Raw genomic sequence first — 57,671 nt, 5'->3', positions numbered from 1 at the left:
ATGGGAACCGGACCGCTACTGACACCTATTGGGATTCCGAATATTACGTTCCGGAATTAGGTAAGAACGTTAAGGCAATCGATTATGCTTCCGCCTGCTATATCCGCACAAGTTGGAGATCCTTGAATCCGAGTCCAGGTGTTTATACATGGAGAGACTTGAACTCGCAGATGGGTAAATTAATCAACGGAGCAAAAACCAGGGGCTTACCAATCGCCTTCCGTATCGTAGTAGATGGACGCGATCAGGGCGAAAACACCCCCCAGTTTGTGTTCGACGCGGGAGCTGACTATTGGTTGTCAAACCCCGCGGTTCCGGCTCAAAAAACCCCTTTCCCTCAGGATCCTGTTTTCAGACAATATTATACTACGTTTATTGAAGAGCTGGCTGAAGATTTCAATGATCCTGCCATCACATCTTTTATCGACGCTTATGGATTGGGTAAATGGGGAGAAGCGCATAATGTAGTTTATGCAGACCCCGGTACTTTAACATCTGCCCAAACAGAGACAGCTAAAGAAGAGGTTCTAGACTGGATCATGGGTCTTTATACCAGAACTTTTACGAAAGTGCCATTGGTAATAAATTATCACAGACTAATTGGCCACCCTACAAGCTGGGGAGCGGTAAATCCAAACAGTGACAGACTTCTTGTTAAAGCTATTAACAAAGGATATAGCCTTAGACATGACGCTTTTGGAATGACCGATTATTATCAGAGCTGGGAAAAAACCTTTGCCGCTGCATGGAATTACAAACGTCCAATTATTATGGAGGGCGGTTGGATTGTCAGCTCACATAGATACTGGAATGACTCAGGTGCTCAATACAGACAGGGGCATCCGGAAGATGTAAGACTAGGTGAGTTTAACAGATCGGCTGAAGCACACGTAAATATGATGGACTTTCGTGCCGGATCAGAGACCGCCTCATGGTTTGGCACCAGCTTTCCTCTGGTGCAACGTTTTATTACTGAAGGTGGATACCGTTTATATCCTGACGAAGTGTCTTTGCCAAATCTTATTACGACCGGGGCAACAGCTAGCCTGAGTCACCGCTGGAGAAATATGGGCTGGGGATATTGCCCTAACAACATTCCTCAATGGAATTATAAATACAGAGTCGCTTTTGCTATTGTAGATGCTTCGGGTGCAGTTAAAAAGTTATTTATAGATAATAACAGCGATCCGTCGAAATGGCTTAAGGATAACCCGGTGACTTATAATTTCACCACTACAGCGGTCGACCTGCCAGCCGGTGCTTATACCTGGGCGGTAGCAATCATTGATAAAACAAACGCAAATAAACCAGGTATATCACTTGCCGTTAGTGGTGATCTAATCAACGGATGGCTCACACTCGGCAGTTTGCAGATATCGGCCGGTACCGCTCCAATTGGACAAAACATTAAATTGAGAGGTTACAACAACCAGTTTGTGTCGGGAGAAAATGGGGAAGAGCCAATGTGGTGTAATCGTCCATATGCGTCAACCTGGGAAACGTTTACAGTTGTTGACGCTGGCGGAGGAAAAATTGCATTAAAAAGCATGAACAAATATGTATCTTCTGAAAATGGGGCAACTTCAGGTATAACCTGTAACAGAACCAGCATCAGTGATTGGGAGAAATTTGAATGGATAGTAAGCGCAGATGGAAAAATCTCACTTAGAGGGAATAATGGTAAATACATTTCTTCAGAAAATGGAGAATCTGTGATGAAATGTAACAGAACCACTATTGGCGGTTGGGAGAAGTTTGCGCTAAACTAAGAACGTACCAAGGGAGATTGTTTCAAATGTTAGTCATTGACTCATCAGGACATGAACGAGATGTCCGACTTTTAATCACGATACTTTGGCTGCATTATGGAACAATCTCCTTTAAAGCAATTTACATTCAGCTATTTTACATGACGCTGATAGTTTAAAAAATCTTCTACTTCTTTAAGTGTCATCAATTAAAAAACATTAAATGTTGTGAACATTGGAATAGTATTGCATTGTAATTGCAGTATTTTTGTTATATAATGTTTCAGCATGCCTCACAATCATTCAAGTATACAATCCGGACTTACTACCGCTTTCTGGCTAAATGCAGTTTTCTCTCTTATCGAAATCGCTGGAGGACTATATACTAATTCCACCGCGATCCTAACTGATGCGATACACGACCTGGGAGATACTGTTGCGATTGGCTCCGGTGTTTTATTAGAAAAACTCTCTGTAAAAAAGAGAACAAAAAACTATTCTTACGGATACAAGCGATTCTCCCTTTTATCCGCTTTTGTCCTTTCTGTTCTTTTGATTGGTGGCTCGGTGATCATGCTAATCAAAGCCGTTTCTGCACTCTCAAATCCGCATGAAGTAAACAGCCTTGGTATGTTATGGTTAGCAGTGCTTGGTATTGTTGTGAATGGTTTGGCTTTTCTAAAAATAAAGAACCATGGAAATACTGATCACAGTCAGCATGTTCATGTGCATAATCATTCACATCACAGTCATAGTCACAGTCAAAATAGCCAGGCTCTTATGCTTCATATGTTAGAAGACGGATTAGGCTGGGCGGCAGTCCTCGTCGGATCAATAATCATTTATTTCACCAAGTGGTTCTGGATAGACCCTCTTCTCTCCATCGGCATCGCCCTATTCATCTTATTCAATGCCATAAAAAACCTTATCCAAACCTCCAGGATCTTTCTGCAGGCAGTTCCGGAAAATGTAAATATTGCCCAGCTGACAAAAGATATAATGGAAATTAAGGGAGTAAAAAATGTTCATGATGTCCATGTATGGACTTTAGATGGGACTTATAGCATCAGTACAGTTCATGTTGTAGTCGAAAAAGAAAACATCTCAAATCAACGTGAGCTTAGAGACAAGATTGAAAAAATCATGGACCAGTATTCAATAAATCACCCGACCTTGCAAATTGAAACGAGCGACGCGCCTTGCAGTTTGGCTAATTGCTGACTGATGATAAAACTTCTAGTCTCATGGAAGCTTACAGAATCTTTAAAAAAGACGGTTCTCCATATCGCCAGGATGAGGCAGACCTCATTAAAAAGTTAAACACCGAAGCTATTAAATAAGGGATCGCTTATATTTGCGGGACAAAAAACCTTCCATGGATATCGTTTATCAGTATTATAATGAAATAGTCTTAACTTTTGCCGATTACGACGTTGATTTCCAGGACGGCGTCATTGTGATTCAAGTGCCCGATGATAAAAAACCTTTTGACTCGGTATTCAGTAAAATTGAGGCCCAAATACTGCGTATAGCGGATACGCTCGATCTCAGGGATAAGGAGGTGGTAGTGAGGGTGGAAAAAAGCAGCCAGACGAAACAACTTGTACTTAAGCAACAATAAAAAAGATCCCCAAAGGGATCTTTTTTATTTTATTTCCTGACCGGTTCCTGCTGTTTCGACATCTGTGCTGCTGCAACACTATCCGGCAGAATATTTCCCATTCCAACCTGCATTTTATTTTTTAAGCCTGAGATCACTTTTGGCTTTCCAGCCATTAAGCCCTCATATCCGTCTCTAGCCACACCGGCCGGATCGTCCAGATCGTTTTCCTGAACAATCTTAGATTCCTCCATTTCAGCTTTCCTGAAAAAGTCGGTATCTGTAGCTCCGGGTAATAAACAGGTCACACTTACTCCTTTGTCTTTAACCTCATGCTGTATAGCTGCACTCCAGGAATTTACGAAAGCTTTAGTTCCGTGATAAACCGATTGCCATGGACCAGGTGCTTCACCCGCGATCGATCCGACATTCAGGATTTTGCCTTCGCCACGGGCGACCATGTCCTTTAGGAAACATTTGGTCAAAACAACGTATGCCCCAATATTTAATTGTATAATGTCCAGTTCTGTACCAATATCGGTATCAAGGAACTGGCCGTAATATCCGTGGCCAGCGTCATTCACCAGTACATCTATCTCAATTCCCTTTAATTTTACTTCGTCATATACCTCGAACGGACTTTCTTTTTTAAAAAGGTCCTTTGAAATAGTCTCTACGCTGATGTTAAATTCCTGTTTAAGTTTGGACGCAGTTGTAGACAACTCGTTCTCGTCGCGGGCCACAATAATTAAATTATAGTGGTCCTTTGCAAATAACTTGGCCAGCTCGTATCCTATACCGCTGGTTGCTCCTGTGATCAGGGCATATTTTTCGTTGTTCATAGCAGATAATATTTATTAAATGTAGATCTGCTTATTCTTAACAATCTTCCTGCCAGCCTAGTTCACATAAAACATTTGTATCCCAATTTTTGAGCCTGAAATCTATTTACAAAATAAAGAGCACTAAATGAACTAAATGGTGTTACTAATAAATGTTTATATTATTCAAACGACACGGAAAGAACAGACACTTTAAGAAATACTACTCGTACGAGGCCATGGATGAAGAAATTACTAAAGGACACAATGAAGCATTTCCGGGTAATAACCAGTTCTGGTATAACAGTGAAACCAAATGCATTGACATCATAAATAAACGCCTGTCACCTGTTGACTGTCAGGATGATTTAAACAAACTTAACTTAGGCCCCAATCCCTAATACCTCATCAATGATCCCGAACTCCTTAGCCTCCGATGCAATCATCCAGTAATCTCTGTCGGATACGTCATGTACCCTCTGGTAATCCTGACCACTATGCCTGGCAATGATTTCATATAATTCCTGTTTAAGCTTAAGATATTCCTTAATAGCAATCTCCATATCTGAAGCCTGGCCTTGTGCCCCGCCATGTGGCTGATGCAACATGATTCTGGAATGTGGCAAAGCGACTCTTTTTCCTGCTGCACCTGCACATAATAGCACTGCCCCGAAAGACAGTGCCATACCGGTACAAATGGTAGCAACGTCCGGACTTATATATTGCATCGTATCATAGATGCCCAAACCTGCGTACACTGATCCACCAGGAGAGTTTACATACAATTGGATGTCACGTCTGGCATCAATAGATTGCAAGAATAGAAGCTGGGCCTGTATAATATTGGCGGTTACATCATCCACAGCCGAACCGAGAAATATTACCCTATCCATCATCAGCCTGGAAAAAACATCCATCTGAGCAACATTTAACTGCCGCTCTTCAACGATATAGGGCGTAACTGCTTTTGGTAGAGATCGCAGGTGTAGTCCAAAGATATAGTTATCGATGCCGAACAACCCGGATATTCTATTCCTGAAACCCTCAAAAGCCGCTTCCTTAAAAAGTGGTCCTTCAACCTCTTCAAGTTCGGCTTTGAGCTTCTTGCGGCCATAAAGCTGCACCAGGATAAGAAGAATAACAATTTTGCTCTAAATACCAGGCTCACCTGACAACGGCTTTTAAGAAGTGTTTTGGGATCTCGCAAAGCGATAAGAAAGCTTAGATAATCAGCAACATAAAACAAAGCTGTGGATAAAATATTTTGCGCAAACCGTATATTTGCTTAGTGTGTTTGAGCAATCTACTGAAAAGGGTCTACAACAAGATCCTTGAGAAAATTGAGCGCCTGGAGAGTGATCCCATTAACCAGGCAAGGGTTAAAATGTTAGTTCTTGGACTTGCAGTTAATCTGGTTTTTTGCGCTTTCACAATTCCTATTTATTTTTTCTATGGACCTCGACTGCAATTTCTGAGGTCCCTCGTCGTCTTTACAGTGGGATTGGGTCTCATTTTTGTGGTATTAAAATGGAATGTATGGCGCGGCGTATCACATACAGCTATCGCACTGCTAACTCTGTTGATCTGGTCAAACCTGGTTTTTTATGTCCAGGGCATCAACCTGCCCACCATTCAGTTTATTTTTATCATTATTGTATACTCCTTCTATGCACATGGTCTCAAATGGGGTGTGTTTTATGGAACGGTAAATATCCTTCCCGTCATTATATACACGGTGTTTGATGGACAGCAATACTTTTCACTGAATGTCAGTCCACAAAAAATAAACCTGCCGGCTTATTTATTTGTGGTAACTTATAATTTTGGACTTATCATCTATCTACATTACCACTTCTTTAAAGCATTCAATCTCAACATTGTAAAGCTTACAGAAGCTGGTCTGAATCTCAAACTGCTTAATCAGCGCCTGCAGCAAAGTATGGAAGAAGCACAAAGGTCTTCCCGCGCTAAAATGGATTTCCTTTCCACTATGTCGCATGAGCTGAGAACTCCTTTAAACGGCGTAATCGGACTGTCTAACGTGTTATTGCTTAATTCTCCCCGCGAGGATCAGGAAGAAAACATGCGGATCCTAAAGTTTTCGGCGGAAAACCTTCTGACTCTCATAAATGACATTCTGGATTTTAATAAATTGAATTCAGGCAAATTCGAAATGGAAGACATACCTTTCAATCTCTATCTGTTGCTTCAAAATATCTCTGCAGGGCTACGGCTCAGTGCTCAAAAAAAGGGGATCCAATTAAACCTGGATATTGACCCTTTACTTTATAACAAGATGGTCTATGGTGACCCTACCCGTTTAACACAGGTTCTAATTAACCTAACTAATAATGCTATTAAATTTACTGACGAGGGGAATGTTGAAATCAAGGCGGAGGTAATTGAACATTCAGACCACATAATGGATGTGAGAGTTTCCGTAAAAGATACCGGCATCGGAATACCTCAAGATCACCAAAAGGCAATATTTGAACCATTTACCCAGGCATCAAAAAGTACCAACAGGAAATTTGGGGGTACCGGACTGGGACTTGCTATTGTAAAGGGTATACTGGAAAAGCTGGGTAGCCAGATAAATCTGATATCGGAGAGAGGCACCGGCACCGAGTTCTTTTTTAATATAAAGTTTTCCTGCAGCGATACAGATGGAGACATTATCCCTGCCCCTGCAATTGGGAATAAAATATTAAACAAAAGAACAAGCTTAGGTGAGCTTAAAATATTAGTGGCTGAGGATAACCCTATTAATGTGATGGTGATTAAAAAGCTATTTATGGCCTGGAACATCCAGCCCGCTGCGATTGCTCAAAATGGGATCGAAGTTCTCGAAATGGTAAAGTCGAACAATTTTCACCTGGTATTAATGGATTTACATATGCCTGAAATGGATGGTTATGAAGCCAGCCGACAAATCAGACAGTTGCCCGATAAAGAGAAATCGTCTGTTCATATCATTGCCTTATCAGCTTCTGTATCTGAAGATATTAATAGTAAAGTAAGAAAAGCTGGCATGAACGATTATTTGCCAAAACCATTTAATCCGAAAGACCTGCAGGAAAAGCTAAGCAATCTCTTGCTTATGCAATAAAGAGGGCCATAAATTCAAAAATGATCTTCAACAGAAAACAAAACAAACTGTTCTCTCTGAATCTTAACTTAAATTATGCACCCAAACTCTAAAAAAACCCGTATTGTAGTTATCGGCGTTGGCGCCGTAGGATCTACCACTGCTTACACCCTGCTCCTCCGGCACGGTATGGATGAACTGGTCCTGATTGATGCCAATAAAGAAAAAGCCATTGGCGACGCTCTGGATATGAATCACGGATTGCCCTTCTTAAGTAAAACCAAAGTCTGGGCCGGCACTTACGAAGACTGCAGGGAAGCCGATATCATCATTATAACTGCAGGCGCCGCTCAAAAAGAAGGCGAGTCAAGAATAGATCTGCTAAAACGCAATGTATCCATTTACGAAAGCATTACTTCCGAAGTACTGAAATATAACAAGGACGGTATCCTCCTGATCGCTTCAAATCCAGTAGATATCATGGCTTACTTCACCTGGAAAAAATCTGGCTGGCCCGCACATCGCGTGATTGGCTCAGGCACTTTGCTTGACAGCGCCCGCCTGCGCTACTTAATAGGCGAAAAACTGCAAATTGATGCTCGTAGCGTACATGCACATATCGTCGGAGAGCATGGCGACTCTGAACTGGCACTTTGGAGCCTGGCAAATATCGCCGGCACAGAACTTCAGCTTGATGATTCTGAAAAAGAAGAGATCTTTAATAACACAAAAAACGCAGCTTATCAGATCATCAAATCGAAGGGCGCCACTTATTATGCTATCGCTTTAGCGCTTGACCGCATTTGTACTGCCATTTTGAGGAACGAAGCAGCAATTTTAAATGTTTCCACTATGCTAACAGATTATCACGGAATTTCAGACGTCTACCTGGGGGTTCCTTGCGTGATTGATCATAACGGCATCCGCGAAGTGTTGCCTCTCAACATCAATGAACAAGAGAAAAAGCTGTTAAATTCATCAGCTCAAAAGCTAAAAGAGCTTATCAGTTCTATTGAGCTCTAGCTTTCTAGTGTAAAATTATGTTCAGCGAGCTCATTCCCGTTAATAACTACAGCCACTTTGTGGTTACCGGGATAGTGCTTCCTGGTGGTCATATTTTTAAAAGATTGCCTGCGAATAAAGCGGTAAACAGATTCGCCTTGATAAGTATTCTCAGTGATTTTGAATAGTTTTCTGGCTGGTTTACCGTTTGCTTTCATATAGTAAATGGCGTATTCAACCCTTAACTTAAGCGCTGAGCTTTCGGCATGCAGCAATTCAAACGAAAATTCAAGATGATCACCCTCTTTGATGGTTTGACGGTTTATCTTCAAATTTTGTACTGAGCATTTTACCGTACCAGACAAGCCAAATAGATCCAGGGTATCAGCATGAGCCTGTTTTAACAAACTACGGCAACCATGTTTTATTAGTCGGTCAGTTTCTAGGCTTGATCCTTTCCACTTACGGGCGATAGCAATGACAGTATCGGGATGGTCTTTAGCGATATCGTTCAGGTTATTGGCAACACTTCTTCTTACAAATTCAGACGGGTCAGTTTTCAGATTTTCCAATATCGGAAGTATCGGAGAAGGATCTGTCTTTAAATCTGGAAGAGCCATAGCCCAGGGAAGCCTCGGCCTGCAGCCTTCACTTGCAAACCTTCGCACCAGGTGACTCGGGTGCAGGGACCATTGTTGCATCCGGTCCATTACTTCTGCAGGGTATCTTTTTATATATGGTCGGATATCAAACTCACAGCTGGTAAACTGAGTAACCAGTTCGATGGCTTCCATAGAAACTTCGAAATGGTCGAGCCCATACATCTCTATAAACTCCGGGAGAAACATGTACTCAAGGCTGTTTTCCTGTACGCCCGAACTGCGCAATGCAGCTATAATGTTAAACACTGCCCTTATTTTATGTTCATAGTCATTTTGAAGGAAAGACTCCAGCACGGATGCAATATGTTTCATTCGTTGTTTTAATTCCCTATCCTCCCACAATTCATCATAAACACATGCCATAAACAACATCTTGTCGAACTCGGCCAAGCTTTGTTCTAGTGCTCCTGTCAACGTATCAAAAAACCGTGTATTATATATATTCTTGAGTAATTCAGCCATTCATCAAAAGTCAGAGGTAATAGTGACAACAGTATGTCAGCATATCATTTTACATCCTGTAAAAATAAAAAGGTCTTCAAACGGGGAGGATGAAGACCTTTTAAACTAACCAATTATAAACCTGACACAAATGTAAATAAAGTATCAAAATTTCAAAACAAAAAATAAAATATTGTGATAATTTCAAACAAAACAAGCAATAATTAAAATTTTACAAAAACAACCACACAAATAAGCTTTCAATTATTTGAATAATAAAACTATTTATCCTTTTCAGGATCATAGTGCAATCCAGGAGTCAGCCAGTATAACAGTGCCACCCTCGAATATCTGTAGTTAAAAGGTGATAGCAGAAATACTGCCGGAAAGATCGTTGCAATATATAATAAAGGATCTTCCAGATTATTTGTGAACAGATACGTTAACACGGCAACGGCGATAGTTTCAGCAACGCTCATAGCATAGCTTATAAACATCGATACATAAAAATATCCTGGCTCCCGTTCAAATCTTAAACCACAATGAGGGCAACTCACATTCATTTTCTGGAACTTCAGTCCATACATTGGGCCATCGAACATATTGCCTCTTCTGCAGCGAGGGCATTTTGCATGTAGTGCCGCATAAAGAACCGGCGTTTCCGATCTATTGTTATCTATTTTTATACTTTTCATGTCTGTTATTTTTAAACACCTGTCGTCTGAACTCATCAGGTGTTATACCCACCTGCTTTTTAAAAAATTTAGTGAAATAAGAGTTATCGTTGAAGTTAAGCTGGTAAGCTATCCCGGATACTGAAAGGTCCAGATTCACCAGCAGCCTTTTAGCTTCAAGCAACACGCGGTTTCTGATCAGTTCGCCCGCTGAAAGCCCCAGCATCTCATTGCAGATGGCATTTAGATGATTAGGAGTAATATACAGCAATTCAGCATACTCCTTTGGAAATCTTAGCTCGGTAAAGTTTTTCTCTATAAGTCTTTGAAAGTTCTTCAGCAACATAACGTTATAAGAAGACAGCGCTTTAGCTCCTTCTTCAACGCTTAATTCATTCACCAGAATAAAAAGTTGTAAAATCAGCAGGCGAATATTGTCCAGTTCAAACTTCCCTGCGTGCTGCTTTACATTCAGCATGTCTTCAAAAAGTCCGGTAAGTTTTGTTTGTAAAACTTCAGGAATTTCGATGACAGATTCTGAAGTGATCCCCTGGAAAAAACCAAAGCCTTCCAAATAATCAGGCCGCAATAAAAATGACTGAAAAAAGGATGGAGAGAAATTAATCACATAACCATCAACATTCCCCTCAAAATCCCAGCTATGAACTTGCCCTGGCACCATAAAATAAATCTGAAAGGGATTTACTTTAAACTTTTCAAAGTCAATAGTATGTTCTCCGCCGCCATCTGTGAACAAAACCATATGGTAAAAGTTGTGCCTGTGTGGCAATCTCAACTTATGATGATTTTTCAGATACGGCGCAAACCTGCTGATCAAAATATCCTGACTTCGAAATTCTGAAAGTGATCCGATATCATATACGGGAACGTTGTTCATCTCTGCAAAAGTAAAGCATAACACTTGTTTGAAGTGGTATCATTCATCGCATTTGTGGTACTTTTTACTTATCCTGTTTAGTTCTGCAAGTTTTACGCCAACAGATCTCCATATTTCAAAAAAAAGATACAAATTAGAATGATTTTAATTTTCAATTAACCCTATAAAAGATGGCTAATTAGGCTGTCAAGACTTAGCTTTGACCCCAATGCATCTTTAATATTCATTTGTATGGATGATTTTCTAGCAGCCCGCTCACAGATGGCCCTTTCTCTGGGTTTTCACATTGTTTTTTCTTGTATTGGGATGGTAATGCCGTTTTTTATGGCGGTTGCACATTATTACTGGCTTAAAACTAACGACGTCCTCTATAAGAATATCACTAAGGCCTGGAGCAAAGGAGTTGCCATATTTTTCGCTACTGGCGCTGTTTCCGGTACTGTTTTATCCTTCGAATTGGGCTTACTCTGGCCGGGATTTATGAAACATGCCGGGCCTATCTTTGGGATGCCCTTTTCCCTGGAAGGAACAGCTTTCTTCATCGAAGCAATTGCCCTCGGTTTTTTCCTCTACGGATGGAACCGGTTTAACCCCTGGTTTCACTGGTTCACCGGAGTAATTGTCGGCATTAGCGGACTAGTATCCGGCATCCTTGTAGTAGCAGCAAACGCCTGGATGAACAGTCCGGCTGGTTTTGATTATGTAAACGGGCAATACCTCAATATCGATCCGATGGCAGCTATGTTCAATGATGCATGGTTTTCACAGGCACTGCATATGTCTATTGCAGCTTTTGTAGCCACTGGCTTTGCAGTGGCTGGCATTCATGCCCTCATGATCCTTAAAGGAAAGAACATACAATTCCATAAGAAATCGTTTAAAATTGCCGCTGTTTTTGGAGCAGTGGCTGCAATCTTCCAGCCTCTTAGCGGGGATATATCTGCAAAAGACGTTGCTCAGCGCCAGCCCGCAAAACTTGCGGCAATGGAAGCACACTTCCATACGGAGAAGAATGCTGCCCTGATCGTGGGTGGAGTACCCAACCCGGAAACTAAAACAGTAGATTATGCTATTAAAATACCCGGATTATTGAGCTTTATGGCACACGGTGATACCAACGCCGAAGTAAAAGGCTTAGACAGCATTCCCGCTGAAGATCAGCCGCCCGTCGCCATTACCCATTATGCTTTCCAGATCATGGTAGGCCTGGGGATGATAATGATGGTGCTCGCTATTTTATATTTCATAGCCTTATGGAAGAAAAAGCACTGGCAAAACAGCAAGTGGCTCCTAAAATTCTTTGTTGCTGCTACTCCTATGGGATTCATTGCTGTCGAAGCCGGCTGGACAGTAACCGAAGTAGGCCGTCAACCATGGATCATACATGGTGTGATGCGAACAGCCGATGCCGTAACACCTATGCCGGGGATCGCCTATTCTTTTTATCTCTTTACTGCTGTATACGTTTCACTGGCAGCGATTGTGATTTTTATGCTTTACAGGCAAATTAATATGGTTGGTCAGCTCTACGACCTTCCTGCAGATGTTAAACCCAAAAGAGACTAACATGTTGTATGTGGTAATTATATTCCTTTGGACAGCCATCCTTTTATACCTGCTAATGGGAGGGGCCGATTTCGGCGCTGGGATCATTGAACTTTTTACTTCCGAGGCCAATAAAAAACAAACCAGGAAAACACTATACCAGGCGATCGGCCCAATCTGGGAGGCAAATCATATGTGGCTTATTATCGCCATCGTTATCCTTTTTGTGGGATTCCCTGTAATTTATTCAACTATGTCTGTTTACCTGCATATCCCCTTAACAGTCATGCTGCTCGGCATCATAGCCAGAGGTACGGCTTTTACATTCCGGCATTACGATGCTGTAGTAGACGATATGCAGCATCTCTATAATAGGATCTTCGTTTATTCTAGCTTTGTGACACCACTTTTTCTCGGCATTATTGCCGGAAGCGCCGTATCGGGCCATATAGACCCGCATGCCCCTGATTTTCTGTCGGCTTATGTTTTCAGCTGGCTAAATTGGTTTTCGTTTACAGTGGGGCTCTTCACTGTCGCCATTTGCGGCTTCCTTGCAGCCATCTATATTATCGGCGAAACCACTAACGAATCCGACAAAAAGCGCTTTATACGCAAGGCATTGGTATTTAATATTGCCGCCGTGATTTGCGGAGCGCTTGTTTTTATTGCAGCCTTCATTGAAAAAATTCCTTTAATAGACTGGGTGTTTGGTAACATAACAGGCATCATCTGCATTACCGCGGCAACACTATCTTTGATCCTCCTGTGGGTGCTCCTGTTGAAAGGAAAAACGCAAATCCTGCGAATCTTAGCAGGATTTCAAGTTACTATGATTCTTTTGACGACCACCTTCAGACATTTCCCTAATATCGTTCTGTTTAAAAACGGTGGACACTTATCCCTAATGGAACATGCAGGCCATGAAAAGACTATTGAGGCCCTAGGGATAGCTCTATTGGCAGGAAGTGTCTTTATACTACCAGCTTTATTTTATCTCATTTACAGCTTTCAAAAGAAAAGTAATGCATATCCAAAATAAACTTGAACACTACATACTTGATTCATTTGTTGGCTGGTGCTTAAATGGAACTGAAAACCAGAATGTGGAACCTTTCCCTTCTTCACTTTCTACTCCATATCTTCCTTGATGAAGATTTATTATTTCAGCAGAAATATACAAACCCAAACCCAGGCCTGAGAACTGGGTCGAAGCCTCATTTACTCTGAAAAAACGGTCAAATACATAAGGGGTCTTCTCCCTGGCAATACCAATTCCAAAATCGCGCACGGACACCTTAACAGAATCTCCTTCCGTATTCACCCTTAAAAGTATTTTATCCGAGCCTGGAGAATATTTAATAGCATTGCTGATATAATTGGTCAGCACCTGTTCTATCCGTATCCTGTCAACCTCTACAGGCTCTGTCACTGTATTTTCTATTATAATATTTTCCAGGTTAAAGCCATGCAAGATACTATCGGCAATAATTTCGTCCATGGTGCAGGAACTGATGTCCAACCGAAGTTTGCCCGATTGTATTTTGGTGTTATCCATCAAATCACCTATCAGGGTACTCAGTTTATTGATTTGTAGAATTGCTCTTTTTATGAAGACAAGCAAGATGCTCTCATCTACCTGCCTTTCCACCTGACGCTGTAATACCTGCAGAGATGCCTTAATAGTAGTAATTGGAGTTTTTAATTCATGGCTTGCAACACTCATAAACTCATCCTTTTTTTGAAGCAAGGCCTGCATGAATTCATTTTCCTGCTTTTTCTCTTCTGCTTCCTTCTTCTGACTCCAATCCTGTATAATGGAGATTATCTGAGTAACTTTTCCACCAGCATTCCTTTTAAACACCTTTCCTCTGGCCTTAACCCACCACCACTGGCCATGAATATTCTTAACCCTGAACTCAACTTCTCTCACATCTTCATTACCACTTTCCTGGAAGCTGCGGAGGTATTCCTCAATGGATGGGAGATCGTCCACACAAATAAGCTTTTGCGACTCCATATAGTCCATCGCCTTAATTTGTCGCGAAGAATATCCTAAAATTGGGTGGAGCTCTTTATTAATATATACATAAGATAGTTTTTCCAAGTCGAAAATGGAAATGATATCCGGAGTAGCCCTGAGTGATCTGCTGTACGAAAAATTTTTGCCTTTTTAGTTCATTTTCAGTCAGTTTCGTTTCAGTGATATCCATATCAATCCCAATCATTTTCTCCACCCGGCCATCGCTTCCAAATAATGGAAAACCCTTCAGGTGAATAACTTTCAAACCTCCGCCTACTTGTATATCCACTATTTCATCGAATGACTCGCATGTACTTTTAATACAGGTAATTATTCGCTTAGCAATGTCGCGCTGTTCCGGTACGATCAGGTTAAGATACTTATCAGGATAAACTTCAGTGCCTTCAACAATTCCAAAAATGTTGTACATACCCCTGGACCATGACCATACTTCTGTCTCAAGGTCATATTCCCAGCTGCCCATTTTTGCAATAGCCTCCGAGTTAGAGAGTAAATGAAGGCTCTTTTGCATAGCGTACTCGGCCTCCTTCCGTTCCGAAATATTTTCTACAGTGGTCGCTACAGAGTCGTCGAACTTTACTGCGGTTAAACGATACCAGCCTCTCAGGATACCTCCCACAAAATGAACCTCCTTGTCCAGTGGTTCTCCGGTTTCAACTACTTCTTTATACAGATCAATAATTCCGGTGGTTCGGATTGACGGATGTAATGACAGCAACCTTTCGCCCATGCGGCCATTTTTCCAAAGCTGTTCAGCTACTACATTTTCCATAACATACTCAAAATCGATTACCTCTCCGACATCGTTACGAACGCTGCTGAACACGGTGATGGGTAAGGTGGATGCATGAAATACAGCCCGAAGCAGATCGCTGGTATTTCTAATCTCATCCCCGGCCCTGCTTTGATCATATAAGGCAACTAAAAAGGAATTTTTAAGAGGCTTAACCGAAAACAAGATCCACTTTTGGACATGATCAGAAAAAAAAGATCTGAAGGTGCTTTCTCTTTTTTCTTTCGCATGCTTAAATACTATGACTGTTTGATGAGGTAAAAACTCCGTTATAGCTCTTCGCCCTCGATACAGTAAGGCATCATTTTCCTTCAAAGGCAGGATTTGCGCTGCCTTTTGGTTATGATATAATATTTTCAAATCATGATCTACTTCAACCAAAGCCTCATCAAGTGAATTTAATAAATCATCAGCCTTACTCATATCTGCTTTTTAGCGATTATAGAGCTATATTACATAAATATCCGGCTCTGAATGCTAGTATTGCCGGAATGAGCAGAAATATGTAAAGTGCCTTCTCAGGTTGTAAATCCCGTTTACCTCAGTTCCAATTCAGCAAGAAGCTGGTAGGAATACATCCGGGCTGAAGGCTCATAAATAGACGAAACTACCATCAGTTCATCTACTCCAGTTTGCTGTAAAAAATTCTGAAGCTTTCCCCTCAAGGTTTCGGGACTTCCAATGAAAGTGTAGCTAAGCATTTGTTCCACTGCATAGCGTTCTGAGGGACTACAATAATCATCAAGATTTTTGACGGGAGGTTGCATGGGCAAGGCACTTCCTTTAATAACATTTAGGAAAGACAGGTATAATGAACTCGCAAGATAACGGGCTTCCTCATCGCTATCGGCAGCTATGACATTAATTCCAGCCATAACATAAGGGGCTGAAAGGTCGTTAGACGGCCTAAAGTTGCTTCGATATAAATTCAAAGATGCATGGAGCATCGCAGGCGCGAAATGACTGGCAAAAGCAAAGGGCAATCCCAGCAGGGCGGCAAGTTGAGCACTATAAGTACTTGAGCCAAGCAGCCAAACCGGTAAGTCAACGCCTTCAGCCTGAACCGCCCGCACCTTCGCACTGCTATTCTGTGCAGATAGATATGTCCTTAATTCCTGAACGTTTTGTGGGAAGTCTTCAACACTGCCGCTTAAATGACGCCGGAGGGCCATTGCTGTCAGCTGGTCAGTTCCAGGCGCCCGGCCAAGGCCAAGGTCGATGCGTCCAGGATACAGGCTCGCCAGTGTTCCGAATTGTTCAGCAACGATGAGCGGAGCATGATTTGGTAACATTACCCCCCCAGATCCCACCCGGATTGAAGAAGTACCCTGGGCAATGTAGCCAATAAGCACCGGGGTAGCTGAACTTGCTATCCCGGGCATATTATGATGCTCGGCCAGCCAGTAACGCTTATATCCAAGGCGCTCAGCGTGCTGAGCCAGCTGCAGGCTGCTCTTAAATGAATCTGAGATTCCCCTTCCGCTCAGAACAGGTACCAGGTCTAAAACAGATAAAGGTATATTTTGGGAGCTTCTTACTGTTGAATTATCCATACATCAAAGTAAAGCCCCAAACACTTAAAAAGATTTCTTTTTGGTGTAAAACGTTTGTCAAGAATCTACTAATCTCATTTAGACTGATTCAACGCCAGCTTCTCTTCAATCACCCGGTTGTATTTTTCAAGCAGATCATAATACTTATCCCGCCAGCTATCACGCTGTTTTAAAAGCTGATCGAACGTCAGCGATTCATTATAATCCGCTTTTGCATCCTCAAAAGAGATATACCTGATCATCTCCGGAAACACTTGTGTAAAATCGTAGCCAAGCGCCTTTCCATACTTCTCCAGGATCTCAAAAGACAGATCTTCCAGTTTGATATGGTTGTACAATGAAGTGCGGTTATAACCAGCCTTTTTTGCAATAACTGTCTTACTCAGCTCACTTTGCTGAACAGCTTTTCCCAAAACGCTGCCCCTATGTATGTTTTTGCTAGTCTCTTTCAATCACACCAAATTAATACACGCATATGTATATTAACATCTACGTTTTTCATTGCATTTTTATACAATTATGTTTAATATTGTTTCGGAGAGTCGTTAAATCTCCTCAAAATTATGGAAATCACTTTAGACATGCTTAGTCGGCTTGGCAGCGAAGACTATCCGTATCACCTTACCTGGAAAGAATTAAATGACCCTATTTCTGTACTTCAGGACTTTCCTGAAAATTGGGACTTGGCTACATGCCGGATGTTCTTAAAAAAGCATCAGGTTGAACCCCGCCATTTTACTGTAATTGATGCGGAAGAACTTAAACATTTCTTAGAGGATCTTGAAAAACTGATGGAAGCTGTATACGTACTTAACATGCAGTTCAAGGCTGCCTCCGAAAGCCTCACCTTAGACACCAGAGGCAGGCAAAAAGGGGCAGGACGAAAGAAAAGGTAGATCTGCTGCATTCTCTTCTTTTGAAAAAACCATAAACTGCACGAAAAAAAAACAACTTAAGCGACGTTTTTTATGTGCAGGAGGGAGATACTTGCGTAAATTCTGCAAAAAAATAGGGTGATTTACCCAATTGCCGCCACTTGTAATTGATTTTAATTTTATCCTGAAAAAAATCGATCAGGAATGGCATTACTATCGGAAAGCGGACATGGTAAAAACGTAGGCAATTTTGGCAGCCTTTTAATAAGCATTGAGGTTCTCGGCGACAATTACAATCCCCCCAGAGCAGACTTAAGTTTAAAAAACCTTAAACACCTTTATGCACAGGCAAAATCATCGCTACAGGGTGTTACCCTTGCCTTGCGTGTATATGCAGCAACAGTAGATGCGCGGGAAAAAGCCTGGGAAGGTCTTGAACCTTTAGCCAACAGGATCCTTAGTTTACGCCGGGAAGCTTTTATAGATGAGGAGGGCGCTAGTTCTATTGATTCGCTGGTTAAAGACTTGAAGGGTCAAAGAGTGCTGACAGACTTTGCAGTCACCAGGGAAAAAATGAAGTTTAACATTCCTTTATCTTCTCCATCTTATGAAAAAAGGTTGGAAAGTTTGTCGCAACTCATATCTCTTATATCGGAAAATTCCATTTGCAATACACCAGACCAAAAATTACTGATTACTTCCTTAAACATCATTTTCGAGAACCTTAAAACAAAAAACACAAGTATTAAACTTGCAGAAGCCGCGCTGAACACAGCAAGACGTAATAGAAATATAATTCTATATACTCCTGGCACAGGTTTGATAGATATTGCAAAAGACGTAAAGCTATATATAGAAGGTGCTTTAACACCATCAAGCCCCCAATATTTTCAAATCTTAACTACTGATTTCTTCAGCTAGAGTTTCTCCCGATATTTCCCTAAACCGTTTCACTACAGGTTGCAGCATCCCTGCAACCTTGTTTTTTATGAAGTCACCTGTTTCTACAAGGCGACAAGCTTTCAAGGATCAAGTGGAAAGGTTGGGGGGCGGCTAAGCGCATTAATGCCAACTTTTTGAAACGGTCGTCATGCCAAACTCATTTCAACTCATTTCGGCATCTCTTGGACTATAAAGGAAATGCTTAAGCAGGAGATCCTGAAACAAGTTCAGGATGACGAAGCAAGGAAGGCCCCCAACTTTTAAGCTTGATCCGCTTTCAACCCATTTACATCCTCCGTATGTGAGTTTACCCTCACGAAGGCTTTTTTTATACCTTCCTGTCTTACAAGATAATTTGCCTGCTTTGTCACCAACCTTGAAAGCCATTGAGAAAACGCCTCTTAGATCCTGCTTTATTTGTAAGTTATTGTAATATTTACCTGAAAAAATGAATTTTATTGAAATATTTTGAAATATTTAAAACAAAACACATAAATTCGTGACGTATTTCCATTGAAATCAAAATTCAATACAATATTTTTGAATCAAATTAGAGCAAACAAATAAAAAATGGCGGCAAAATTAGAGTACATCTGGCTTGATGGCTATAAACCCACACAAAGCCTTCGTAGCAAAACAAAAATTGAAAAAGATTTTAGCGGTAAATTAGAGGATTGCCCTCTTTGGAGCTTTGATGGTTCTTCAACCGAGCAGGCACCAGGTGGTTCTTCTGACTGTATTTTAAAACCAGTGTTCATTTGCCCTGACCCTCAAAGAAAAAATGGTTACCTGGTAATGTGCGAAGTACTTGATGCTGACGGAAATCCGCATGAGTCAAATGGCCGTGCACTTATCGAAGATGATGATAATGATTTTTGGTTTGGCTTCGAACAAGAGTATTTCCTTTGGGACAACGAGACTAATAAACCTTTAGGCTTCCCTGCAAATGGTTACCCTGCTCCACAAGGTCCTTACTACTGTTCTGTTGGCGCTAAAAACGCATATGGAAGGGAGATTATCGAAGAGCATTTAGACGTTTGCTTAGAAGCAGGTTTAAATGTTGAAGGTATCAACGCCGAAGTAGCGGCCGGACAGTGGGAATTTCAGATCTTTGCTAAAGGTGCTAAAGAAGCCGGCGACCAGATCTGGATTGGCCGTTATTTATTAGAAAGAATCGGAGAGAAATACGGAGTATCGATCAACTGGCATTGCAAACCTCTTGGTGAGTTAGACTGGAATGGTTCAGGTATGCACGCAAACTTCTCAAATACTTTACTAAGAACTGCAGGCAGCCAGGAAATCTTCACAAAAGTTTGCGAAGCGTTCCGTCCGGTTGTAAAAGAGCACATCGATGTTTACGGAGCTGACAACGACAAACGTTTAACTGGTAAACACGAAACTGCTTCTATCCATGATTTCTCTTATGGAGTATCTGACCGTGGTGCTTCTATCCGTATCCCTGTTGTAGTTCCTAAATGGGGATGGAAAGGTTACCTTGAAGATCGTCGTCCAAACTCTGCGGCAGATCCTTACAAAGTAGCAGCACGTATCATCAAAACTGTTAAATCGGTTACTGTTTAATACAGATACAAATAGGAATATAATATTTTTAAAACCCCTGAAGAGATTCAGGGGTTTTTTATTTTTTCTAAGCACACGTGGCACACCTGGGATCACGCGGGAAAGCCGGGGGGGCTATCCCTTCGAAGAATTTATGTTGATTTGAAATTCATGGCACACGTGGCACGCCTGGGCCAGCATTCGCTTCCATCAAAAGAAATTATCTTATTCCCGCTCTTCGAGATCTGTGATCTCGAAGCCCTATCGTAGGTTCTTCGAACCGTTCTTATACTCCAAATAGTCCCCGCCACTGATTAATTTCAGCCCTCTTTCAGACAGCTTAAACATATATACCCAGCACGACAATGCTTTCACCAGATCACCAGCCCCCTCACTCTCCACTTCAATCAAAACCCTTTCGTATTCGCAGTAAGTTTGCCCGATTCCCTCATAATAATCGAGATGCTTCAACACCTCGTCAACCTTTTCCATCTTGACGATGGTTCCGTAAACATAAGCATTGGTTCTTTTATCATACACTGCAGCAGGATAACTTCCCAGATCATATAATCTCCCCTTAAACTTTCCGCGCGAAATGACGGTGCTGTTTGCCCTTAGATATTCGGCGAATTCGTTCCCCACTTGCAGCAGGGTGCCATAAATAAAAAGCAATTGATTTGTATGTTCCATAAGAGCTAAAATCGTTTATATTTATCTTTTAAATGACCTTAAGCACGTAAAACACGACACTAATGGATAAGCAAGAGATCATCAGGTATTTAAAGGAAAATAATATAGCAAAAATAAAGTTTGCGTTTGCAGATATAGATGGTATTTTACGCGGCAAAATAATAAGCAGCCAAAAGTTTCTTGACGGACTTGAAAGCGGCTATGGGTTTTGCGATGTGATTTTTGGCTGGGATAGCGCTGATGAGCTATATCCAAACGTTGAAGTAACTGGTTGGCAAACCGGCTTTCCCGATCAGCTTTGCCGTATCGATCCTGAAACTTTCCGCCTTATTTCATGGCAGGATAATTTACCGTTCTTCCTGGCTGACTTTAGTAAAGCCGATGGAAACGATCTTCCTGCTTGTCCCCGAAGCTTGCTAAAACGCATTATAAAAGACTGTGATAACCTTGGCTACCATGCCGAGTTTGCCCAGGAATTTGAATGGTTCAATTTCAGAGAAACACCCGACAGTCTGCAGCAAAAAAATTTTAGCAATCTCCAGCCGATTACGCCTGGCATGTTCGGCTATTCCATACTTCGCCCTTCTCTTTATAACGACTTTAATAATGATCTCTTTAACCGCCTGGCAGATTTCAATATAGGCTTGGAGGGCCTGCATACCGAAACTGGTCCCGGCGTGTACGAAGCAGCAATTACGCATGATGAAGTATTGAAGGCTGCAGACAAAGCAATACTACTCAAAACCGCAGTGAAAGAGATTGCTTACAAACATGGGATCCTGGCCTCTTTCATGGCGAAATGGAATGAGGAATTACCTGGCTGCAGCGGCCATGTACATCAGAGCTTATGGAATAAAGAGCAGTCAGCAAACCTCTTTTATGACCCGCATCAGCCCGATAAGATGTCTGAACTGATGAAGCACTACCTGGCTGGTCAGCTATATTGCCTACCCCATATTTTGCCTATGTATGCTCCAACCATCAATAGTTATAAGCGCCTCGTTGAAGGTGCCTGGGCTCCAACTACCGTTACCTGGGGCATCGAAAACAGAACCACGGCACTACGTGTGATCAATACCTCACATCAGTATACCCGCCTCGAAACCAGGATTCCCGGATCAGATACAAATCCTTATCTGGCAATTTCCGCAGCCTTGGCTTCAGGACTGTACGGCATTAAACATAAGCTGAAACTCGATATTGCCTCAACAGCAGGCAATGCCTATGAAAATAAGTCGAGTGCCCGGCTTTCATCAAACCTGTACGAATCGTCGCTGATCATGCAGGAATCATCACTGGCAAAGGATCTTTTTGGGGATGAGTTTGTTCAACACTTCACCAGCACTCGTATCTGGGAGTGGAAAAAATTCTCAAAACAGGTAAGCGACTGGGAACTAAAAAGATATTTTGAGATCATTTAAAATGGATTATTCACTTATTATTAAAAAAGCCTGGAAGGAATACGACCCAACAAAAATCATCCGTAAAATTGAGGATATCAGCGCGATGGTTTCAACCAATCATGTTTTCAGGGTAACTTTTGATGATGATGATATTGTAATTGCTAAACTATCCTATTTTGGCAAGTATGAACACTTTAAGGAAGATCACCGCATCATTCATTCTTTAGCCAACAACTTACTCTATCCCTTCGAAAATGTGCTTGCAAAATCACTGTTAAAGAACAACAGGGTTTTTACATACCACTATAAAAAAGCAAAGACAGACGCCTGGGTAATATTCTACAACCCTGTAAGGGTACAGCAACGCCTTCCCCGTCGTCTCGACGAAAACCAGATCCGCAAACTGGGCGAACAGATCGGCCGCTTTCACAGAGCCTGTTCGAAAGTTAAGAACCTACCCAAATCATCGAAAACACTACGTACAGACGTCAATGTCCTGTTAAAACAGCTTAGCAGGAAAACACAGAAGGAATTCGACGAGCAGCAAAAAGAAGTCCTAAGGCACCATTGCGATCAATTTCTGGTGAACCGCCTGAAATGTAAAGCCGACGCTTTTGAATCTATACCTGTCTTCATCGACTGGAACATCGGGAACTTCTCCGTCACCCCCGGTTTAAAACTTTATTCGCGCTGGGACTATGACTGGTTCCGGATGAGTACCCGCATGATGGACTTCTATTTCTTCAGCAGGGTAGTTTCTGATATCGGCGACCGTACCGTCTTCAGTTATGTGATAAGTCCTATGATGGAAGAACGCTTCCTGATCTTCCTCCAGGAGTACCACAAAGTGAATCCCCTAAGTTCCAACGAGATTCGCTTTTTAAAGGAAGTGTATCGTTTTTTCATTCTTAACTACGTTATTAAAGATGGGACTTACTTCTTTAACGAACAATACGCCAAAAAACTTCAGGCTGAAGCATTTGATATCTATCTTCCGTCGATCGACAGGGATTTTGATGCGAAAAAGATATTGAACGCCTTAAAGCTCAAGTAAGAAATAATTTCCTGTTATATTTATAAAGAATGATACAACTCTCAGATTTCAGATCAGTAATTGACCAGTATAAAATAGTTTTCTTCGATGCTTTCGGGGTTTTAAAAAATTATAAAGGCCTTGTACCTGGAATCGAAAACACATTTGAGTATCTCGAGGCTCAAAATAAAGAATTTTACATTGTAACAAACGACGCTTCCAGGAGTCCGGTTCAACTTGCAGAATCCTACCACAGGGCAGGTCTTTATGCGGTTACTGCCGACAGGATCGTATCTTCCGGGATGCTTGCAAAAGAGTACCTCGATCTCAAAGTGCATGAAGGCATTGTAGCTTATCTTGGGACTCCGAATTCAGCCCATTACATAGACGACTCCGATCTTCATACCCTGCCCGTCAGCAGTATCGATGAAAGCAACATAGACAAGGTGAGTGCCCTGGTATTTCTGGACGATGAAGGTTTCGACTGGTTTAAAGACTTAAACACAGCGGTAAACCTCATCAGGAAGCGACCAATACCGGTAATTGTTGCCAACACTGACTTTTCTTATCCGGTTACAAAAAATGAGGTATCCATTGCCGCGGGTGGAATAGCCAGCATGATCGAAACCATAGTCGGCCGTAAATTCATCCGTTTTGGCAAACCCGATTCTCAGATGTTTATGTTTGCTTATGATCTTATTCGGGAGCGCAGACCGATTGTAAAAAAAGATATTGTAATGGTTGGCGATACGCTGCATACCGATATTCTAGGCGGAAATAAATTCGGCTTCGATACCATATTGGTGTTAAGCGGCAACACCCTTCCCGGAGATGCAATAACCAGGATCAATGCCACTGGCATAGTTCCCACCTATATCTGCGATTCAGCTGTAGTTGAATAATATTCAACAGAACTTACAAAAAAAGGCCGGTGAAAGCCGGCCTTTAAGAGAGATATAATTTAGATAATAATTCTATTTAAACAGGTTAGAAGTGTTCCGGTAACCGCTTCCGGTATTAGAATACCAGTCCGTATAACTACTTCCGCCTGAAGAGATCCACATTGGAAGTCTTAAGTAAGCTTTAACAATATCCTTACCTTCTACCGGATAATTGAACTCCTTAACAGGGATACTTATCGCCCATGGATAGCCATCCGGGCTGATATAATATCTGCCAGCAGCTACACTTGAATTATCATCTCCTGTTCCGAATAAGCTTACATCGGCAAGAGAAGTTGGCTTTCTACCAGGTAAATGGATCTCATAACCGCGGCCTGCAACTTTATTCCAGATAAATGGATTGTATTCACTCAATCCAAAATCAGCCAAAAGCGGACCATTACTAACTTTAAAACTAATTGGGTATGACTTTGCTGGCAACACCGCCTCTTCCTTACGAGTATTATAAGAATACATCTCAGCATGCATGTTATCAAAGAGGATAATTACTGCTTTCTGTTGACCTTCTTCAAGGGTACCTCCGATTACATCGCTAACAGATGAGCGGCTCACAGGGAACTCTATGCCGAAACCATTATGGAAAATACCACCACGCGCCTGAAGGTTATATGTACCTGCTACTTCCACTACTTTATTCTGTGCATCAGTAACCACCTTTAACTGGTAAGACATAACCACGTCGTTCATGTCGTAATCGCCTTTTACTGGCCACTGATCCTCAAACGCTACTGTAGCTCCTGCATTTGAACCTGGCCCAGGATAATAATTGTCATAGGCTTTTTCGGGATCATTTGGATAATCATCCAGATTATCGGACACGCCATCACCATCTGAATCAGCAACCTGGCTTTCGCCGTTGCCCGGAGTACAACCTGTAGGTGCAATATAAAGGTCACATCCCTGGACTGCCCCCTCTTTAAATAATCTTTCAGTAAGCGTTGATTTGTAACATACCTGCAACGGACCTATAAATTTCTGACCATTTGATGTTTGGTTGGCATCAAGAATCAAATTGTTATCAATTGTTCCCGTTATATTAACCAGAGAAGTACCTGCATTACCTACAAAATGACCACCGATCTTTTCCAGATCTTTAGTTACGAATAATGCACCGCTGTAGAGATTGATCTTAGCATTGGCATTTATTTGAGTACTTGTACCTACCGAAACATAACCATAGTTGTTTAATGTCTTATCTATTATTGTATTGGTAACAACGATTAGCTTACAGTTATTATTGAAAACACCATTGCTATTTACCTGAAGCTTCTTTATGGTCGCAGAGGCGTTATTTGTATAAGAAGTGGTACTGTTCACATTCATTGTACCACCAACAGTTAGTACACCGTCGTTGGTATGCCCCGAAACGTTTCCGGAATTAATGTTGTAATCGCCATTAACCGTTAAAGCTCCGTAATTATTTACTTTGCCTGAACACGCCAGATTTCCAGAAAAAGTAACCGTTCCATAGTTCTTTAACACGTGACTTGATCTGTCAAGATCGAGATTAGAGAACGACACATTACTGCCTGCCGATACAATAATCTCCACAGCAGACGTTCCGGAGTTTTTGTTTAAGTTTTGAACAGTTAATCCTGTTCCGCAAATCTTAAGCGTACCGCCACCACTTCCTAATTCTACGTTAAATATTTTATTAGAACCTGTAAGACAAACGGTTTGACCATTTGAAACACTAACATTCTGCCAATTTTGAGTAAGTAATATACTTTGATTGCAACCTGATGTACAGTCAGGGCTAATTGCAGACGTCCCTGATGTATTTACCGCTGAAAGGCCTTCAAGCTTGAGAGAAGCGCCTAAAGACAACGCTATATAGGAGCTCCTCACCTGCACCTTCTGAGAAACGCTTGAATTATCAGGAGCAGTCTTCACAACAAAAACTTCCTCAATTGTAGAGGGGAGATAAACTTTAGTTTTAAAAGGAGCGCTTAAAGTAGCGGACCCCTTCGAATAAAGAGTGCCGTCAGTACCATAAATCGCAACCTGGTGTATAGCATCAGAAAAGCGTACATCGGTAACTGAAACGTCGAAAGTAACATCCCTTGAAGACTCCCATGTAAAGCCATCCGGGACTTTAACATCCGTGAGCTTGTCAACATTCAGTTGCCCGTCTGACTGCCCATCTTTTTTACAAGAATAAATAGCCAGGGTAGAAATGAATAATAAACTTAGTAGAAACTTTTTTTTCATATATCGTCAATTGTTCTGAAACAACACCCCTCCTGGTTCAAGGAGCATGCCATTGGGATTCGTGTATATATAATAAGCGGAAAGCAACCACAATAGCTTGTTTACAGCGACTTAAACCTGAATTTAATGCAATACTCGCTTCGCAAAAACAAATTGGGGAAATTACAGCCTGTGCTTAAATTTCCCCAATTTTAAAATAACACTTCCCCGTTTCGGGGAAACTAAGCCCCTGAGCGACTATTTATTCCCCTGCTTTATAAAAGTTATTCTCATTCCGGTAGCCGGAAGTGCGATTGCTATACCAGTCATTGAAGTTAACACCGCCAGACATAACCCACTGTGACAATTTTAAATAGGCAGTGCCGATGTCCATCCCTTCAAGAGGATAAGAAAGATTTTTCACCGGAACGCTGATAGCCCAGGGAAAACCCTCAGATGTAACGTAATACATACCTTTTGATGGATTGCTTGCATCATGACCAGAACCGAAAAGCTTCGGATCTCCCAGACTTGTTGGCATATGTCCGGGTAGATGAACTTCATAAGACCGCCCTTTTCCTCTATTCCAGATAAAGGGATTATATTCTCCGAGGCCGAATTCACTTAAAGAAGGACCATTAGTTACGGAGAAACTGATCATATACGTTTTTGCAGGAGAGAAAGGATCTGTTGCGCGCGTATTCATGTACGGCAACTCGTTTTGCATATTGGTGAACAAAATAAGCACTGCTTTATCCTGACCTTCTTCCAGTATAGCGCCTTTAACATTACTTACTAAACTGCGGTTTATTGGAAACTCTATGCCGAAGCCATTTTCAAAAATCCCCCCGCGGGCATTTAAGCTATACGAACCACTAAGCTCGACCACCTTGTTGGCAGCATTGGTAACCACCTTTAACTGGTAAGACATTACTATATCATTCATGTCATAATCACCCTTCACCGGCCACATATCCTCAAAAAGAATCGTTGCGCCGTCGTCAACTCCCCCCCCGGGATAATAGTTATTAAACGCTTTAGTAGCATCATGTGGATAATCGTCAATATTATCCAGCACCCCGTCCCCATCAGTATCCTTAACAGGAGCACTTCCATTACCCTCTGCATTACAACCAGACACAGGAATATATAAGTTGCAATTCAGAGATACGGTATGTTCAATGGTTCCATTGTTTTTTTCAAGCCCGTTAGCATCACAATAACTGAAATTACCGGTCAGCGTCCCGGCGCCGGTCAGTTCTGTTTCATTACTTACTTTAAATAAGGAGCCCGAATCGTACCCTTTGATAGTTCCGTTTATTTTGATGTCCCTGGTGCTTATCATCGACCCACCGTAAAGGGCCAGTTCAGACGATCCGTTAACAAATATTTCTCCGTCGACTTTGATATAACCATAGTTCTTCATCAAAGTACTATGATCATATTCGTTTGTTACTAACAACTTGCAATTATTGATAAATGTTGCGTGGTTAAAAACCCTTAAATCGGTCGCTTTAACAGACCCGTTATTGTAAAAGAAACTATTAGACCCTACGTCTAACTGGCCATTGACTATCAGTGTCCCATTGTTGGTATGTTCTGTAACAGGACTGGTTTGTGTTTCCGTACTATACTCGCCATTGACAGTCAACACACCAAAGTTTTTTAATTTACCGGCAAGATTTATCCCACCTTCAATAGTAAGGTGTCCATAATTTTCCAGCGTATTGTTATTCTGATTAAAGTTTGTCGCCCTTTTCTCATCAAAGGTAACACTGGCATCAGCAGTTATGATGATTGCCATTGGATCATTGATCCTGTTATTCGCTAATTCCTGGATGGTAAGATTAGTACCACAGATCCTTAAAGTTCCGCCTCCCGAACCAAACTGAACATCAAAAGACTTATTGCTGCCATTCACACAGATAGTTTTTCCACCAGATACGGAAACCGTTTGCGAGTTTGTAGTCAAGGTTATCGTCTCGGAACAGCCTGTAGTACAATCGGGACTATCAGAAGAAGTATTAAAAGCACTGTTGACCGAACTTACGGCTTGAACAAGAGGTGCACTTAAGGTCAATGTGACTTTATCACCATCTAACCGGATTTTTTGAGAAGTGGATGAGTTGTCGGGAGCCGTTTTGACCACAAATACCTCGCTCACTGTTCGCGGAACATAAGCCTTGCTCTCAAAAGGTTTAGTAAGGGAAGCCGCTCCTTTGGTAATCAGCCCGCCATCTGCCGAATAAATGGCAATCACATGAATATTATCCTGGAAACGATTGTCAGCAATAGCTATCTTAAAGTTGATATCCCTGGATGACTCCCAGGTGAACCCATCAGGCACATTCACGTCGGCAAGTTTGACTACGCCAGCCAGACCATCAATCTGCCCATCTTTTTTACAGGAATAAATCCCGAGAGAGGATACCAATAATAAACTTAGTAAAATTTTTGTTTTCATATATCTCATCAGTTGCACTAAACAACTCTCTCCCTGTTTTCAATGAGCATGCCATACAGGCTTGTGCAGGATATATTGCAGAACAAAACACTATATCCTGCCCAAGTAAAATCAACACCAACTCGGAATCGCCCATATAAGGAGCCACATTTCCCCTTTTCGGGTAAAATAAACCCCAGAACTGTTACTTATCCCCTGTTTTGTAAAAATTACTATCATTCCGGTAGCCGGAAGCGCGATTACTATACCAGTCATTGAAGTTAACACCTCCAGATACTACCCACTGTGACAATTTCAAATAGGCAGTGCCAATATCCTTTCCTTCAAGAGGATAGGGAAGATTTTTCATTGGAACACTGATAGCCCAGGGAAAACCTTCTGCTGTAACGTAATACTGCCCTTTAGCTGGATTACTTGCATCATGGCCAGAACCGAAAAGCTTTGGATCTCCGAGACTGGTTGGCGCATGTCCGGGCAGATGAACCTCATACGACCGCCCTTTTCCCCTATCCCAGATGAAGGGATTATATTCTCCAAGACCAAATTCATTTAAAGACGGACCGTTTGATACTGAAAAACTGATAGTATAAGTTTTTACCGGAGAAAAAGGATCTGCCGGGCGGGTATTCATGTACATCAGCTCATTTTGCATATTCATAAACAAAATAAGCACTGCTTTATCCTGACCTTCCTCAAGAACAGCACCTTTAACATTGCTTACCAGGCTGCGGCTCACGGGGAACTCTATTCCAAATCCGTTTTCAAACACTCCGCCACGTGCATTCAAATTATAAGTACCACTAAGCTCAACCACCTTGTTGGCAGCATTGGTAATCACCTTCAGCTGGTAAGACATTACCACATCATTCATGTCGTAATCACCCTTCACCGGCCACATGTCCTCAAAAAGAACCGTCGCCCCGTCGTCAACTCCCCCAGAAGGATAATAATTATTGAACGCCCTGGTAGCGTCGTGAGGATAATCGTCAATATTATCCAGCACCCCGTCCCCATCAGTATCCTTAACAGGAGCACTTCCATTACCCTCTGCATTACAACCAGACACAGGAATATATAAGTTGCAATTCAGAGATACGGTATGTTCAATGGTTCCATTGTTTTTTTCAAGGCCGTTAGCATCACAATAACTGAAATTACCGGCAAGCTCTCCTGCACCAGTCAGTTCTGTTTCATTGCTCACTTTAAATAAAGAGCCTGCATCGTATCCTTTAATCGTTCCGTTTATTTTGATATCTCTGGTGCTTATCATCGACCCATTGTAAAGGGCCAGCTCCGAGGATCCATTAACAAATACTTCTTTTTCCACTTTTATATAGCCATAATTTTTCATTAAGGTACTATGGTCATATTCGTTGGTCACCAACAACTTGCAATTATTGACAAATGTTGCGTGGTTGAACAATCTTAAATCCGTGGTTCTTACAGAGCCGTTATTGTAAAAGAGACTATTAGACCCTACATCTAATAGTCCGTTGACTATTAGCGTCCCGTTATTGGTATGTTCGGTAACAGGACTGGTTTGTGTTTCGGTACTATACTCGCCATTAACCGTCAATACACCGTTGTTCTTTAATTTACCGGCCAGGTTTATCCCCCCTTCAATAGTGAGCTGCCCATAATTTTCAAGAGTATTATTATTCTGATTAAAGTTAGTTGACTTCTTCTCATCAATTACAACACTTGCCTCCGCTGTAATTATGATAGCCGAGGGATCATTAATCCTATTATTCGCTAATTCCAGAACGGTAAGATTTGCGCCACAAATTCTTAAGGTTCCGCCTCCCGAACCGAACTGGACATCGAAAGACTTATTACTACCATTTACACAAACAGTCTTTCCTTCCGATACTGAAACGGTTTCATAGTTTTTAGTTAAGGTTACAGTCTGCGTACAGCCAGTAGTGCAGTCGGGACTGCCAGTGGCAGCATTGAGGGTATTGTTCAAAGAGCTTACTGCCTGAACAAGAGGTGCGCTTAAAGTCAATGTAACCCTGTCACTGTTTAACCGCACTTTCTGGGAAGTTGATGAATTGTCGGGAGCCGTTCTGACGACATACACCTCGTTTACCGTTCCAGGAACATAAGCCTTACTTTCAAAAGGTTTAGTCAGGGAAGCTGCCCCTTTGGTAATCAGCCCACCATCTGCCGAATAAATAGCAATAACATGAATATCCTCCTGGAATCGATTGTCAGCGATAGTTACCTTAAAACTGATATCCCTGGACGACTCCCATGTAAACCCGTCTGGCACTTTGATTTCCGAAAGACTCGTATCAGCCGAAATTGTCTGATCTTTTTTACAGGAATAAAACATTAAACAGCAAGCTGCAAAAGAAGAGAGTAAAATTTTTCCATTCATACACAAAATCAAGGGACTATTCCCTTTCGGGGAGATGTACGGGAAAGCGGGCAGCAAGGTTATGTGTTTTGTATTTTTTAAGGAAGAGATACCTTAACATAACACAAACACAGCAATAAGTTAAAACGATTTGTCTTGTTTTGTCAAACTAGCAAGATTAATTTGAAATGAAAACAACACAACCAGAGATCAGTGCAGACCTGCAGAAGTTCATTGACAAATATGAGCCTAATAAATTCAAGCTATTAGCCAAAGGCATTGAAATCAGAGGTATTAATGATCTGCACCGGAATATCACCGAGGCAAAAACACTGATTGAAAAGATGAAGTTGAACCTAACAGTAGCTCACAACGCCAAAATGGTTTGTTACGGAGCTTTCGAAGTGAATAATTTATAAGGAAGTAGGGACTGGCGTTTCATCGGTATCGCATCTTAATCGTATAATACCTCCATTTCCCGGCAAATTCAATATTGGATTTCCGCATTGCCGACAGAACACAAAACAAAAAGCCCCCGATTTACGAAATCGCGAACCGGGGGCTTTTTTTATAGAGTGTAATTTTTAGTAGGCTCCTAATCACCAGTATACCTCGAACTTGCGAAGTTAAAGCACGCCAATGTACGGGCAAACACCCTACCTGATTAACGCCGGTTTACAATATGCCGGGGAGCGGCTGGGGCTTAGCCTGGCTTACAACAAGTCGAGCTACAAAACCTATACGGTGAGCAGCGATCTATCTCTCATCGAGTATGAAGGGAGAAACAGCGGCATTGCTCAAGGAACCTATTCATCCTGTATCCGAGGAGAAACCTTTACGTTTTTTTTGATGGAACAGCAATAATTGATGAAATCCCGGAACTGGCAAGCCCAAAAAATCCGGTTAAAATGAATCTTATACTCTTCAGAACCAACCTCTAATTATATTTGGAACTGGAAAGTCACCACCATTCCTTAAATATTTCGCACTTCCAGGAGAGTTAGGTAGTTAAAACAGTTGCCATTGCCGATGCTAGGCGAGATTAGCTAAAGGCGATGTATTTGGGCAGGCCCCTATAATGTTATTTGTAATTAATCTAAATTAGTGTTTTATTTGCAACAAAAATTATAGAAAACATGAAATAATTCCAAAAAAGACAAAAGCCAGTGGTCCGTCGCCAAACATCCCACCGGCTCAATGTAAACAGATTCTTCAACCCATTAAACATTTGAACAAAGATGTATGCTTTAGTATTTACTAAGAAATTTTTATTAATTTTTATTTTTTTTATCGCCAGTGCGATTGCCTATGCCCAAACCGGTACCATTAAAGGAACGGTAAAAACCTCAGACGGTAAGCCCGCCGAATTTGTGACTATCAGCCTCAATGGCAGCAAAAAAAACATTTCTGTTAATCAAAAAGGCTCTTATCAGCTCAACCGTGTCGCTCCAGGTACGTATACTTTAACGGCTAAAATGGTTGGGTTTGCCAGCCAGAGCAAGGTAGTTGAAGTACGGGCAGGTGAAGTTGCTGTAGCCAATTTCATGCTCAACGAAAACAACGAGAAGTTGCAAGAAGTCGTGGTCAACGGTATCAAAACTAACAAGTTCGCAATTAAAAAGAGCGATTTCGTTGCACGTTTGCCGTTAAAAAATCTGGAAAATCCGCAGGTATACACCGCTGTTCCTCAGGAGTTGCTGACCGAGCAAATTGTGGTCGATTTTAAAGAGTCACTACGGAACGTCCCAGGCGTTGTACCCAATAACAATCCGGCAGGCGGTACCGGCGGTACCTTCCGAGGCTTTACTGCCACCACGACCGTACGTAATGGCATGGCCGTCCAGTCCTACCAGTCGGATCCAATCAACCTCGAACGGGTGGAAGTGATCAAAGGCCCTTCAGGTACGTTGTTCGGAAGTAGTATCGTCAGCTTCGGAGGTCTGATTAACCAGGTGACTAAAAAACCTTACGAATCCCTGGGCGGTGAAGTAAGCGTCACACTCGGCAAATACGAATTGAGTCGCATAACAGCCGATGTAAACACCTCCCTGAACAGCGACAAAACCGCGCTCCTGCGCATTAACGCAGCGACGCACCGTGAAAATTCCTTTCAGAATTTTGGGTATAAGCGCATGATCACGTTTGCTCCGACGTTCTTGTACAAGGCGAGCGACCGGCTGACCTTCACCCTGGAAGCGGAACTTAATAAGACCAACCGTACCACGGTTGCTTACCATCAGAATCTGCAGAATGTGCCGGGGCTGACCAGCTTCAGGGATATACCGATTGACTTTAACGAGTCGCTTAGTGGCGCCAACCTGGACGCGGAACTTTCGGCCACCAACGTTCTAGGCGAAGCTCGGTACAAGATCTCCGATCAGTGGTCGTCTTCCACGAACGTCGCCTATGGCGAAAACCAGATAGATCACAGCCATCAGATCTACCCGCAATGGAACACCGATGCCGAGGGCATATTTTTCAACCGGTCGATCTCCAGCTACGGTCCCCGGGTATTTACTTCACTAAACCTCCAACAGAATTTTACCGGTGATATTAACATCGGCAATTTCCGAAACCGGGCCGTAGTCGGCGTCAACTTCTATAATTTCCGCAGCTTCCTGCGGTTTACGGCGACTGGTATTTATGACAAGATCTATCCAAACAGCGGCAAACCGATTCCGGCCATCAACCTGGAAAAGGTAAATGCGCTAATGGCCGCCACGAACCAAAGCAATACCGAATCTACCCAATCGGCGGTGAGCGTCTATGTATCAGATGTATTTAACGTCACAGACCGCCTGTCGGCGATGCTCAGTTTGCGTGCCGATCGTTTCACCAACGGACCGACGCTCTCAAATGGCGTGCTCAACGAGACGACCGCCTACGAACAGACCGCCTATTCACCGAAATTGGGCTTGGTCTATCAGGTAGTTAAGGATAAGGTGTCCCTGTTCGGTAACTATATGAACGGGTTCCAGAATGTGGCGCCGGTTACCCGCCCGGGCTCAGATATTATAGACGTGTTTAAGCCGCGCCAAGCCAATCAGTGGGAAGGCGGCGCGAAGTTCGAGCTGTTTGACAAAAAACTGAACGCTACCTTTAGCTATTACGACATTGGGATCAGCAAAGACACCCGCATTGACAATGGGATCACCATCCAGGACGCGACCTCAAAAAGTAATGGTTTCGAAGCGGAGCTGATCACGAACCCGGTAGCGGGGCTTAACATCATTGCCGGTTTCGCCACCAACGATTACAAAATACTTAAGGCTGCACCAGCAGCCATCGGAAAAAGGCAGGCCCAGGTGCCTGACAAGTATGCCAATCTCTGGGTGAGCTACAAGTTTATGCAGACGTTGCTGCGCAACTTCGGACTGGGTATTGGCGCCAATCATGTATCCAGCAGCTATTTTGATGCAGCCAACACCATCACCCTACCAGGCTACACCTTGGTCAGCGCCACCATCTTCTATGATCAGCCCAAGTGGCGTATTGGTTTGAAGGGCAACAATGTAGGCGATGTGAAATATTGGAGCAACTGGGGGATTGCGGAAACCAGAAGCCAGTATCTGGGAAGCGTCACGTTTAAATTTTGACGATGAGCACCATCGCCGCACGCAGAAAGTCCACTTTTCGCAGAATATCGGAGTGGCTGCACCTCTGGCTCGGTCTGATCTCGGGCATCATTGTATTTGTCGTATGTTTGACCGGTGCGCTGTGGGTGTTCCGTTACGAAGTATATTATTTTACGGACGCGTACCAGCGGGTGGAGGAAAAGCAACAGGCTTTCCTCCAGCCCTCGGAGCTGGCGGAGCAGGGAAAAGCATACCTGAGTGCGAAGAAAGATACCGGGGCGGTATTTGGCAGTATCACCTACGGTAAGGGCAAGTCTGCCATCCTGAGGTTTGGCCTGCCGCCGCAAAAATTTGCCCTGCTCTACCTCAACCCCTACACCGGCGAAGTGCTGCATGAGAAAAGGGAACCCTCGCCCGCAGAAAAATTTTTCATTTTCATACGGGCGGGTCACCGGTTTTTCTGGCTGCCGCAGAAGATTGGCAGCCCGCTGGTAGGCACCGGCTGCATCATTTTTGTCATTACGCTGATCACTGGCCTGATCTGGTGGTGGCCGAAGAAGTGGACGCGGAAAACTCGTGAAAAGAGTTTCAAAATCAAATGCAACGCTAAATGGAAGCGCTTGAATATCGATCTTCATAACGTGCTAGGATTTTACTCCCTGCTGTTTGTTCTGCTGCTGACCATTACAGGCATTACATACTCTTTCCATTGGTTTGCTGACGGGGTATATAAGATCCTCACCTGGAAAAGGTATGAACGGACCGTCGAACGAGGCCCCTTGTCGGATACGCTTCTAAGCTTAAAACCGGTAATTAAAAGTAAGGAAGATCTAGTCTGGTTAGACATTCAGAGAAGGCATCCGGACTATGCCCGGGTGGTGATCAATGTCCCTGAGCAGGCCCGGCAGACATATCATGCCTCTGCATTTTTTGGAGATGGCACACTCATCTATAACCGTGCGCAGTACTACTACGATCAGTTCTCGCTCAAACCGCTCAGGCTGCACACGCAGGATGGGCTGCGTTATCAGGAGCTTTCCTTGGGCGAAAAGATATTCCGGATGGATTTCGACATCCACACCGGGCAGATACTCGGATTGCCCAGTAAAATACTGGCATTCATCGCCAGCATCATTGGCGCTGGTTTGCCGGTGACGGGTACGATCATCTGGTACAATCGCAAATGGGGTAAAAAGAAAACCGGAAAAAATTCAAGGACTGGACATATTACTGCTGCTTAAAAAAGTTATACCCAGCGGCAAAGCTGGGTATGACTTCTATGTTTAGGCGAGGGCTCAGTAACTGTTTTCAGTTATCACTTAGTGTGCTGCAGATCTATGTCGTGACAATCTGCGCGTACACCTTTAAGGTACAGAAAAGGAGTGGAAAACTGTGTTTCCTACTCCTTTTATATACTTTATTTGTTGACTTGAATACGGAGTTCTTCCTGCATAGTATGTGTCGAACCATTGATCACATATTCATATGATATTGAAAACACATTGAACTTCCGACCAAAAGATTCCTCTACACGGAAAACGTTCGGATACCGATCGTTTCCGTCTATTTGTCTTACTACGATGTCTTTATAAGGTTTAATTGTCACTTTGTTGTCTGCACCAACCTCTAGGATAATCGATGTCTTGTTGATATGATCAGCATCACTTTCAAACGACTCAGTGCCGGCAACCATCTTCACGCTGTTGCGCGATAAGGGAAACAGCTTTTTATTGCCTGCCGTGATTCTTTCATCGACAAGTCCTGTCATCGCATAGAAAGTGTTATCTGCCTGAGAGGCGTAATCATTCTTAATGAGTACTTGATAGAGAATAGAGTTTTTCTTTGAATTAATTTCAACGCCAGACATATCCCTTGCCTTCAATTCGATAAAGTAGGTTGAATCCGGAGATAATCCCTCAGGGTTTAATTTTACCATTGTGCGCCCTGTACGCTGACCCGCCTTGACCACGATCCTATAATCTTCGATCACATACCTGTCTTTAGGCAAAAGTTTAGCATATAATCTTTCATCAGCATCAAAAAGAGATCTGTTGTAGACGTCCAACTGTTCATCGTCTTCCTCTAAGTGGATAACCATATCTTCTGTTGGTGCATATGTCCCACCAGCTGAAGCCGCAATATATCCCGTTACCTCCTCACCGGTGAGGGGCACAATCTCCTGGAAGGTATTATAGTAGCTGCTGCTAATTAGCGCAACTTCGTTTTTATACATCTCCTGCTCAAATACTTCGTTGTCTTTGCACGATGACAGCACTGCAGCCAATGCCAACATCGTTATATAACTTCGTTTCATCTTATTCTTTTAATCATTTAACCTAATAACCCGGATTCTGATCCACAGACGGCAATCTTCTCAGTTCCACGCGTGGTAAGGGCATAAACACTAACTTCTTATTAACTACGCGAGACATGAAGGAGGACGTTCCAGGAATAACTCGCTGGTAGTAATCCTCCTTGGTAGCTCCGTCAGGGTTCATTCCACGGATTGGCTCACGCTCAGTTTCCTCGTAAATGCCCCAGCGGCGAACATCGTAATAACGTCTGTTTTCCCATAGCAGTTCTACCATACGTTCGCGCTCAATCTCTTTCTGAACTTGAGTAGCGCTACTTAACTGCGTTGTGTTAAGCCCCGGAAGACCCGCTCTGTAACGTACCAGATTGAACGCCCCTTTCATCTGGTCAACATCACGTGAAACAGTGTATTGCTGGTCTCCCAGTGTTACTGTGTGGCTACCAGTTAACTTGTTAAGCGCCTCTGTGTAGGATAACAGGATTTCTGCATAGCGAATAATAGAGTAAGCCTTTTTGATATGTCGGGCACCTGTACCCTGAAACGCATCCATCGGGTGGTTATATTTTTTGATTACATAGCCAGTAATCGGATAGTTCGGCGATGTTGCTGTTACCCCACCTCTACCGTCTGCATCCTGAAAATAGTACTTTGCAGTATGACTGTTTAGCGAGCTGCTAGATTGTGCTTGCCAAACTGCCTCGTTAAACCCAATCGATGCATAAAAGCGCATCTCGCGGTTAGCATACATTTTGTATACACCCGAATTGAGCGGATATCCTGAGAAGTTTCTAGGCTTATCAGTGAATCCAGTCTCGGAATAATATCCGTCAGCGGAAGCCTCTTCTTTCGTCCGTCCGTCGTCCATCAGATAAGCATCGACTACTTTCTGTGTAACGCAGAAGCGGCCCCAGCCACCTAAAGATGGAGGCATTGAACCTTGACTGATAGTGGATACCAGGTAGTTTGTGTTTCTACCCCAGATAATTTCCTTATTAATCTCAGCAACTGCTTCGCCGGTGAAGATATCAGAATAAGATTTCAGCGCGTCGATTCCCGCGGCGCCATCGGGATAAGTACCATAAAAGTTTGGATCTGAGGTAACGCCTACTGGAAGTGAAGGTGTGTTATCATCGCTCGGTACAGTGTATAGCCTGTATTGGTTCATGTCCATTACACGCTTTGCTGCAGCCGCAGCCACAGCCCATCTTGATTCATCGTACTGCTGTGATACATAGTTTACATTGTCTGTCTTCCGTTTCCAGTTACCGAAATAAGAACTAGCAGCTGGACCACCGTTGAACAGCGGACTTGCATGAATAAGACGCAGGCGGGCAACTAAAGCAAAAGCAGCACCCTTTGAAGGCCGGCCAAAGTCTAGCAATGACACTTCTTTTGGAAGAAGCACTGCTGCCTTTTCAAACTCAGTGCAAGTATAATCCATTGTTTCATCGTAGGTAGCTCTGGCACGATCATAATATTCAATGGGTTCGTTTGTATTTACCACCTCATCATTAAGCAGGATCGCTGGACCATAATCTACCAGGATATTATAATACGCATAAGCTCGGATAAAACGGGTGTAGCCTTCTATACGGAGGCGGTCTGCGGTTGTAAAGCCTCTCGGGCGATCTAAGTTTTGCAAGATACTGTTACACTTTCGAATGATCTTGTAGTATACACCCCATTGATTTAGGTTAGGGTTGCTATCTCCGAAGAAATCTGGAGAGATACGCCCTGTAGCAAAATCCATCCCATAATAGACGTTGCTTGCCCCCCCGCCTGTAAGTCCGTTTAAACCTTCATCAGTAGCCATCGGACCAGGTGTGTAACCGAAACGAATGGTGTTTGACTCGTCTGGAAACATTGCCGCGGCGCCCCACATATAAGCTTCGATGTTACGAGGATTAGCAAAAGCTGAATCGATGTTAAATTCGTCGTCGAAATAATTGTCGATATTTAAATAATCTTTTTTACAAGATGAGACCATAACAATCATCTGGATGACGATGGCTACTCTTGCTATTTTCGTTATGATTGACGTTTTCATGTCTTGAATTATAAACGCATTAAAAGTTCACGTATACCTGAAATGAATAGGTAGACGGTATTGGATACTTACGTCCGTTCCAGGCAGCTTGCTCCGGATCAAAAATTTTGACTTTATCCCAGATATATAAATTGCTACCTACGAACTGAAGGTCCATAGAAGAAACACCGATCCGTTTCAGGAAAGAAGGTTTAATGTTGTAGTTCAACGTAACTTCTTCCAGACGGATATAGCTCGCGTCTGCTTGCCAGAATGTTGAAACCTGGCTATTATTCGCATTATTTCCGTACTGTAAGCGTGGGAAACGAGCGTTCGGATTTTCTGCCAATGAGGGATCAATACCATTAGCTATTGCGTAATCCCTGGGTATCCAACGATTTTTCGGGTCTGCAGCCATGTTGAGTACGTTACCCAGGTTACCTTCGAAGAAAGGCATATAACCCATACCATTAGGTTTTTTTTCATTATCAACCTCCATCTCCTGACCAACATAGAAGAAAGATGTTTTCCCTGTTCCCTTGAATAGCACACCTAACGTCAGTTTTTTGTAGCGGAACTCTCCGCCAAAGCCAAACATAGATAATGGGTAATTGCTATGCGTTAGGGGAACCATATCCAACTTATCGATAGTACCGTCACCGTTCACGTCCTTATACTTGATATCTCCGGGCAGCACGTCGCCAAAAGTCTGCTTTGGACTGTACTTGATATCGTCTGCGTCCTTGAATAGTCCAAGTGCCTGGTAACCACGTATCGAATTGTATGGGAAACCGTTGTACTCAAGGTATGGATATTCCAGGTAGGCTTGCTCCCAGTTCTGCACAACATTCTTAGAGTAGGTGTAGTTACCTCTTAAAGTGAAACCAATGTCGTTTGTTACATTGGTTGTGTAACTGATATTACCATCAAGTCCGGAACTTTTCATACGGCCTACGTTAGCGAAGGGGTTAGATATTACACCTACATACTCAGGCACCTGTACCCGCTGTTGAAAAATACCATTTCGTTGGTCCTTGAAGATATCAACCACAAAGTCGATCTTATTATTAAATAACTTTCCCTCAACGCCCAGGTTTGATTTTATAGCTTTCTCCCAAGCCAGATTATCAGCCCCAATTCGTGTTTCTTTGATTATTTCAATACCGGGAACGCCCCATACATCATCTCTGCCCTGATTTACTTTCGTCAGATAAGGGAAACGGATACTGGTAATCCGGTCATTTCCAACAGTACCATATGAAGCTCTGATCTTCAAATAATTAAGCCAAGGAGCTTTCTCCTTTATGAAATCATAACCAGTAGGTACCCAACCCAGCGCTACAGAGGGGAAAAAACCGTACTGTCTTCCTGGCTGGAAGTTTTCTGAACCAGTGTATCCAAAGTTCACATCCAATAGATAAGTATCCCGGAAACCGTAAGTCAGCCTGCTGGATACACCCTGATAGCGCAATGGGATGGCCTCGAGGTTGCTAGTTGCGTCTCTGGTATCTTTAGCATCACTCATGTAATAATAAACCAATGCTGAGGTGCGGTGATCTGTACCGAAAACCTGATCATAGTTGATCACTGATTCCAGAAAGTATTTTCGGTACTGACGTGTAGTCCTAGAGTAGCTTGCTTTTTGTTCCTGCACCGTCTCCTGCATAACCAATGAGCCATTGTAGGTACGGCTTAGTGCCCTGTAGAGTGCTGGTTGGACTCTCCGGCGCTCTTCAAAGTAACTATGTACATCGTAGGCACCCTGAACCCGGAATTTAAGTCCGTCTAGCACCTTTGAGAGGTCCTGGTTTAGGGCGAGGGTTGTTTTTCCTTTGAAAAGCTGATCTGATGCGCGGCCTGTACGATTGATCATCACATAAGGAGATGAGCGGTCTTCGCCGCCTAAGCCCGGAAGCATACCATTAGAATATTGCGTTGGAACAGCCAATGGTGTGAGTCGTGACTGCGCGCCCCAGATATAGTCCGTATTTGCCAATCCCGGTTGATCCAATTTGGACAAGAATCCGTCTGCACCCAGAAATACCTTAGTACTCTTGGTTAGGTTTACGTCCAGGTTGATCCGGTAATTGTACGTGTCAAAACCAACGTTAGAACTGTATACACTGCCTTTGTCAACTTTATAGGCTGCGCTCTCGGATTTGCCGCCCAAACTAAGAAAGTAGCGCGCTACTTCGGACCCACCGCGGGCACTCAAATAGTAACCCTGGCGCCATGAGGTTTTGTTGAGGATTTCATCCTGCCAGTCCACATCCGGATACATATCAGGATCCAGACCGTCGCGGATGATGCCCATCTCCGTTTGATTATACAGTGGGCTCTGGCCTCTGACCGAAGTTGCCTCATTAGCAAGTAGTGCATAGTCGTAGGCACGCAAATATTTGGGTAAACGATTAAGATGTGATAAGGTTGTATTGGCACGTGCAGTGATCTGGATGCGGTCAACTTGCCCACGCTTTGTTGTAACCAAGACAACCCCATTAGCTCCGCGAACACCATAAACAGCAGTAGCGGATGCATCCTTTAAGATTGAGAAGCTTTCTATATCGGCCGGATCGATGGTGTTTAGATCGCCCTCCAAACCGTCGATAAGTACAAGGGCTGTGCTATTGGCACCAAAGGTTCCGATACCACGTACCCAAAACTCGGAAATATTTTTACCCGGTTCACCGCTGCTTAGTCTTGAGATCACACCCGCAGCACGTCCGCCAAGCAGGTTGGCGACCGAAGGTGCAGGAGACTGCAGATCTTTTACATCTACGGTTGTTATGGCACCTACGGAACTGATTTTTCGTTGTACATTTCCAAGTCCTACGATGACGACCTCGTCCATGGTTGTGGAACTTTCGGCAAGGGTGATCTTTAAATTGTTGTTAGATTCAATAACAACATGTTCTGTGGGGTTAAAGCCGACAAAGCTAAAAACAACTTTATCGCCATATATTGCTTTAATACTGAATTTACCGTCGCTGTTTGTAGACGTACCTATAGATGGTTTGTCTTTTACATAAACAGATACGCTTGGAAGGGGTATATTTGACTTGTCTACAACTGTACCCGAAATCGTTAACTCTTTCACTGCCTGTGCAATTGTTGTTTTGACCGACAGGCACAAAAACAGCATGCACATAATCCGAATGAACTTCATTTTAGATATATAGATTTATTATTCAATAACTAGTTTGCGTATACGAGCATTGCTCCAGTCGGCGATATAGATATCACCTTGCTCGTTGACTGCCACCCCCCAAGGTTCGTTGAACAGCGATTCGACTGGTCCGCCATCTTTGTAACCAGCGGTGCCTGGCTGACCGGCTACTGTTGTTACGATGTTATCAGCCGATACCATACGGATACAGTGGTTGCCATAGTCGGCCACAAACATGTTTCCATCATTGTCGAACTTGATATCCTTCGGATAGTTGAATAAAGCGTCAGCCAGAGGCCCGTCGCGAAATCCGCTACCGCCAGGTGCATTAAGTCTTTTAAATCCTCCCGAGCCGTTTGGATCACGAAGATCCAAAACAGAGATACCTTGTCTGAATTCTGTTGGTCGCGCATTGGAATGCAGCGTGATGTACAGAAGCCATGGCTTAGCCGGGTTGATTGCCTGACCATATTGAGAACCATACGGGCCTTGGTGTACAATTTTAGCCTCCATGGTTTCAGGATTTATTTTTGCAATCTTTCCGTCACGGTATCTGGTATAAAGATGGCCGTCGTACGGACAGAAGGTTACGAAGTTTTTGTATCGGTCAGCATCTATGATTGAACTCAAATCCGATGGCGAGTACTTTACATTCCGCTGCCTTGGATACCAAGCCTCGCGAGGGTCGAACGTGAAGATCACTTCCTTGGTAGACTCGTGAGCCGCAGTAAGCATACCACTTGCCCGATCGACGGTAAGACCGTTTGCGTATAAAATACGACCTGTGGCGGGCGATTCGATCAGAGGCGTAACTATATTTTCCCGCTCATTAATTCTAGCTACTCCGAACGTACCTCCATCGCGCCAGGACATAAAGATGTTACCCTCCGAGTCTAGCTCCAGGTATTTTCCATAAACTTCTGCCTCGGACAACTTACCTGGCTTAAAAGCTTGCTGGCCATTGCCGGTAACTGTGCTCACCTGAGCTTGCGTATGGTAAGCGAAAACATTCTCATAAGTAACGGAGTCTTTTCCTACCACCACGGAAATACGCGGGTTAGCTCCTGGAAGCCTGGGTATGATGGCATAGATCCTATCCCCGCTTGAGGAGACAACTGAAGCTTTAGCCTTGTTAAAATAAACTTTTATTTTATCTGGATCAGTACCAAAGTTCTCACCGTCCAGAAGAATTTTATCTCTGGCTCCACCTTCGTTCGGATAGAAAGATTTTAGAACTACTGGTTTTGACGCATCGTATTTTTTACCTGGTTGTTCCTTTTCCGTCTTACAAGATAAGATTGAAAGAGAAACAAAGCATATCGAAAACAGGGCAATAAGGGTCCTGTCAACAAATTTTTGCTGATTTTTCATTTTAAAAAATTTAGATTAGGATAAAGTCCCGCTAGGCTATTTTGCTGGTTCCTCTACATTAAAGGATTGTTCTTGAGTAAATACATTACCGAACATATCCGTTGCCCGTACCTGGATTTTGTGGGTACCTGCCTTAAGCTTACGCGCTGGGATGCTTCCTCTCCATAGGTGCGTGCTTTCTACACCATTGGACGGTCTGCGACCCCGCAATAACTGATCTGCCAGATCCCATTTGTATACTTTTGTCATATAAGACGGATCTGCATCCTCAACATAAGTCATAGGTGACCACTTGCTATCATCAATGCGATATTCTACTTTATCGCCTTCAGCTCCCATGAAAAAGTTAGCAAACACTTGTGCACTTGTATTTCTACCGCTTGCGACTACTTTCGGGCTGAATATTTCAATCTGGTATTCCTTGGATTTACCAGCAACCTTGTAGTCAATCTTATACTTATTGTTATCGATTGTCAAGAATGCATAACCCTTTGGCGTACCGTCTCTCATAGTTGAAGCAGGAACACCTTGTTCGTTGAATTCACCCGAGTACCAATCACCAGAGGTTGTTCCGGCATTATACTCATGATGCGGTTTTTCCTGATGCCAGCCGTCTGCTTTACCATAAAAATTATGTCGCTGTAGATGCGTGTGGGCAGACATGGATAAGGTGTTTGGATAGTCTTTTAAGAGGTCAAAAAAACGTTGTCTGTCTTCTTTTCTGAAAGGGCTGTTTTCTTCTTCTTCTATGAATAACGGAATGTGAAATGCCAGGACGACCAATTTATCTTTGCTGACAAGCTTAAGGTCATTTTCAAGGAAATCGAGCTGATCTTTTCTGAATCCGCCCCAGTAGCTCTTCCCGTCGCGCGGGTCTGGATAAAGGATATCATCTAATACGACAAAGTGCGCGTTGCCATAGTTGAAAGAATAGTTTGCGGGACCGAAATTTCTTTCGTAGGTCTCATCAGACAGCGAATCTGTTTTCGCGTCATAATTCATATCGTGGTTACCGATCAGGTTATACCAGGGAACTCCTACCTCACTAACCGCCTTGATATACGGGCTATGAAGTCCGAGGTTATCACCAACCAGGTCACCAAGACTTAAACCAAAAGCGATATTTTTTATGCCTTTTAACTCGGCAACTACACCCTTAGCAAAATAGTCGACCTCTTGCAGCGTATACGCCTGCGGATCACCGAATAAAAGTGAGGTAAATTTTGTTGACTCCTCGTAAGGGATTAAGGCAAAATCAACTGATTTGGGCAACTTTCCTGTAGGCTCCGATCCTTTGTATTTAAAGCCGGCCGGCGAACCTAGTGGCTTATGTATATAATAAAATGCCGGTTGGTTTGCTGCATTCACAGGCACCCGATAACCTGTAGGTTTGATCACAAATAAAATATTATCCTTGCCTACCGGCAGTTCATAGTACCCTTTGCTGTCTGTCTGTACAACATTTACGCCATTACTAACCGCTACTCCGGCTATGCCCTTTTCTTTGTACTCCTTCTTACTATTTGCGTTTATATCTTCAAAAACATACCCTTTTGCTTTCGTTTGCGCGAACCCTTCCGAACCGACAAAAAGGCCAATTAAAACTGATAAAAGTATCTTCATATACGTGTTGTTTGATACCGCAAAAGTACTGCTGCGCTGTTACGCGATAGTTAACAAAGGATTACCATAAGGCATAAAAAAATGAAAAATTCATCAGTTTTGTTATGAAAAACTTCAAATCTATTAAGGAATAGATTAAGATACAGGCACTTTGACGACACAGCCATGAATAATATTAGAAGGCACGTAATTTCCGTCGCCCCTGGTAAGAATTTGCACATTTCTGGGATTAGTGCCCTGATCCGCTTTTTGGCCTGTTCACCAAATGTTCACCAGAAGGCAGTCTTTGTGCTGCAAATGTTCATAATAAAGATAGAGAAAATAGCAACCAATAGAACAATTTTTGAAAATTGCAGGTGCTCAGCCCTTCAAGAAAGCCGCTTCTGGAGGTTAGTTTCTTTTTACTTAGCTCATGAGAAGGTGAATTCATTATTGATGGAGGCGCGACTGCCTTATAATAGAAGACCAACATGAAAAAGCTAGGTTATTATCCAGTCGTAGTGGCTGCCGGGTTATTGACGTTGACTGCAATGACGGCTCTCCCTGATCTTATAAAGAGTGAATTTAGACACGAACTACCAGACAAGTTACATGAAATTTCCGGGATTTCCTTTTCCCCACAGCATGCGGAGAACAAGTTGTTTGCAGTACAGGACGAGGCAGGCATATTATTTACTTACGATCTCAGTTCAACTCGACTTACCGAGCAGCGTTTCGCTGGTAAGGGGGACTATGAAGATGTGGCGGCAGTCCAAGGCGCAGTATTTGTGTTGCGCAGTGACGGAGCGGTTTTCACCGTACAAGCAGGAAGACCGGGTGCAATAAAGCAAAAAGGGCTGTTACCTGCAGGGGAGTACGAAGGCCTGTATGCGGACAGGAAGAAGAAAAAAATATTCGTATTGGCTAAGAAACTGAGGGCGACTCGGGAAATCTCACTGGCTTCATCTTGAACTACGACAAGCATTACAACCTTGTTCTCGATGAGATATTTCTAATATCAACATTTCAAATCAATGAGGTGTCAAAAAAGAAGATCAGTAGCTTCCAACCTTCCGCAATTACCAAAAGAATTGCTAGTGATGAATGGTATATTCATTCTGCCGCTAATAGCATGTTGCTTGTTCTTGACCACAGACTGCAGTTAAAGAAAACCGTTCAGTTAGACAAGAACCAATTTGCTAAACCTGAAGGAATTGTATTCGACCAATCGGACAGAATGTACATATCGAATGAAGGGGCAAAAAGTAAGCCAGCAGAAATCCTCGTTTTCAACTTTAAAAGTTAATTCTGATAGCAGAGATTATCTCGCAATTCACTTTTTCTCTCCGACAGCTTTCGATTTCGCAATCGGAAGCTTTACTTTTTGCCCAAAACTGGAAAGCAGTGCTTGACAAAAATCAAGTTCCTTTCTTAAGAAAGCTCAATTTTAAGGTCTTGCCATGCTGGTACTTTTATATCAGGTTCAAACAACAAACAAATTACAATGGCAAGAATTCTAAACATCATTTCAAGCCCCAGGGGTTCGGAATCAAATAGCATCAAACTGGCTAACGCAATCATTACCAAAATTAAACAGAATGATCCGGGGGTTGATGCAGAAGGCTTTGCGCTTTCTGATGTGAAAGAGAAGGCACTTGAAGATGGCATTGCCAGTATTGTGCTGTAGCTTGCCTTAACGTTCTGAAAATGTTTTTAAGCCTTCGTGAGAAGGCTTTTTTTGCGGGCAAATGCCTTTAGGTTGGTTGTAAATGCCAGAGCTTTTACAGCGCTTCAATGACTTGTCCGCGCAAACTGCCACATACATACTTCCTAAATTTATCAGGCTCTGGACGTGTGGCGAGGAGCAAAAATTATTAGTCTTCCTTGTACTGAGACGCCCAGGATATTTATGATTTTCTTCCGACTTGCCACTATCAATTATAATTTAAGCCAAAATCCTTCTCCTGATTAGCAGCCGTCTGCTTGCCAGGTAGTGATCATGTTAAACAAAATCCCATATGAAGTTTTCTTCCTCCGCAGGCGTTCTTTTCTTTGATTTAAGTGCTTATTCATCAGTGGCACTTCCTCATAGGATTCCTGATTAGGAAGGAGAAACGCTTAACAAACTCTTGCCTGCTCTAGTTATTAGCGGAGTTCTTTCACCCGCGTCTGTCAATGTACCAGGCAAATAAGAAGTTGCAGTCTTCTTTGTAAACTGGAGAAGCGATCTGAATACCTATACAAAAAGTAGCTGAAGAACAGAAAAAGCCGTCTCCTCTTCGGGACGGCTTTTTCCTACTATAGTTGCTGCTCTTAAGCCAGTTCTGTTGCTTTAAACCTATTGCTCTTAATGATGGTGCTGAAGCTACCAACTTTAGGTGCAACTACCAGCAGCGCTCCTCCGAGTATTGACACATTTTTCATAAAGTTGATAAACTGCATCTGATAAAGCATCGGGTCTGTCTCTTTCCAAAACTGGTGCATGGTGAGCGTAATTGGAACAAGAAAGAGAACGATAAGCAGCGCACCGATTTTGGCTTTGTAGCCCGTGATAATGGATACCGCTCCTGCAATGGCCAGCAGTCCTGAAGCAGGTACAAGCAAGTTGGCAAAAGGCAGGCCCGTGCTTGCAGCATACGCTATTGTTTGCGCTGAAAAGTGAGAAAATCCTGAGATTAGAAACATAAGTGAGAAAAATACGCGGGCTGTGAAATTTAAATAGTTCATGATCGTGAGTTTAAAATGTGAATGAATAATTTGTTGTTGAATGGTTTCTTGTTAGTTCTTGATGAGGTTCAGCGTTGCTAGTGCTCCTTTGGGTTCTTGCAATTTGCTGGCAGTGGCTAAGTCACCTAAATCCACCACTGCGAAACCGGTAGACTGGATAGCATCTGACACGCTCTGTTTAGCCGCAGGTTCGTTGCCGGAGATGAAGATCACCCGCCGGCCGTTTGCCTCTGCCGGATCCTTTTCAAGTATCTTGAAGTATAATGTGTTAAAGGCCTTCACCACCTTCGCACCCGGAACAAAATCTGCAACCACTTCGGATGATGCGCGGCCTCCTAAGTCGGCAAGCCGAAACTCGGGTGCGTAGGTTATGAAATGATTGGTAGCATCAATCACGATGCGATTTGTCCAGTCGGTTAAATTGCTCAGTGTCGACAGTTGCGACCAGGGCAGGGCTAGTAATACAATGTCTGCTTCTGCGGCTTCCTTGCTGGTTCCGGCTTTAGCTCCAGCGCCCAATTCAGCAATGGTTCCCGACAATGATTCAGGATCTCTGCTATTGCTTAGTATTACTGAATGTCCAGCTTTAAGTAAATGAGCAGCTACTGTTTTTCCTATGTTTCCTGCTCCGATAATTCCGAATGTTGTTTTCATGTTTTCTTCTTTTTTGTTGATACTCAAAGGTAGAGCGGTGGCAGGGGCTGCACATTGAGGTCGATTAAGAAATACACTTGATAAAAGTCAAGCATGGTTTGGCTCTGGTCTGCAACAGTTCACAAAAAAAGCCTGCAGGCCAGGGGTACCTACAGGCTTATGCTTGCCAGTAAATTGAACAGCCGGCTTATACCGCTGCTGTTGCAATTGAATAGTCGATAGTTCCGTACTTTCCGTTGAAGAAATCCCGGTAGGCAATTGCAATATCTGCTCTTGAGTTCATTACAAAGGGACCCTCTGCTTCCACAGGCTCGGTATACCTCTCGCCGCCAAATACCAGAAGCTCAGCTTGCTCAATTCCATCATTCGAGAAAATAATCTCATCGCCGCCCTGCTCGAATACAACTAGCTGACTGTTCTCATAGGCAACCTGGTTTATTGACACTGCTTTTTGAGGAACGAAGGCCGCGTATTCTAAGTCGGGATTGACAGTTAACGTAAAGCTGGATTTCGGGTTTAGCTTGATGTGGTAGATAAACTGTTCAGTATAACGGATTACAGGTGATTCCTTGTCGCCCAGTTTTCCTATTATTAAACGGAGGTTACCAGCTTGTTCGGGTAATTCGAGTACTGGAATGTCGGAAGACTGCAATGCCAGATAAGCACCCTCTTCTTGCTTTTGTGCTGAAGGCAGGTTTATCCAGAATTGAACGGCATGTAAGTGTCCGCCACTTTTTTGCATCTCAGGAGAAGGTTCCTCATCGTGAATAATTCCATTTCCTGATTTCATCCACTGTGCACCTTCCGCTCCAACAAGCCCATAATTGCCCTTGCTGTCGAAATGTTCCATCTCGCCACTAAACATGTAGGTAAAAGTGATAATTCCACGATGCGGGTGAGCAAATTCACCTGACCTGGGGTTTACTGTAGCCTGGGGTTTAACTTCTGTCGGATAGAGGTGGTCCAGAAATACAAAGGGGCCAATTTTAGGAATATACCTGTTGGGCATTAACCTGTTAACAAGCAGCTTTCCAACTTTCGAATTGATACCTCCGGAACTTATAGCAATGTTCTTTTTCATAACTTTGATTAGCTTTTATGCTACTCAAAGTTGAGGTTCCTTTGTCTGCCACACATTGACGTATGGTAAATTAGGCCATTGACAAATGTCAAGTGAAGGGCGAATTAAGCGCTTTTCGGCTTCGATAGAAGCTGTTTCCGGATTCTGCTCAAGGTTTCTGGGGTGATGCCGAGGTATGAAGCTATCATGGTTTGAGGGAATCGCTGGAAAAGTTCCGGATACGACTTCTGTAACTCGAGATAGCGTTCCTCCGCAGACAGGCTTATTGAAGCATGTAATCTTCGCTGACTGGCAATGAAATTACGCTCATCCATTTTAGCAATGGTTTTAGCAATAGCTGGAACCTTCATCTTCAGATCCTGAATTATTTCGTTGGTTACCAGCAGTAATTCCGAATCTTCTACCGCGTCTATGTTGTATTTGCTTGGGGTAAGCATCACATAGCTTTCATAATCGCCCACCCACCAGTTTTCAATGCACAACCGTACGATGTGTTCGTTCCCACTCTCATCCACTGAATATTGGCGCATACTCCCCTGGGTTATGAATGCCATGTATTTGCACACATCGCCTTCCTGTAACAGGTACTGGCGCTTCCGTAGTTTTTTTGGCTTAAAGCTTTGTTGAATAAGGGTGTATTCTTCTTCCGAAACGGCTGTTGAGGAGTAGTCCTCTATATATTTTTTAAGGTTCTCGAACATTACAGACTAATTTACTAAACTATGCAGGACATTGTGCCCTAACCAGAGGCTAAGATAATATTTTACAACCTTTTTCGGCTTCTGCCCTTAGTTAAGAAATTCCCATACGGAAGGCCTTCAATCCTGTTACCCCCTGTAAGTCCTCAAGATCGAGCAATTCTAAGTCATCCCTCAACACCTCAAGGTCCTGTAGCTCTCTGATATAGTCCAGGTATTCCTCCTTTTCTACATCATTCATATAAACTATTGCAATTTTTTCTGGCTGAGTAAGTCGTTCCCCGGTACCTTTTATAAGTACTTTATCAATTCGCTTCTTTACAATTTCATAGCGTATGCTATACCCGCCTTCAACATCAAAGAGTTTCTCATCGTCTCTAAAGGTGATATCAATTGGCGAAGAATGCACATAAATGAGTTGTGTGGTACTTAGTGGTTTTGGCAGATGGGGTTTAAGATTTCTGAGCGAGGCGCCAATCTCGGCCATGTTTTTCAATTGCCATAGTCTTACCGTCCTTATATGATGTTGTTCGAAGTTTTGCTCTGGAGCAATGGATTGCCCCATGTAGATGTCGTATTCTACACCGTCTGTTCTAAACTTTTCGAAGTAATGAGGAAAGAGCTGTTGAAGCTCCTTTTGGCTAGCGAGCAGATTGACGCTGATCTGATCGTTGATTCTTTGCATGGAAAGTTCCAGTTCTCTCCTGTTTCGATATACTATTCCAGTTTGAGAGGAGGATGCAGCAAAGTATGCATCTATTGTCAGATCTGTATCTGCAGACCGATGGTATATCTGATCAAAGTAGGGATTTATTTCACTTTGAATAAGCTGGACTAATTTAAATTCATCTTTGGTTTCGAAATAGGATTTGAACACGTTGTCCCAGCTAATCCGCTTTTCTATCAGCTGCGTTTGTTCTTCTTCTTTCAAGTATTCTTTCAAGGCGTCTAAAGTTTTTTCTATCCATCTGATATGGACGCTTGAATCCAGGAAAACCGCCTCATTTCTTTCCTGGGTTGAGTGCCTCACATCTATTGCACCGTAAATGGGATACACTTGTTGAAAGCTCACTCGGGGAACTGGCTTCAACCCGGAAGTTGCGCTGTCCTGAAGATACTGCCAGGCTGCCTCATTAAACTTCCACTTTACGGCCGATTTAAGGGAAGTAAACTTCTCATGAATCACATGCTCGATGGAGTTCTCGAAGTCCTGGATAATCTGCTGCATTAACTGTGTTAGATAGGGCATAGCAGGCTGTAATCGCGATAGGATGGCTCTTGTGAAACTTAACTCCTTTGTAGAATGAAGTTCCAGAAGTCCGAGGAGGTTTTTGTTTTGAACTACCGGGACAAGCACATAGGTCTGAATGTGAGCATCATCGAGAATATTGAATAAAAAGGGCATGGACGTTGCTTGGTCAGCGGCTTTCTGATAAATTGCTATATCTGTATTCTTTTCATAATGCTGCACCAGCCTTTCAAAAGCTTCGCGGTTCGCTAGCGCCAGCAAAACACTTGTGTGGCTGCGTTCAGGCAAGTAAACCGCACGACCATTTAATCTGGCAAATGGAATAAAACCAAAGTTTATGTCCATACTTCCGATCAAGTTTTGCAGAGAGATGTTTACTTGTTTGAAATCCGGATTGCCCGTTTGGTCAACCAAATAATCTTTTAAATTTTCTACCGCATGCTGAGCTGTAACATCTGTGAACTCAAGTATGGAAAAGCCGCTTAATTCAATCATAGATAAGGGCAGCTCCTCTTCCAGGTATTCTTCTTCCTTCTGATTAAGTAATCCTGTCTCGAATAAGCTTCGGTTCAGTTCCGGAAGCGTTCCATGATAGGCGATGTGAATAAAGCGAGTGTCGACATGTAGCTTATAATACAGGGGCTGACCAGTTTCGGGATGCTTTCCCTGTATAAAACTTTCGCTGCTAAGTCCTGCATCAATATCATAAAACCTGTTCAGGGCCAAGCGATAGATGAACGCTTTTTGCGAAATGGAAAATAGCGATTTAGTATCGAAAACCCCTTCAAGCGAGCAAGCTGTCTCAGAAATATGGAAGTCGGCGAAGGCATTCGTGCTATAGAAGATCTTTGAAGGAACAGGGGTACTGAGAGCCCAAAGATGAGAGGCTTCACTCGAAGCAAGTGGTGTAAGTACCATGTAAACAAGATCCAAAAACTCCTTATACATTTCAGACTCATGTATGTCAATCCCTGCACCTGAAAGTTCATTTTCAAACTTCCATACCAGGTTTTGGTACACAGCACTTTTTACTGATTCTTCCTTCATTCGTTCTTTCAGGAATTCGATAAAGGGACGGAAAGTAAGTTCGGTTCCAAATGCGCTTAATTGCTTGTCGATAATCTTCAGATCGTAAATTTCGGTTCTCATGATAGATACTTATTTAGCGGACTAAGGTCAGAGCAGTTTTACAATATGCGATGCTGAGGGAGATCGAGGCTGACACTTGAAGCGGACTAAGGTAGGGAACGTGCAGCGAGATGAGGTAAGCTATTACTTTCATAATAAATATGATTTTGTTAATAGCTCAAATCTCGCCTATGATAGGAAATCAGCTCTTATCAGAAGTCAAAAAGTACCTTTGACAAATGTCAAGAGCTGAAAGGGGGCGGGTAACTAGAGCGGTACTACAGGTACCGGTGCTGCTTCGGCCTGAATTTTAAGCGCTTGATAAATCTTCTCTTGTGAGCTGGTGCGCGCAGTTCCATTCTCTACGGGTAAGTTTTTTCCATGGCTATCTATACTTACTGCCTGTACATTGTCTTGAAGTTGGATATTGATCAAGTTCAAAAGAGTTTGTGCAATGGCAACATCGTAAATAGGGAAACAAACCTCAATGCGACGGTAAATGTTGCGGTACATCCAATCGGCAGATCCTAGGTACATCTCTGTGTTTCCGTTGTTCGAGAAAATAAAAACGCGGCCATGTTCCAGATAACGGTCGATGATACGTATCACGCTTATGTTTTCGCTTAATCCGGCTACGCCAGGAATAAGCCTGCAAATACCTCTGACTATGAGCTTGATTTTCACACCAGCCTGGGAGGCCTTATAAAGAAGAGATATCATTTTCTCTTCTTCAAGATTGTTTAGCTTTATAGTGATGCCTGACTCTAATCCTTTTGAAGCGTTTTCAATCTCCCGTTCGATGAGCTGTGTAAAATGGTCTTTGAGATTGAATTGTGCCACAAGGAGATGTTTGAAATGAATGTTATCCTGGCCTGTTGGCTTCCTGCGCTTTTCCAGAAAGTAAAACAGTTGTTCTACCTCTGCGAGCAGGGAGTGATTGGCTGTAAGAAGTACGTGGTCGGTATAGAATGCCGCTGTTACTTCGTTGAAGTTTCCGGTGGAGAAAATACCCAGAGCCGGTGCATTCTTCCGGGTAACTAAGGCAATTTTTGCGTGGACTTTCAGGGTAGGAATACTGTAGATGATTTTAATTCCGGCTGCCTTCATTTTCTTAGACCACTTGATATTGTTTGCTTCGTCAAACCTGGCCTTAAGCTCTACGAATACTGAAACTTTCTTTCCGTTTTTTGCTGCCGTTATTAGGGCACTCGCTATTCTTGAATCAGTAGCCAGGCGGTAAACTGTGATGTAAATATTTTCAACATCCGGATTAACAGCGGCTTCGTTAAAGAATCTTATCACTGAATCATAGGATTGATAGGGGTTGTTTATAAGGATATCCTGTTCCTGGATGCTATCAAACAGGCTTTTACCCTGAGGGACGTTAACAGCTAGTGGCGACCACTTTTCATAGAACAGAGAAGGGGTCTTCAAAGGAAGATCTGAAAAATCTTTGAGATTATGGTATCTGCCGCCTTCTACCAGCGTCGCTTTTTCAAGCTTTAGAATCGCAGTTACCTGCTCGAGGTATTCCTGAGGCATTCCCCCTTCGTACAGAAGTCGGGTAGCAAAGCCGAAATCCCTTTTTTCTATTTGCCTTTCTATCTTTTCAGCCAGGTCTCCTTCATATTCATCTGCTATTTCCAATTCGGCGTCACGTGTCACTTTCATAGAATAGATATGTGAAAGCCCGGAGAATTGCGGGAGCTTTCGAAGGTTGTGCCGCAGAATATCGTCGATAAAGAGAATGTAGTCTTTATTATCAACATTCAGACTGATAAATCTAGGAAGGCTATCGGATGGTATGTTAACAAGATAAAGGCTTTCTTCCCTTGTTTCTTGCTTCGCTATAAGGAGCTGATACAACTTGTTGTTCTCGGGGAAAAACGAGCTGTCTTTAGTAAGCTCCACGATATGCAGGTAAGCAAGTAAGTGGCTGAAAAAATAATCGCTGGCAGCCTCTTGAACGGGAAAAGGAATCTCTTCGTTATAAATTAGCTGAACTCCTGACTCTTTTAGCGATGGAAGAAGTTGTGACAGAATCCCGCCAAATTGTTGCTGGTGATTTTTGATTGTCTCATTCACCTCCTCGATGACATCCGGAAGTGACATCACCTCTTGCTTATCCTGCTTTTTCTTGTTCAAGCGATGGAGGGCGCGGATGGCAGGCATTCTCACGCGGTAAAATTCGTCCAGATTTGATGAGAATATAGAGAGAAACTTCAAGCGTTCGAGCAGAGGCAAATGCTCTTTTGCGGCTTCTGTTAATAAGCGTTCGTTGAAAGACAACCAGCTGATATCACGATTGAAAAACGAAGACATGGGAGAGTTCATAAAAAATGCTTAAGAAAATATTAATGAGGCAATTAAAAAAGAGATAACCGAAACTATCAAACCATACATAAAGACGTTGTAAGAGATTCTGAGCAGGCGGTATTTTTTCCCGAGCACCACTCCCTGAGAATGGAGGTCTTTTATCAGCATCCCGTAGAGGTATTGTTTATCGTCCATGGCCACCTGCATAGAGGATGCATAGTTTTCGAGGCTCATTCTATGAAAGTTTCCAAAAAACAACAGGTTCGCCTTTTTTTGATCCACCTCCTGAGTACTAAACAGCCCGCGGGTGATAGCCGGTCTTGTTGAAAGGATGGCAAAGATGATAGCAGTGAGGCTTACCATTAGTATAGTGTAAGTGGGATAGGCAAGGTAAACTTCAGAGTCGATCTTTTGTATCAGGAAACTTAGAACAGCAGAAAGGATTATGGAGTTAACGGTTATGATGATGTTCGCTTTGTTGTCAGCCATATCACTGAGGCGTTGATGGTTCTGTGAACTGATCCTAAACATAGTCTCTATACCTTTTGTTGGTTTGTCTTCCCTGATCCTTTCCGGGGAGGCCTCCTCATGTTCAAAGGGAGACACTAGAGCAGGCAAGCCCCCTTTCTTTTCCAGTCTCTTTATCAGGGAACTAAGATTTTGCTGTTTTTGTTCAGACAAGTGTTTCCGGGCATATTCTGTTTGGAATTCATGGTTTTGCAGGAATACCACTGTTCTCTTTAACCATTCTTCTTTATTGATAGATTGACCATACAGCATCTCTGCTTCTTTGCGAACGAGTTTGTTCAAGTCGGCAAATTCGGGTGTACCCAGATGAAAAAGGTCGGCATCTGCTACGATCTTTTCTACTGTTGTATTTGCGAGCTGAGGCAGCTTGGTGGCGAGGATTGCGTTTTTTACTTGAAGCGTAATTTCCGGATCTACTGCTTTAGCCAGCAGGAACTTTTCAGCCCGTTCAGCACCCTCGGTTTCATGATTAGCCGGGTTAAACAGGTATCCGATGTCGTGAAACCATGCGGCTGCCGCAACAATAAACCTTTCCTTTTGTCCAAGTTGGTAGCTTTCGCTGAGTATTCCGGCGTTTGCAACTATTTTTTCGGTATGATATAAGTTATGGTAGACGAGATTAGAGGTCTCGTTCAGCCTGTACAGACCAGTAACGTGTTCTTTTATTTGTTCAAGTAGTATGGTGTAGTTCATGATATTGCTTGTTGAGGTTAGAAACGCATGTTAAGTTTTAAATAGGGGTACCAGCCTTCGGAGGAGTGCCCCCCAATCAATTGGATGACTGCATAGTTCGCGGGCGAAAAATAAGCGCCGCCGCCATAGCCCTGGTGCCATTTGCTGGATTTCTCTCCCTTCTCCCAAACCCGGCCGATGTCGTAAAACGCATTGATTCCGATTTCCCCAGGTAGAATATAGCTGGCCAACCGGGCTAATCTCAAGCGCAGGTCGAGGTTGTTATAAAATAGATGCTGACCGGCGAACCTGTACTGCCGAAAACCGTAAAGATTATCATGGCCGCCGAGGAACATTGATTGGTAGAAGGCTGTATTCCCAAGCGTTAGACCAGCTCCCACGCGTTCTGCAAGCACCAAACTGGAGTCTTTTGAAAGTTTTCGATAAAATCTAAATTCTGGTTTGATTTGTATGAAAGACCTGGAATTTCTATTAAGCCCTGTCGAGCCTTGAATACCAATTTTTAAATAGCTTCCAAAGCTGGGTAGTATCTGGTTGCTGCGCGTATCTCTGCTCAAATTTACACTCAAGCCTGTATGCAGCTTGTCTTTGTTAAGGCTTAAACTATCGTAAGAACCAACAGCGCCTGATTCAGTTATAAAGCGGCCTGTGTTATCTGAAACCTGATAGGAATAGTATTGAAAAGTAGCTCCGGTACTTATACTAAGCCGATTATCAAGGTCCCACTTTAGGCCACTTTCAAGCTGTACCTGGTTGAACCTGGCCCTATAAAAAAGATCAGAACGGCTTCCCTTCAATCTCTGGGTTTCGTTACCGCGGCCATAAAAGTTTATGGTGTTATTCGGGCCCAGAACTGAAGCGTTTACGAAAAAGTTAGCCTTTCCGACAACATCGGTCCAGTCGCCACTATATCTTACTTTAAAAGCACGTGTTGAAAAGGACCGGGACACACTAAACTGGTGTTCGCTGGCGTAGGGCAATTTACGGAAGCCTGTACGCTTATGCTTTATTCCCAAGCCTAACATGAATCCATCATCCTGGTTATAGCCGCCACTTACAAGAGGCATGTTAATATTATAGCGGTTTATAGGAATGTATCTTGAGTGTGAAGAATCGTTTGATAAGCGAGTCCTGAACACGTTGTTGGTATCCCTGAAAGTTACGTTAGTTTCTCTGGCAAATACTCGCACTTTCCTGGT

Annotated in this window: 47 protein-coding genes (2 of these 47 cut by a window edge); 21 read left to right on the top strand and 26 right to left on the bottom strand. The window is 42.9% G+C overall.

The window, feature by feature from the left end:
• From J3P37_RS18295 to J3P37_RS18285, 3 genes are all read left to right on the top strand, one after another.
• Positions 1–1,769: the 3' portion of a DUF4832 domain-containing protein gene (locus tag J3P37_RS18295; protein WP_256012802.1), read on the top strand. It extends 223 nt beyond the left edge of the window; the window shows 1,769 of its 1,992 coding nt (coding positions 224–1,992); its start codon lies beyond the left edge, outside the window; the stop codon is at positions 1,767–1,769.
• Between the two features lie 267 nt (positions 1,770–2,036).
• Positions 2,037–2,969, top strand: coding sequence for a cation diffusion facilitator family transporter (locus tag J3P37_RS18290; protein ID WP_256012801.1), 933 nt, complete (start codon positions 2,037–2,039; stop codon positions 2,967–2,969).
• 154 nt (positions 2,970–3,123) lie between these two features.
• Complete coding sequence (locus tag J3P37_RS18285; protein WP_256012800.1) at positions 3,124–3,369, top strand: hypothetical protein; 246 nt, start codon at positions 3,124–3,126, stop codon at positions 3,367–3,369.
• Between the two features lie 29 nt (positions 3,370–3,398).
• On the opposite strand, the gene J3P37_RS18280 is transcribed toward J3P37_RS18285, so the two are convergent.
• The gene (locus tag J3P37_RS18280) at positions 3,399–4,190 is read right to left on the bottom strand and encodes an SDR family NAD(P)-dependent oxidoreductase (RefSeq protein ID WP_256012799.1); all 792 of its coding nucleotides are present in this window, start codon (positions 4,188–4,190) and stop codon (positions 3,399–3,401) included.
• A 152-nt stretch (positions 4,191–4,342) separates the two neighbouring features.
• Between J3P37_RS18280 and J3P37_RS18275 the strand changes: the two genes are divergently transcribed.
• On the top strand, positions 4,343–4,570 hold the full coding sequence (locus J3P37_RS18275) for a hypothetical protein (RefSeq protein ID WP_256012798.1): 228 nt from the start codon (positions 4,343–4,345) through the stop codon (positions 4,568–4,570).
• Here the strand turns inward: J3P37_RS18275 and J3P37_RS18270 are convergent.
• Complete coding sequence (locus J3P37_RS18270) at positions 4,553–5,188, bottom strand: ATP-dependent Clp protease proteolytic subunit (RefSeq protein ID WP_305121191.1); 636 nt, start codon at positions 5,186–5,188, stop codon at positions 4,553–4,555. The two genes, J3P37_RS18275 and J3P37_RS18270, sit on opposite strands and share 18 nt — an antisense overlap.
• Before the next feature lie 275 nt (positions 5,189–5,463).
• On the opposite strand from J3P37_RS18270, the gene J3P37_RS18265 reads away from it, so the two are divergent.
• Entirely contained in the window at positions 5,464–7,278 is a 1,815-nt protein-coding gene (locus J3P37_RS18265) for an ATP-binding protein (RefSeq protein WP_256012797.1), read from the top strand.
• Between the two features lie 75 nt (positions 7,279–7,353).
• Positions 7,354–8,280, top strand: a complete 927-nt coding sequence (locus J3P37_RS18260; protein WP_256012796.1) for an L-lactate dehydrogenase — start codon at positions 7,354–7,356, stop codon at positions 8,278–8,280.
• Here the strand turns inward: J3P37_RS18260 and J3P37_RS18255 are convergent.
• The 3 genes from J3P37_RS18255 to J3P37_RS18245 form a co-directional block, all read right to left on the bottom strand.
• Positions 8,277–9,383 (bottom strand): DNA alkylation repair protein, encoded by a 1,107-nt coding sequence (locus tag J3P37_RS18255; protein ID WP_256012795.1) that lies wholly within the window; start codon positions 9,381–9,383, stop codon positions 8,277–8,279. The two genes, J3P37_RS18260 and J3P37_RS18255, sit on opposite strands and share 4 nt — an antisense overlap.
• A gap of 260 nt (positions 9,384–9,643) precedes the next feature.
• Positions 9,644–10,057, bottom strand: coding sequence for a DUF983 domain-containing protein (locus J3P37_RS18250; RefSeq protein WP_256012794.1), 414 nt, complete (start codon positions 10,055–10,057; stop codon positions 9,644–9,646).
• Entirely contained in the window at positions 10,035–10,934 is a 900-nt protein-coding gene (locus J3P37_RS18245; RefSeq protein ID WP_256012793.1) for a helix-turn-helix domain-containing protein, read from the bottom strand. Before J3P37_RS18245 ends, J3P37_RS18250 begins: the two co-directional genes overlap by 23 nt.
• A 231-nt stretch (positions 10,935–11,165) precedes the next feature.
• Between J3P37_RS18245 and J3P37_RS18240 the strand changes: the two genes are divergently transcribed.
• Both J3P37_RS18240 and J3P37_RS18235 read left to right on the top strand, forming a co-directional pair.
• Positions 11,166–12,500: a cytochrome ubiquinol oxidase subunit I gene (locus J3P37_RS18240; RefSeq protein ID WP_256012792.1), complete on the top strand. Its 1,335-nt coding sequence runs from the start codon at positions 11,166–11,168 to the stop codon at positions 12,498–12,500.
• 1 nt (position 12,501) lies between these two features.
• The gene (locus J3P37_RS18235; protein WP_256012828.1) at positions 12,502–13,518 is read left to right on the top strand and encodes a cytochrome d ubiquinol oxidase subunit II; all 1,017 of its coding nucleotides are present in this window, start codon (positions 12,502–12,504) and stop codon (positions 13,516–13,518) included.
• A 9-nt stretch (positions 13,519–13,527) separates the two neighbouring features.
• On the opposite strand, the gene J3P37_RS18230 is transcribed toward J3P37_RS18235, so the two are convergent.
• The 4 genes from J3P37_RS18230 to J3P37_RS18215 all read right to left on the bottom strand — a co-directional run bounded on the left by J3P37_RS18230 (position 13,528) and on the right by J3P37_RS18215 (position 17,318).
• Positions 13,528–14,583, bottom strand: a complete 1,056-nt coding sequence (locus J3P37_RS18230; RefSeq protein WP_256012791.1) for a sensor histidine kinase — start codon at positions 14,581–14,583, stop codon at positions 13,528–13,530.
• Positions 14,555–15,736 (bottom strand): nitrogen regulation protein NR(II), encoded by a 1,182-nt coding sequence (locus tag J3P37_RS18225; protein ID WP_256012790.1) that lies wholly within the window; start codon positions 15,734–15,736, stop codon positions 14,555–14,557. The genes J3P37_RS18230 and J3P37_RS18225 overlap by 29 nt, the downstream gene beginning before the upstream one ends.
• Positions 15,737–15,849: 113 nt before the next feature.
• A complete protein-coding gene (locus tag J3P37_RS18220) occupies positions 15,850–16,866 on the bottom strand; it encodes an LLM class flavin-dependent oxidoreductase (RefSeq protein WP_256012789.1) in 1,017 nt (338 codons plus the stop codon).
• A 74-nt stretch (positions 16,867–16,940) separates the two neighbouring features.
• On the bottom strand, positions 16,941–17,318 hold the full coding sequence (locus J3P37_RS18215; protein WP_256012788.1) for a hypothetical protein: 378 nt from the start codon (positions 17,316–17,318) through the stop codon (positions 16,941–16,943).
• Between the two features lie 111 nt (positions 17,319–17,429).
• Between J3P37_RS18215 and J3P37_RS18210 the strand changes: the two genes are divergently transcribed.
• From J3P37_RS18210 to J3P37_RS18200, 3 genes are all read left to right on the top strand, one after another.
• Positions 17,430–17,762 (top strand): hypothetical protein, encoded by a 333-nt coding sequence (locus J3P37_RS18210; protein WP_256012787.1) that lies wholly within the window; start codon positions 17,430–17,432, stop codon positions 17,760–17,762.
• 183 nt (positions 17,763–17,945) lie between these two features.
• On the top strand, positions 17,946–18,662 hold the full coding sequence (locus J3P37_RS18205; protein ID WP_256012786.1) for a hypothetical protein: 717 nt from the start codon (positions 17,946–17,948) through the stop codon (positions 18,660–18,662).
• A 591-nt stretch (positions 18,663–19,253) separates the two neighbouring features.
• Positions 19,254–20,264, top strand: a complete 1,011-nt coding sequence (locus J3P37_RS18200; protein ID WP_256012785.1) for a glutamine synthetase beta-grasp domain-containing protein — start codon at positions 19,254–19,256, stop codon at positions 20,262–20,264.
• A 240-nt stretch (positions 20,265–20,504) separates the two neighbouring features.
• On the opposite strand, the gene J3P37_RS18195 is transcribed toward J3P37_RS18200, so the two are convergent.
• Entirely contained in the window at positions 20,505–20,933 is a 429-nt protein-coding gene (locus J3P37_RS18195) for a gamma-glutamylcyclotransferase family protein (RefSeq protein ID WP_256012784.1), read from the bottom strand.
• 62 nt (positions 20,934–20,995) lie between these two features.
• On the opposite strand from J3P37_RS18195, the gene J3P37_RS18190 reads away from it, so the two are divergent.
• Genes J3P37_RS18190 through J3P37_RS18180 form a run of 3 tightly spaced genes read left to right on the top strand, consistent with a single transcriptional unit; the run spans position 20,996 to position 24,271 of the window.
• A complete protein-coding gene (locus tag J3P37_RS18190) occupies positions 20,996–22,354 on the top strand; it encodes a glutamine synthetase family protein (protein ID WP_256012783.1) in 1,359 nt (452 codons plus the stop codon).
• A 1-nt stretch (position 22,355) separates the two neighbouring features.
• The gene (locus tag J3P37_RS18185; RefSeq protein WP_256012782.1) at positions 22,356–23,390 is read left to right on the top strand and encodes an aminoglycoside phosphotransferase/kinase family protein; all 1,035 of its coding nucleotides are present in this window, start codon (positions 22,356–22,358) and stop codon (positions 23,388–23,390) included.
• A gap of 29 nt (positions 23,391–23,419) precedes the next feature.
• Positions 23,420–24,271: an HAD-IIA family hydrolase gene (locus tag J3P37_RS18180; protein WP_256012781.1), complete on the top strand. Its 852-nt coding sequence runs from the start codon at positions 23,420–23,422 to the stop codon at positions 24,269–24,271.
• Positions 24,272–24,343: 72 nt separating this feature from the next.
• Here J3P37_RS18180 and J3P37_RS18175 read toward each other — a convergent pair whose 3' ends face one another.
• From J3P37_RS18175 to J3P37_RS18165, 3 genes are all read right to left on the bottom strand, one after another.
• Positions 24,344–26,542, bottom strand: coding sequence for an LruC domain-containing protein (locus tag J3P37_RS18175; protein WP_256012780.1), 2,199 nt, complete (start codon positions 26,540–26,542; stop codon positions 24,344–24,346).
• A gap of 241 nt (positions 26,543–26,783) precedes the next feature.
• Positions 26,784–28,985, bottom strand: a complete 2,202-nt coding sequence (locus tag J3P37_RS18170) for an LruC domain-containing protein (protein WP_256012779.1) — start codon at positions 28,983–28,985, stop codon at positions 26,784–26,786.
• A gap of 184 nt (positions 28,986–29,169) precedes the next feature.
• Complete coding sequence (locus J3P37_RS18165; RefSeq protein WP_256012778.1) at positions 29,170–31,365, bottom strand: LruC domain-containing protein; 2,196 nt, start codon at positions 31,363–31,365, stop codon at positions 29,170–29,172.
• A gap of 167 nt (positions 31,366–31,532) precedes the next feature.
• Between J3P37_RS18165 and J3P37_RS18160 the strand changes: the two genes are divergently transcribed.
• The 4 genes from J3P37_RS18160 (at position 31,533) to J3P37_RS18145 (ending at position 36,160) form a co-directional block, all read left to right on the top strand.
• Positions 31,533–31,763: a hypothetical protein gene (locus tag J3P37_RS18160; RefSeq protein WP_256012777.1), complete on the top strand. Its 231-nt coding sequence runs from the start codon at positions 31,533–31,535 to the stop codon at positions 31,761–31,763.
• Between the two features lie 220 nt (positions 31,764–31,983).
• Positions 31,984–32,208 carry a hypothetical protein gene (locus tag J3P37_RS18155; RefSeq protein ID WP_256012776.1) on the top strand — a complete coding sequence of 75 codons (225 nt, stop codon included), beginning with the start codon at positions 31,984–31,986 and terminating at the stop codon, positions 32,206–32,208.
• Between the two features lie 374 nt (positions 32,209–32,582).
• On the top strand, positions 32,583–34,940 hold the full coding sequence (locus J3P37_RS18150; protein WP_256012775.1) for a TonB-dependent receptor: 2,358 nt from the start codon (positions 32,583–32,585) through the stop codon (positions 34,938–34,940).
• Between the two features lie 2 nt (positions 34,941–34,942).
• On the top strand, positions 34,943–36,160 hold the full coding sequence (locus tag J3P37_RS18145; protein ID WP_256012774.1) for a PepSY-associated TM helix domain-containing protein: 1,218 nt from the start codon (positions 34,943–34,945) through the stop codon (positions 36,158–36,160).
• A 176-nt stretch (positions 36,161–36,336) separates the two neighbouring features.
• Here the strand turns inward: J3P37_RS18145 and J3P37_RS18140 are convergent, their stop codons facing one another.
• From J3P37_RS18140 to J3P37_RS18120, 5 genes are read right to left on the bottom strand one after another with little or no spacing between them, the layout of a single operon-like run.
• On the bottom strand, positions 36,337–37,233 hold the full coding sequence (locus J3P37_RS18140) for a BT_3044 domain-containing protein (RefSeq protein ID WP_256012773.1): 897 nt from the start codon (positions 37,231–37,233) through the stop codon (positions 36,337–36,339).
• 22 nt (positions 37,234–37,255) lie between these two features.
• The gene (locus tag J3P37_RS18135) at positions 37,256–39,280 is read right to left on the bottom strand and encodes a RagB/SusD family nutrient uptake outer membrane protein (protein ID WP_256012772.1); all 2,025 of its coding nucleotides are present in this window, start codon (positions 39,278–39,280) and stop codon (positions 37,256–37,258) included.
• A 19-nt stretch (positions 39,281–39,299) separates the two neighbouring features.
• On the bottom strand, positions 39,300–42,425 hold the full coding sequence (locus J3P37_RS18130; protein ID WP_256012771.1) for a SusC/RagA family TonB-linked outer membrane protein: 3,126 nt from the start codon (positions 42,423–42,425) through the stop codon (positions 39,300–39,302).
• Between the two features lie 18 nt (positions 42,426–42,443).
• Complete coding sequence (locus tag J3P37_RS18125) at positions 42,444–43,796, bottom strand: IPT/TIG domain-containing protein (RefSeq protein WP_256012770.1); 1,353 nt, start codon at positions 43,794–43,796, stop codon at positions 42,444–42,446.
• Positions 43,797–43,832: 36 nt separating this feature from the next.
• Positions 43,833–45,419 carry a calcineurin-like phosphoesterase C-terminal domain-containing protein gene (locus tag J3P37_RS18120; RefSeq protein ID WP_256012769.1) on the bottom strand — a complete coding sequence of 529 codons (1,587 nt, stop codon included), beginning with the start codon at positions 45,417–45,419 and terminating at the stop codon, positions 43,833–43,835.
• Between the two features lie 470 nt (positions 45,420–45,889).
• On the opposite strand from J3P37_RS18120, the gene J3P37_RS18115 reads away from it, so the two are divergent.
• The 3 genes from J3P37_RS18115 to J3P37_RS18105 all read left to right on the top strand — a co-directional run bounded on the left by J3P37_RS18115 (position 45,890) and on the right by J3P37_RS18105 (position 47,085).
• Positions 45,890–46,369: an SdiA-regulated/phytase-like domain-containing protein gene (locus tag J3P37_RS18115; protein ID WP_256012768.1), complete on the top strand. Its 480-nt coding sequence runs from the start codon at positions 45,890–45,892 to the stop codon at positions 46,367–46,369.
• Positions 46,366–46,704: a hypothetical protein gene (locus tag J3P37_RS18110; protein ID WP_256012767.1), complete on the top strand. Its 339-nt coding sequence runs from the start codon at positions 46,366–46,368 to the stop codon at positions 46,702–46,704. Before J3P37_RS18115 ends, J3P37_RS18110 begins: the two co-directional genes overlap by 4 nt.
• 198 nt (positions 46,705–46,902) lie before the next feature.
• A complete protein-coding gene (locus J3P37_RS18105) occupies positions 46,903–47,085 on the top strand; it encodes a hypothetical protein (protein ID WP_256012766.1) in 183 nt (60 codons plus the stop codon).
• 626 nt (positions 47,086–47,711) lie between these two features.
• Here the strand turns inward: J3P37_RS18105 and J3P37_RS18100 are convergent.
• The 8 genes from J3P37_RS18100 to J3P37_RS18065 form a co-directional block, all read right to left on the bottom strand.
• Positions 47,712–48,125 (bottom strand): DoxX family protein, encoded by a 414-nt coding sequence (locus tag J3P37_RS18100; protein ID WP_256012765.1) that lies wholly within the window; start codon positions 48,123–48,125, stop codon positions 47,712–47,714.
• A gap of 51 nt (positions 48,126–48,176) precedes the next feature.
• Entirely contained in the window at positions 48,177–48,779 is a 603-nt protein-coding gene (locus J3P37_RS18095) for an NADPH-dependent F420 reductase (protein ID WP_256012764.1), read from the bottom strand.
• Between the two features lie 187 nt (positions 48,780–48,966).
• A complete protein-coding gene (locus J3P37_RS18090) occupies positions 48,967–49,860 on the bottom strand; it encodes a pirin family protein (protein WP_256012763.1) in 894 nt (297 codons plus the stop codon).
• Between the two features lie 104 nt (positions 49,861–49,964).
• Positions 49,965–50,561: a Crp/Fnr family transcriptional regulator gene (locus J3P37_RS18085; protein ID WP_256012762.1), complete on the bottom strand. Its 597-nt coding sequence runs from the start codon at positions 50,559–50,561 to the stop codon at positions 49,965–49,967.
• A gap of 91 nt (positions 50,562–50,652) precedes the next feature.
• On the bottom strand, positions 50,653–52,956 hold the full coding sequence (locus J3P37_RS18080; RefSeq protein ID WP_256012761.1) for a hypothetical protein: 2,304 nt from the start codon (positions 52,954–52,956) through the stop codon (positions 50,653–50,655).
• 246 nt (positions 52,957–53,202) lie between these two features.
• A complete protein-coding gene (gene ppk1 / locus J3P37_RS18075) occupies positions 53,203–55,269 on the bottom strand; it encodes a polyphosphate kinase 1 (RefSeq protein ID WP_256012760.1) in 2,067 nt (688 codons plus the stop codon).
• Positions 55,270–55,278: 9 nt separating this feature from the next.
• A complete protein-coding gene (locus J3P37_RS18070) occupies positions 55,279–56,472 on the bottom strand; it encodes a Pycsar system effector family protein (protein WP_256012759.1) in 1,194 nt (397 codons plus the stop codon).
• A 17-nt stretch (positions 56,473–56,489) separates the two neighbouring features.
• Positions 56,490–57,671, bottom strand: the 3' end of a protein-coding gene (locus tag J3P37_RS18065; protein WP_256012758.1) for a BamA/TamA family outer membrane protein. 1,446 nt of this gene lie beyond the right edge of the window; the window shows 1,182 of its 2,628 coding nt (coding positions 1,447–2,628); the start codon falls outside the window, past its right edge — the gene reads right to left on this strand; its stop codon occupies positions 56,490–56,492.

The sequence above is a fragment of the Desertivirga xinjiangensis genome (assembly GCF_024436435.1).
In the GTDB taxonomy this organism is placed as follows: domain Bacteria; phylum Bacteroidota; class Bacteroidia; order Sphingobacteriales; family Sphingobacteriaceae; genus Desertivirga; species Desertivirga xinjiangensis.
This window is presented reverse-complemented; position numbering and strand designations above follow the sequence as displayed.

Bases quoted from the DNA above. Each gene is read 5' to 3' on its own strand.
- J3P37_RS18290 (WP_256012801.1), top strand. From the start codon at position 2,037: ATGCCTCACAATCATTCAAGTATACAATCCGGACTTACTACCGCTTTC.
- J3P37_RS18125 (WP_256012770.1), bottom strand. From the start codon at position 43,796: ATGAAAAATCAGCAAAAATTTGTTGACAGGACCCTTATTGCCCTGTTT.
- J3P37_RS18120 (WP_256012769.1), bottom strand. From the start codon at position 45,419: ATGAAGATACTTTTATCAGTTTTAATTGGCCTTTTTGTCGGTTCGGAA.
- J3P37_RS18225 (WP_256012790.1), bottom strand. From the start codon at position 15,736: ATGAGTAAGGCTGATGATTTATTAAATTCACTTGATGAGGCTTTGGTT.
- J3P37_RS18285 (WP_256012800.1), top strand. From the start codon at position 3,124: ATGGATATCGTTTATCAGTATTATAATGAAATAGTCTTAACTTTTGCC.
- J3P37_RS18250 (WP_256012794.1), bottom strand. From the start codon at position 10,057: ATGAAAAGTATAAAAATAGATAACAATAGATCGGAAACGCCGGTTCTT.
- J3P37_RS18255 (WP_256012795.1), bottom strand. From the start codon at position 9,383: ATGGCTGAATTACTCAAGAATATATATAATACACGGTTTTTTGATACG.
- J3P37_RS18280 (WP_256012799.1), bottom strand. From the start codon at position 4,190: ATGAACAACGAAAAATATGCCCTGATCACAGGAGCAACCAGCGGTATA.
- J3P37_RS18130 (WP_256012771.1), bottom strand. From the start codon at position 42,425: ATGAAGTTCATTCGGATTATGTGCATGCTGTTTTTGTGCCTGTCGGTC.
- J3P37_RS18080 (WP_256012761.1), bottom strand. From the start codon at position 52,956: ATGAGAACCGAAATTTACGATCTGAAGATTATCGACAAGCAATTAAGC.
- J3P37_RS18195 (WP_256012784.1), bottom strand. From the start codon at position 20,933: ATGGAACATACAAATCAATTGCTTTTTATTTATGGCACCCTGCTGCAA.
- J3P37_RS18135 (WP_256012772.1), bottom strand. From the start codon at position 39,280: ATGAAAACGTCAATCATAACGAAAATAGCAAGAGTAGCCATCGTCATC.
- J3P37_RS18175 (WP_256012780.1), bottom strand. From the start codon at position 26,542: ATGAAAAAAAAGTTTCTACTAAGTTTATTATTCATTTCTACCCTGGCT.
- J3P37_RS18245 (WP_256012793.1), bottom strand. From the start codon at position 10,934: ATGAACAACGTTCCCGTATATGATATCGGATCACTTTCAGAATTTCGA.
- J3P37_RS18145 (WP_256012774.1), top strand. From the start codon at position 34,943: ATGAGCACCATCGCCGCACGCAGAAAGTCCACTTTTCGCAGAATATCG.
- J3P37_RS18140 (WP_256012773.1), bottom strand. From the start codon at position 37,233: ATGAAACGAAGTTATATAACGATGTTGGCATTGGCTGCAGTGCTGTCA.
- J3P37_RS18150 (WP_256012775.1), top strand. From the start codon at position 32,583: ATGTATGCTTTAGTATTTACTAAGAAATTTTTATTAATTTTTATTTTT.
- J3P37_RS18220 (WP_256012789.1), bottom strand. From the start codon at position 16,866: ATGGATAATTCAACAGTAAGAAGCTCCCAAAATATACCTTTATCTGTT.
- J3P37_RS18095 (WP_256012764.1), bottom strand. From the start codon at position 48,779: ATGAAAACAACATTCGGAATTATCGGAGCAGGAAACATAGGAAAAACA.
- J3P37_RS18160 (WP_256012777.1), top strand. From the start codon at position 31,533: ATGAAAACAACACAACCAGAGATCAGTGCAGACCTGCAGAAGTTCATT.
- J3P37_RS18085 (WP_256012762.1), bottom strand. From the start codon at position 50,561: ATGTTCGAGAACCTTAAAAAATATATAGAGGACTACTCCTCAACAGCC.
- J3P37_RS18205 (WP_256012786.1), top strand. From the start codon at position 17,946: ATGGCATTACTATCGGAAAGCGGACATGGTAAAAACGTAGGCAATTTT.
- J3P37_RS18200 (WP_256012785.1), top strand. From the start codon at position 19,254: ATGGCGGCAAAATTAGAGTACATCTGGCTTGATGGCTATAAACCCACA.
- J3P37_RS18190 (WP_256012783.1), top strand. From the start codon at position 20,996: ATGGATAAGCAAGAGATCATCAGGTATTTAAAGGAAAATAATATAGCA.
- J3P37_RS18105 (WP_256012766.1), top strand. From the start codon at position 46,903: ATGGCAAGAATTCTAAACATCATTTCAAGCCCCAGGGGTTCGGAATCA.
- J3P37_RS18070 (WP_256012759.1), bottom strand. From the start codon at position 56,472: ATGAACTACACCATACTACTTGAACAAATAAAAGAACACGTTACTGGT.
- J3P37_RS18170 (WP_256012779.1), bottom strand. From the start codon at position 28,985: ATGAAAACAAAAATTTTACTAAGTTTATTATTGGTATCCTCTCTCGGG.
- J3P37_RS18240 (WP_256012792.1), top strand. From the start codon at position 11,166: ATGGATGATTTTCTAGCAGCCCGCTCACAGATGGCCCTTTCTCTGGGT.
- J3P37_RS18180 (WP_256012781.1), top strand. From the start codon at position 23,420: ATGATACAACTCTCAGATTTCAGATCAGTAATTGACCAGTATAAAATA.
- J3P37_RS18260 (WP_256012796.1), top strand. From the start codon at position 7,354: ATGCACCCAAACTCTAAAAAAACCCGTATTGTAGTTATCGGCGTTGGC.
- J3P37_RS18090 (WP_256012763.1), bottom strand. From the start codon at position 49,860: ATGAAAAAGAACATTGCTATAAGTTCCGGAGGTATCAATTCGAAAGTT.
- J3P37_RS18165 (WP_256012778.1), bottom strand. From the start codon at position 31,365: ATGAATGGAAAAATTTTACTCTCTTCTTTTGCAGCTTGCTGTTTAATG.
- J3P37_RS18210 (WP_256012787.1), top strand. From the start codon at position 17,430: ATGGAAATCACTTTAGACATGCTTAGTCGGCTTGGCAGCGAAGACTAT.
- ppk1 (WP_256012760.1), bottom strand. From the start codon at position 55,269: ATGAACTCTCCCATGTCTTCGTTTTTCAATCGTGATATCAGCTGGTTG.
- J3P37_RS18115 (WP_256012768.1), top strand. From the start codon at position 45,890: ATGAAAAAGCTAGGTTATTATCCAGTCGTAGTGGCTGCCGGGTTATTG.
- J3P37_RS18235 (WP_256012828.1), top strand. From the start codon at position 12,502: ATGTTGTATGTGGTAATTATATTCCTTTGGACAGCCATCCTTTTATAC.
- J3P37_RS18185 (WP_256012782.1), top strand. From the start codon at position 22,356: ATGGATTATTCACTTATTATTAAAAAAGCCTGGAAGGAATACGACCCA.
- J3P37_RS18100 (WP_256012765.1), bottom strand. From the start codon at position 48,125: ATGAACTATTTAAATTTCACAGCCCGCGTATTTTTCTCACTTATGTTT.
- J3P37_RS18155 (WP_256012776.1), top strand. From the start codon at position 31,984: ATGTACGGGCAAACACCCTACCTGATTAACGCCGGTTTACAATATGCC.
- J3P37_RS18275 (WP_256012798.1), top strand. From the start codon at position 4,343: ATGTTTATATTATTCAAACGACACGGAAAGAACAGACACTTTAAGAAA.